Source organism: Streptomyces sp. NPDC058291 (assembly GCF_042880855.1).
Lineage (GTDB): Bacteria > Actinomycetota > Actinomycetes > Streptomycetales > Streptomycetaceae > Streptomyces.
Genome location: NZ_JBHVYK010000002.1, coordinates 56433 through 114103, shown reverse-complemented (window position 1 = coordinate 114103; position 57671 = coordinate 56433). Strand labels below are relative to the sequence as shown.

Sequence of the window (57671 nt, the reverse complement as noted above, 5' to 3'; positions counted from 1 at the left end):
GCAGACCGCTTCACCTACGGGGGAGGCACCGCGTGAGCAGCGACATCGCCCGACTGGCCGCCCGCGTGGCCGTCCTGGAACGGCAGCTGGCCCGCACTACCCGCACCGCCCGCATGGCGTACTCGTCCGTCGAGGACGGCGCGATCGAGGTGTACGACCAGGACGGCACCCTGCGCGGCAGCATGGGCCTCCAGGACGACGGCACCGTTGGCTTCGTCGCCCACAACGGACCGCCGCCACCCACACCCGCGCCGCCCGTGGTCGAGTCCGCGCTGTCCGGGCTGACCGTGACCTGGCCGGGAACGTGGACGGACGCCGAGACCGCTCCGCTCGATTTGGCCGAAGTCCAGGTTCACCTGTCGACGACCGCCGACGCCGAGCCGGACACCACCAGCCCCGTGGCAGCCTTCCACACGGCCGCCGGCGGAAGCATCACCCTCGCCACCGACACCTACACCCCGCTGTGGGTGCGCCTGATCGCGGTGAACACATCCGGCACGGCTGGAGAGCCCTCGACTGCTGTGCAGGGCCAGGCCCGCAAGGCCGTTCCCGACGACATCGTCAACGCGATCATCGACGAAACCAAGCTCGCCCGCGGCGCGGTCACCGCCGCGGCGCTCGCCCTGGGGGCCGTCAACACGACGGCTCTCGCGGACGGCGCGGTTCTCGCTGAGAAGCTCGCGGCCAACTCCGTGACGCTGGGCAAGGTCGCCAGCGGCGCGATCACCCTCAGTTCGCTCGGCGGCGCGCTCGCGGACGCCACCAGCCAGCGCCTGGTCGACACAATGGGCGACGCCGCCGCCTGGCAGACCACCGACCAGGGCAGCGGCGCCACATGGGCGCACCTCACCGGAGTCCCGGACGCTCCCACTGGCCGAAGCATCGGTGAGGCCCGCGGCTTCATCCGGCTTCGCGGCACGACCCTTGTCCCGTATGAGCCCGGTGTCCTGTACCGGATCAGCGCCCGAATCCGGGCTACAGCCCAACTCGCCTCTGGACCGGACGCCTTCTACGTCGGCGTGCTCGGCATAGGTGCAGACCAGACCACCCTGGTCAACCGTGTCGGAGCGAACTCGCCGAACAGCCACTACTACATCGCGGCGTCGAATCGGTCGCTGCCGACCACGGACGGCTGGGTCACGGTCGTCGGCTACCTCAAGGACCGGGCAGCCGCAGGCTCCGCTGGTCCCAACAACGACCCGCGCTCGCCGGGCACCGTCCACGACGCCGTGCGGTACATCACCCCTTATCTGTGGCTCGGCTACGCCTCGATGGGTGTTTCCGGTTCCTCGGCCGTTATGCAGGTCGACGCCGTTGCCATTGAGGCGCTGAAGACCGGGATCGTCGACGCAACGAACCTCGTGAGCGGTTCGGTGACCGCCGCGGCGCTCGCGGCCGACTCAGTGATCGCCGGGAAGGTCGCGGCCGATGCCATCACAGGCCGCGAGATCGCCGCGAATTCGGTCACGGCGGTCGAGATCCTCGCGGGAGCGGTGACCGCCGAGAAGATCGCGGCCTTGGCCATCACGGCCGAGAAGATCGCGGCGCTGTCCATCACGGCCGAGAAGATCGCGGCGCTGTCCATCACGACAGACAAGATCGCGACCAATGCCGTGACGGCAACGAAGATCTCGGCGGGCGCGATCGAAGCGACCCATATCAAGGCCGGGGCAATCACGGCGGACAAGCTCGACGCCGATGCCATCAACGGCAAGACGATCAACGGAGCCGTTCTCACAGGCAGCACTCTTCGAACCGCTGCAAGCGGACAGCGAGTTGTCATCAGCCCCGGAAACAGCAATCCGGAGACCGGGTCGATTGAGTTCTATTCCGGAAGCGCCGATGAGTCAGCACCGGCAGAACTCAATACCGCCATCGGGTACGCCTCAGATTCCTCCGGTACCTACGAAGTTCCGAGCGTTTCGCTCAGCGCCCCGAAGGTGACTGGTTCAAGCCAGGAAACAGGGGTGTTCCTGCAAAGCCACGTGCCGGGCTATTCGGGAGGAGTCTTCAACCTCTACGCAAACGAGCTGAGCGGCAACGGAGTTGCCTACATCAACGGGTACGGCGCCGATACATCGGACGTCGGATCGTCCATCGAGCTGTACGTCCGCGACGCGCCGTCCGGGTCGGCCCAGTCCACTGCCAAGCTCACATCCAGCGGGTTCGCGATCGACCGAGATCTCAGCGTCTACGGCAAATCTCAAGGTCGCGGGTTCGTCGCGCAGAAGACTCTGACCGCGAACGTCACGTTCTCCGGCACGGAGACGGCTGTCATCACGACCGGCAGCATCACGTTCAAGACTGGTCGTGCATACCGTGTGTCTCTCTGGGGACTGCACAGTGCGGCAAGCGCCAGTTTTGCGCTATATCGAATTCGCAAGAACACTGTGTCCGGGACGATTTACAAGGACCAGATACGGGTCAACAATCTACAAGCCTCTTCAGCGAACGCCGCGGTTTCCATCCAGACCATCCTGACCAACACCACCGGCAGCGATGTAACAGCCGCACTGTGCTGGACCGGAACTCAGGGCGGAGTGGCACAGACGTGGACGCTCGCCGCCAGCAGCAGCAACGTCGCCTACCTGCTGGTGGAGGACTGCGGCTCTGCCGACGATTACACCGGTCAAGCCATCACCTGACCGGTCCGAGTACGGCAATTCAGGTTTGTCCCGCGTCTCCTAGACTGATCTTCAGCGGCGCGGGGCAGCCGAAGGGACCAACGTGACCGAGCCGCAGGGCCAGGACCCCACGCCGTGGGAACTGCTGCGGGCCATGCAGCAGATGCGCGACGACCTGCGCGCCGACTTCGCTGCCTTCAGCGCGCGGCTCGCCGAGATGGTGTCGAAGATCCAGTACGACGCCGACAGGCGGACTGACGAGGTACGGATCAAAGCCGTCGAGGACGACATCGCACAGATGCGGCGCGAGCGCGAGACCGAGCGTCAGGAGGCCCGCAACGTACGGCGGTTGGCTCTTACCGCTCTCGTGGCCCCGGTCGTGGTGGGAGTGATCGTCGCGATCGTGACCGGCAAGCTCGGACTGTAGGCTCGCAACAGCAGGCGCGGGGGAGAACAAGGAACGCGCCATGCCTGATCTCTGGCTGCCTGGGGCTGAGCGGCACCCGCTCAGCGACACGGCACCCACCGACACCAAGTACGCCCCGCGCGTGATCTGGCACATCACCTGGGACAAGAACGGCACGGCGGCCAAGCCGGCCGACCTCGTCCCCTTCGACCAGCTCGTCCGGTACTTCACGGGCGGCGGCAGCGGGACCGCTCCGCACCTCCTGTGGGACCCGTTCACCGGACGGACCGCACAGTTCTACCCGGCCAACAGCCGGTCGAAGTCCGTCGTCGACAGCGCAGGCGGCACGCGGACCAACCGTACGGGCCGGGTCTGCCTCCAGGTCGAAACACTGTTCTTCCCCTACTGCCGGGTGAATGGGCGGTCCTACGCGACCGTCCGAGACACTCCGGCCAAGGGCCTGGACAAGATCCTCACCTGGGCGCGGAGTTGGGGAGTGCCCGACGCCTGGCCGATGGGCTCTCCCACCTGGAGCGCGAACCGCAGCGAGCACACCTGGGAGACCCAGGGAGGGCACTACGCCCATAGCCAGGTACCCGAGAACCAGCACACCGACCCGGGACCGATGCCGAAGTGGCCCACCGCGGGCCCGGCACCCAAGCCGGGACCGCCGCCGTTCCCCGGCCGTAGCGCCTTCGGCCCCGGCAAGTCGAACGCCTCGATCCTCCTCCTGGGCCAGCAACTCGTCCGGCGCGGGTTCGGCAAGCACTACCGCGTGGGCCCGACCCGCGACTGGGGCGAGGCCGACCGCCTGAACCTCCAGGATTTCCAGCTCGCGCAGAAATGGACCGGGTCCGACGCCGACGGCTTCCCCGGCCCCCAGACCTGGGCCCGCCTGTTCAGCTGACCCGCGATCCCATCAAGGAGCAGAACCCATGAACCTGTACGCATCCCTTCTGCGCACCGGGGTGCCGGCCGCGGTCGGCTGGCTCGTCGCCGTGGCGCTGCGGCACGGCCTCGACCTGGACACGACGGCCGCATCCGGTGTCCTCACCCCGGTCGTGATCTTCGTCTACTACGGGGGCTTCCGCTTCGCCGAGGAGCACGTGTCGCCCCGCTTCGGCTGGCTGCTGGGCTATGCCCGGCCGCCGAAGTACGAGGACTCGCAGTTCTCGCTGCCTCAGATCTGACCGGATCGAGGTGCCGCCGCGAGGCGCTCGAGTAGGCATGGAAGAAGGCCCCCGTCTCGCGACGGGGGCCTTCGACCTCTTGGAAGCACCCACACTACCGCGTCCCCTGGGGGATCCGGACTCCGCTCGCTCCCTGGTTACAATCTATATGCAGACGTACCGTGAGCGAGAGGCGATGGAGTGACCGAGGATCAGAGGCCAGCGGCGAGGAAGCCGTACTTGGCCGGCGGGGCCGAATTCGCCGAGCTGTACGACGTCAGGCGACTCCAGGTCAGTCAGTGGATCAGCCGTGACCACACACTCGACTACCGGTACGCCAAGATCATCAGCGGATCGCCCTACTGGCTCCTCCAGTTCGCGAAGGGCTTCGGTCAGACCACCCCGCGCCCCAAGCACCTGAACGAATCCGTGCTCGCACGGCTGGTCAAGGAGCAGAGTCCGGGCTACTGGGTCGGCGAGGTCGACCAGCTTCCGCCGCTGGTGGGCCAGGCTGAGCTGGTGGCGCTGTTCGGCCTACCGTCCGGCGCCCTGCTGAGGAAGGCGGTGAGCACGAGCCGCTTCCGTGCCGCCGACTACACCCTCTCCGGATCGCCGATCTGGCTCCTGGAGCCGGTGATGGACGACGTGCCCGCGCTCCAGGCCGGAGCCCGGGGTGTGGACTGGGCGATTGATGAAACGGTCCTCGCTGCGCTGCGCGACGGCACCTACGAGGGCCCCGGCGCGAGGATCGTGCCGCGAGGCAAGGCGGCCAGCAAGCCCGCCAACTAAGCGCATTTTAGGGGGACTTGTTCTTGATCTGACCCGCATTTGCATATAGAATAGAAGCGTACTCGTCGGAGTGCGCTTCTATTCGTTGGGGGTGGAGTGTCGGTACCCAGGGGGCCGCCAAGGTGTGGGGTCGAGGAGGTTGTCGATCGACATTGCCCTTGCCCGAAGATAGATTCCAACACTCCAGGGGGTTCGTACCATCTCTAAGGGGGAGAGCCTTGCTGATCGAACAACCGCCGTTGTTCGGCACCATCCAGCCCGTTCGCCACCCCGACAACGTCGGCGACCTGACCATCCAGCAGCGGTTCGAGGCATTCCACGCGCTCAACCCCTGGGTGCTCCGGTCGCTGACCCGGATGACCGCCGACTGCGCGGAGAAGGGGTTCGGCCGCATCGGCATCGGGATGCTGTTCGAGCTCCTGCGCTACCAGTACGGCGCGGCTACTCGAGGCGACGAGTTCGCGCTGAACAACGACTACCGCTCCCGGTACGTCCGGCTCCTGCTGGCCGAACACCCGGAGTGGTCCCCGCTCTTTGAAGTCCGAGCCCTGCGCACGGACTGACCACGACCTCTTGGAGCCAGATCGTGAACGCACCAGCGGGCGCCGCCAAGCCGCCCGCCATCAAGCTCAAAACCCGCAAGCCGACGGGCATCGTCCCGTGGCCTCTCCTTCTGATCGAGGGGGAGGAGGGGGCCGGCAAGACCTACTCGGCGGCCCAGTTCTCCAGCAGTGAGCGCATCGGCCAGATGTACTGGATCGATCTCGATGAGGGATCCGCCGACGAGTACGCGGCCATCGAGGGCGCGAACTATCTGATCATCGAGCACGACGGGACCTACCGCGACATCCTCGAACAGGTCGAGGCCGTGCACGCAGAGGCGCGGCGCGCGGCGGCGGCCGGAGAACCGCCGGTCGTCCTGACCATCGACTCAGGGTCAGCCCTGTGGAGGATGCTCACCAACTGGACGTACGAGCGGGGCCGCAGGACGCGGAAGAACCGCGCGCTGCTCCAGGAGGACCCGGACGCTGCTTACGACATCGGCCGGAACCTGTGGAACGACGCGCTGGAACGGTGGAACCGGATCGTCTACCTGCTGCGCACCCTGCCCGGCATCTCCATCGTCCTGGCCCGCGGCAAGCAGGTCAGTGCCACGGACGACAACGGCCAGCCGATCCAGAACAAGAGCGAGTGGAAGGTGTCGGCACAGAAGGACCTGGGCTTCGACTCCACCTGCTGGGTGCGGATGAAGCGTAACGCCGACCCGCAGATCATCAAGGTCCGGTCCCTGCGGATGCGCGTCGAGCAGAAGAAGCCGCTGACCCTGCGGGATTTCAGCATCGAGGACCTGGTCTTCAACAGGCTCGGCTGTTCCGTTGAATCCCAGCCGCGCATCATGCCCGCGCTCTCCGGTGACCTGGTCCAGCCGTGGCTGACCCGCATCGCAGAACTCAAGGACAAGGAAGCCCTCGGCGCACTGTGGCGCTCCGTCCCGGACCCAGCAAACCGCCTTAGCCGGGAGGAGATCGCCACCGTTCGGGCTGCCGCCGAGCAAAGGGCGGCCGAGCTGGACAACCCCCGCTCGGAGATGGGCGAGGGCCCACTGACCGACGCCGACAAGCTCCGCGCCGCCGCCAAGCGGAAGGCCGCCGAGCAGGACGCGGACGCCGAGCAGTGACCGGGCCGCACTCACCTCTTGGAGCACTCCCATGTCCGTAGCAACCATCGTCGACGGCGTCGCGCCGTCCATCTGGGACGCGGCCCACGACGTCGACGCCCGCCGGCCCCGATCTCTTCAGACCCAGCTCGGGGCGTCCGACACCGTGTGCGGCCGCCGCGCCGCCTACATCCTGCACGGCGTCACGCCGACCGATCACGCCGACAAGCGCGCGGCGATCCTCGGCACCTTCATCCACTACGGCCTGCTGGAGTCGGCGCGCACCGAGTACCGCTGGCTGGTTGAGCGCAGTGTCCAGGACGACCTGATCAGGGGCCACGTCGACGTCGTCCAGCTCGACGCGGCGACGGCAGCTCGTCTGCCCGCGCGGCACCGACCTGCGATACCCGCAGACGTGCTCACCGTGGAGGACGTGAAGACGAAGTCGACCTACCTGTGGGACCGCGTCCTTCGCTACGGCGCGACGGCCGCCGAGCTGCGCCAGGTGCACCTGTACGCGGGCGCGCTGCACGAGGTCGGCTTCGAGAACGTGCCTGGCCAGCGTTACCTGTCCCGCCTCGGTCCGCTGAACATCGGACGCATCCGCTTTCGGTTCATCAACCGCGACAGCGGCGCAGAGCACATTCAGGAGATCGACTTTGACCCTCAGCGGGCCGCCGAGGCCCAGTGGTGGGTGGAGCGCGTGCGCGAGACCAGCGACCCCGAAGAGATGCCGCGTGACTTCAACGGGCCGGGCCTCGACGCCATCTGCGACTACTGCCCGTTCCGCTCCCTGTGCTGGCCGGGGACAGCCCCGGGCGTACCGGAGCAGACGGCGCTCATCCACAACGACGCCGACCGCGAGCAGGCGCTGATCGACTACGTGAAGGGACACGAACTCGCCAGCGAAGGCAACCGGATCAAGACCTTCGCGCGCAAGAAGCTGGACCAGTCCCCGGCCGGGATCTACGGGCCCAACAAGCTCTCCTGGCGCGGCGGGAACGACGAGGAGAAGGACGACGTGGAGGCGATGGTCGACCTCCACGAGGTCGCCGGCATCCCCGTGCCGATGAAGCCGGACGCGGATCGCATGGTGAAGAACCTCAAGGCGGCCGGGCTGCCTGTCCCTCGACGCAAGACCGGGCAGAAGACGGCCCCGGTCATCAACGTCGGGCCGGCCTGACCTGCAACCCCTGACTCCTCAGCCCCGTCCGTAAACCACGGGCGGGGCGCCCCGTCCTGCCGCCATGCCCGTACCGCCCAAGGGGAACCGTGTCCATCCAACTGATGATCGCCGCGGCGTATCTGCCGCCTGACGTGCTCAGCCAGAGCCAGAAACTCGCCCTCATGAAGATCGCGGACAGCGCCGACGACGAGACGCGTCTCGCGCGACCCGGTCTGACCCGCCTTGCCGCCTGGGTCGGCGTGACAGACAAGCGCGCCATCACCATCGTCACAGAGCTGATAGCCAAGGGCCTCGTCGAACGCGTCGAGACCGGCAAGGCGGGCCGGTCCGCCGTCTACCGAGTCTTCCCGCTCGGGGTACCTCCCACGCCGACCACGCCGGACCTCAAGGCGGCTGCGGAAGCCCGTAAGGCGGCCCCCAAGAACCCCCGTAAGGCCCGCTCCGGGGTGGTGCGTTCGGCTCCGGCCAAGCCTGCCATGACGTATCAGGACGTCGAAGCCCGCGAGGCCGAACGGCAGCAGAGGGCTGAGAAACCGCAGGTGGAGGCAGGGTTACACCAGGGGAACCCAGAGGGAGAGGCAGGGTTCCACGGGGGGAACCCGGAGGCGGAAGAGGGCCGGGTTCCACCGGTGGAACCCGATGAGTTTCACGGGGGGAACCCAATGGGTTCCAGCGGTGGAACCCCTTCCTTTCCTGGTTCTTCCTCTGTCCTTCCTTTCCCCCCTACCCCCACGGCTGACGCCGTAGGGGAGCCCGCGCCCGCTCCGGCAAACACCCCGACGCCCGACCACGAGGTGCCGCAGAAGGGCTGTGCGCGCCACCAGGGCCGTCCTGCTGCTTCATGTCGTGGGTGCGGCACCAACCCGCGCGCAGGGCGTGAGAGAGAGCGGGAAGAGGCCAAGGCGGCTGAGCATCAGGAGCACGGGCGCTTCTGGGACGAGTGGCACGAGGAGGCGGCCAGCCGCCGTCAACGGGTCGAGGAACGGCCGGAGTCGGTGGAGGCAGCACGCAGGGCTGTGCGTGAAGCCCTGCGCGACTCCAAGGCCCGCAGGGAGCAAAAAACTTAGGCCCCCGAACGAATATTTCGCCAGGAATCTGGACATCCCTGGTATTGCATATAGAATAGAACCAGAAAGAGGGGGAGAGCCCCTCCGACCGAAAGGACGACATGAGCTACCTGCCCACCCTTCGCCGCGCCCACAAGGGCGCGATCGTGCTCGACGGCAGCGCCGCCGCTCACGAGCAGATCCGCACCCTGGCCGACCTCTACCGCGAAGACCCTGAGGGTGTCGGCGACATGCTCATCCAGATCGCCGACCTCAAGGACCAGGCCGAGCGGGAGCGTGACCTCGACGGCCTCGGTCACGCCGAGCACGTGCGGGACGACATCGTGACCGAACTCCTCAATGAGATCGGCGGCGCGGAGATCTACCTCGACCCCCGCGACAACCACCATGCCCTCATGCAGGCGCGCAGCCTCGCCCACCAGGCCCGGCGCATCGCCGACGCGGCCCAGCAGCGCGCCGACGAGCTGGCGGTCCTGACCGCCGTCGCCCGCGGTGCACGCGAGCAGCGCAGGAGGCCCCCCGTCTGCTAGTGCAGGCGTTTCGATTCGTTCCAAAATAGATCCCAACTCTGTACTGTTGGGCGGCACAAGACCTCTTGGAGAAAAACCCGTGAGCAACCACCTCGCGCAGATGGCCCCGATGCCCGTGCACGGCAACACCGACGACCCGCTGTGGCGCAAGCTGTGGAACGCCTACGAGCCGGTCATCACCGCGCTGCGGCGCATCCCGCTCGTCGCCGACGTCGAGATCTGCGGCGGCATGTTCGGCATCACCGCGCAGCTCACCGACGGATCGCACCTGTGGATCTCTTCGGTCGAGGAACTGCCCCTCGACCCCACGGAGGTCGAGGGCTGGCACGTCAGGCGCGCCCACGAGGACAACCCGACCGTTGACGAGCTGGTCTACAACTCAACCGTCGACGGCGAGGACTCCCAGCACGGCAACAACGTCGTCCCCCTCATCCAGGCGATCACCACCTTCGTCACCGAGCGCCGTCTCGCCCCCAAGCTGATCGACGTCATATCCGTCCAGCTCGACGGCGTGACGAAGGACCACCGGCGCATCAGCAAGCACGTCCAGGGCCCCTTCGATGAGCGCCACGCGGCGGTCAAGGAGTACGGCTACGCCACCCACGCTCTGATAGAGCACGGCTGGCGGCGCATCCACGAACAGGGCGGATTCGACTGGCCGCTGACCATCTGGGAGCGGAACGGCGCGATCGTCACCGTCTATCTCGCCCACGTCGGCCAGGTGAGCGCCTGATGCCCGGCGCGGAGGCGGTCCAGACGAGCGCGGCCGAGACCAACTGGTGACGCGATGACCCCTCTCCTCGCGCTGCTCGCGCTCGCCGTCGGCGTCGCCGCCGGCCTCGCCGTGCTCGTCGTCGACGAACTGCGCTGGGAGGCCCGCAACCGGCTTCCGAGGTGCACCACCTGCGGCGAGCAGCACCACCGCCACGCCGCCCAACGCTGAACGCTGTCCGGCCCGCTCATCGCGGGCCGGACAACCGCAGACCTCTTGGAGAACACCCCGTGGGATACGACATGTACATCCAGAACCCTGACGGCGAGCTGGCCGCAGGCGACGAGAACTACTTCCACTTCGCGTGGACGGCGCTGCCGCGCACCCTCGACGCGATGGCCAACTTCGGGATGCTGACCGAGCTGCCCGTCCCCTCGATCCCCCCGCTGACCGCCTACGGGCTGACGGTCCAGGACTTCGGGCCCGGCGTCCAGCCGGACCAGGCCACGGCCAACCGCATCGCCGAATACCGCGCCGCGTACCAGGCCGTCATGGACGCTGCGGAGCCCGACCCGACCGGCATCCCGACCTACAAGCTCCAATTCAACGATGGCTTCCTCGTCTCCGTCGCCGAGATCAGCGCCGCGCTGACCACCTACGAGGCCCACCCGAACGTGGCCATCGCCGAAATGCCCGTGGGCGATCCGACGTGGCGGCACTGGATGGCGTTCCTGCGCCGCGCCCAGACGCACGGCGGCTTCCGCACCTACTGATCCCGGCCACCGCCCGGCCCCGCGAGGCGGGGCCGGGCTCCGCAGAACCTCTTGGAGAACAACCACCACCATGGCCAAAGTCATCGACCTGCTGTGCGGCGCAGGAGGCAGCAGCACCGGGCTCGTGGAAGCCGGGTACGAACTGATCCTCGGGATCAACCACTGGCAACTCGCGATCGACACCCACGCCGCCAACCACCGCAACGCCGACCACGCCTGCATCGACATCTCCGGCTTCCCCATGCGCTACCTGCCCAACGCCGACGTCCTGTGGGCGTCGGTCATCTGCACCGAGATCAGCCCCGCGGGCGGGCGGCGGCGCGAGACCAACCAGATGGACCTGCTCGACCTCATCGAGGAGGGCGGTGAGGACTGGGAGACCCTGACCAAGGACGCCTTCGAACGGACCCGGGTCACCGGCTGGTGCGTCGTCCGGGCAGCCGAGGCCAAGCGGTTCAAGGCCATCGTCGTGGAGAACGTCGTCGAATTCGGCCTCGACTGGATCTTGTTCCCGAAGTGGCTCGAAGCGATGGAACTGCTCGGCTACCAGTACCAGGTCGTGTGCGTCAGCAGCGCCCACATCGGCGACGACGTCAACCTGCGCGCCCCGCAGTGGCGCGACCGGATGTACGTGGTCTTCACCCTCAAGACCATGCGCAAGCCGGACCTGGAGCCCAGGCCGCTCGCGCCCTGCGTCGACTGCGGCGAAGACGTGCACGCCGTCCAGTCGTGGAACGTCGAGGGCGTACGGATCGGGAAGTACCGGCGCGACTACATCTACCGCTGCCCCAACAGCCGCTGCCGTCACGCCATGGTCGAGCCGTACGTCCGCCCGGCCAGCGACATCATCAACTGGGACGACCTCGGCACGCGCATCGGCGACCGCAAGAAGCCGCTCGTGGACACCACGATGGACCGCATCCGCGCGGGACTCGCGAAATACCCCTACCGTCCCAGCTCGATCACCCTGACCCACGGCAAGGACGGCGGTGACCGGGCGTACGCCGTCGAAGACCGGCCGCTCCCCACCCGCACGGCCAAGCAGGGGGACGCCCTCCTGGTGCCGACCGGCGGCTCGTGGAACACCGACGCCGTCCCCGTCGACGTGCCACTGCGGACCCGCACCACCCGCGAGAGCGAAGCCCTCCTGACCGTGGACCCGTTCATCGTCGAGTTCCGCAACCACGCCACCGCCAACCCTACGAGCAACCCGCTGAGCGGAGTGACCGCCCAGGGCAACCACCACGGCCTGGTCACCCACGCCGGCCGGGTGCCCGAGCGGGCGCGGAACACGCTCGTCGTGCCGTACCGCAAGAGCGCGGTGAAGACGGCCGCCGAACCCGTCCACACCCTGTCCACCCGCGACTCGGCCGCACTGGTCCGCTCCGCCCCGGACATCAACGACTGCTACTTCCGCATGCTCAAGCCCCGGGAACAGCTCGAAGGGCAGCGGTTCCCCGCGAAGTACGTCGTCTACGGCAACCAGGCTGAACAGACCATGCAGGCAGGCAACGCGGTCTCCGTCAACGTCGCGCGGTGGATAGGCCAGCGATTGGAGCCCGTCCTGTGACCGGATCTCGCAGCGCCCTGCCCGGCATGCACGTCACCGACCACGCCCCCTGCTGGGGCGATCCCGACTTCGCCGTGGCCGACAACCGCTGGAAGACGGGCAAGGACCTGGTGGCCATCTGCGAACCCGTCCTCTACGTCTGCGGCGCCTGCCCCTACAGAGCCGCCTGCATTCGGCAGGTCCTGCCCGCCAAGAACGACTTCGACGGCGTGTGTGGCGGCCGGATCTGGCTCAACGGCGTGATCGTCCACGCCCTCCCGGACGCCGACCCGTCCGAGCTGCCGCCGGCGGTCATCCGGAAGTCGTGCGGCACCGCTGCTGGGTCGCGTGCACACCGCCGCGCCGTCGAGCAGCAGTGCCCCCGGTGCGAGCCCTTCTACCGCCCCGGGCCCAACCCGCTGGACGACGAGGACGGCCCCGACGCTCAGCAGCTCGAACTCCCCGACGTCGCCTGATCCCGAAGGAGTGGGACACATGCCCCAGAACCGATCAATGCGCGAACTGCTCGGCCCGGTCGCGGCCGTGGCGCTCATCGCGCAGCTCAACCCCGACCTGCCCGCGCCGGGCATCGAGTTCGCCGCCATCTACCACGACGGCGTGGAGTACGGCATGGGAGTGCGGCTGCACATGCACCAGCCCCAGGCAGGCGTCTATGAGCGATGGGCGCACCTGATCGGCAGCAGCGACCCGGACTCGCACACCAATCCGGCCACGACGGCCCAGGGCAACCTGTGCCGCCGCACCTACGGCGCCTACGCGGACATCCCCGTCGAGGCCGTCGCCTACGTCCCGCAGGCCGTTCCGCACGCCGCCAACCACTGGTCCCTGGCGCTCGGCGAGCCCGCCGCCTGACCCTCCGGCCGAAACACCTCTCCCAACTCACAGCAAGGAAGCCATGAACAAGAAGCTCCTCATCGAGGACGTCGCCGCCAAGATCGGCTCCCGCACCGTGGCCGCAGAAGCGGTGGAGGCGGTCTTCGACTCCATCGTCCGCGCGGTGACCGAGGGCAAGCGGGTCAGCGTGACCGGCTTCGGCTCGATAGAGCCCGTCGCCCGTCCGGCGCGACTCGCGCGCAACCCGCAGACGGGCATGCGCGTGAAGGTGAAGGCCACCCGTGCGGTGCGTTTCCGCCCCGGCGCGTCCTTCAAGGCCCTGGTCGACGGCACCAAGCCGCTCCCGGAAGAGGGCAGCGCCATCAAGAAGGCACCGAAGACGCCCCGTGCCTGACCTGTCCGCCACTGCCGCCCCGGGAACGACCCGGGGCGGCCCGAAACCGGAGCGCACAGTGACCGCTCACGTCGTGCAGTTCAGCGGCGGCATCGGCCGAGCTCCGGCGCGCACACCAGGCGGCCTCCATGCTCCCCGACGGACGAGAAACGACCGCGGCCAACCGCGACGAGATGACGAACGAAGAGGTGCGCTGGTGCACGACGAGATAGCGGAACAAGCCGACGGGCTACGCCACGATGTTGCCGACCCAGCGACCTGGACCGTCCGGGTGTGCGGCGACCGCTGTACGACGTGCATCTTCCGGCCGGGCAACCTCATGAACCTGGAACCGGGCCGGGTCGCGAGCATGCTCAAGGAGGCCGTGGCGGACGAAGGGCACATCGTCTGCCACAAGACACTGGGCACCAAGGCCCCCGCTATCTGCGCGGGGTTCGCCGCCCACCCGAGAGGGCGGGTGGCCTCCCTCGCGCTCCGCCTCGCCCGAGCCGGCGTGCTGAGCATCGTCCCCGTGCAGCCGTGCGAGGAGAGCGGGTCATGACCGGGCTGCTCTGCGCGCTCGCCCTCGTCGGCTGGCTCGCCGGGATTGTCCTCATGGCCGCCTCCGTCACGGCGCTGCTCGCCGACGAACCCCTGCTGCGACTTGCCGCCGAGCGGATGCCCGTCGCGGTCGCTCTCTTCTTCGCTGTCGTCCTCGTCTTCTGGCCCGCGGCCGTCGTCGCCAGAACGCTCGACACCCTGGTCAAACGGGAACGCCCATGAACCACATACGCAACGGCCGCATCTTCGCGGCCTGCCACCCGCAGGACACTGCCCGCATCCGCATCGTCAAGTACAACAAAGGGGACGCGCGCGCCCTGGTGGCCGACGCGGCCACCGGAGCCCGTCAGCGCCTCATCCTCGTATCCAGCCTGCACCCCACGGCCGTGACCGGGACGGGACACAGGCGCAAGAGTGGATACGCGCCCGAGGACGCACCCCCAGTCACCGGCCCGCCGGCACCGCCCCAGCTTGAGGAACCCGCCGCCGAGGTGACGGACTGGTTCGACGGGATGCCGGGGCGACGCTTCCGTGTGGCCCTGCCCCCGCGGCTGCTGCTGCTCAACTCCAACCAGCGGCTCCACCACCACCGTCGCGCCGACATCACCAAGGTTCTGCGGCGAGCGGCCTGGGCGGCGTCGCGAGGACTTCCGTTCCTGGAGCGGGCCCACATCATCGGCGTACTGCACCCCGAGGACCGGCAGCGCCGCGACCCGGCCAACTGGTACCCCAGCTTCAAGGCGTGCGTGGACGGCCTTGTGGACCAGGGCGTCCTGGAGGACGACGACCACACGCGGGTCGTCGGGCCGGACATGAGGATCGGGCACGTGGTCAGCGGGTCGCGCCTCGTCCTTCACGTACGAGAGCTGGCAACGGGCGAATCGGCCCCTGAGCTGGGGAAATAGCTCAACTCTCAGGAAAGAAAATCCACCCGAAATCTTGCAAACCCCCCTAATGCATATAGAATAGAACCAAGAAGGGGGAAGCCCCCACCCGAACTCCGCCCGGCGGCCGGTGACATCACAACCCGGCCGCCGGGCGGTCCTACTCCAAGGAGGACACGCGTGACACCGGTCGACCCCTGCCCGATCGCGGACCGCCAGGTCTGCCTGGCAACCCGCGACCTCTCGCGGGCGGTACTGAGACGCCTCTGTGTGACCGCAACCGGGATCGAGCCGCGCATCAAGACGATCGTCGCCACACAGGCCGACGGCCCCGGGGGGTACGCCCTGTGGCGACTGCACGGCGACGACGGGCGACTCCTCCTCCAGTTCGACCTGCTCAAGAAGCCGGGCACGGCATGGGGTGCCCTCGCCGGGGACGTGTCCTTCCTTGCTCGGCTGGCCAACCTCCGCACCCATCCGCCCGGCTACTTCTACGTACACCCCCTGCCGGACCCCCGTGACATCGCCATACCGCTGCCCTCCAACCCCCGGGGTCTCGCCCCGCGCACGATCGGAACGCTCCAGTGATCGCGGCGGCGCAGTGAAGGTCACCCCGAGAGGTCACGTCCCCGGCAGCGTTCCGGCCCTGGTCGTGGAATTCCCTCAAAGCTAGCCCGTTCATCCCGTCCTGATCACGGGCACACCCCGCCCCGAATGCCCATAGAAAAGAAGCATTCGAGGGTGGTCGCCCCAAGCCGGAGGTCCCCATGCCCACTCACTCGACGTCGGTCATCAACACCCCGGAACACCACCTCGGCGCCATGTTCCTCGTCATCCTCACCCGCGCACCCGACGACGCCACCCTTCGTGCCGCCACGCGCCTCGTGGACAGCGCCGCAACTGCTGCCTGGGCGCTGCGCCCCGGCGACCTCAGCACACTCGGCCGGCAGCACTACCGGCAGCTCCTCGACTACTCCGCCGCCCCGCAAGTCCTCGACCTGGCCCTGTACCTGGGCGGCGACACGAAGCAGATCCGCACCCTCATGGATCACATCGCCCGGGAGATCGCCGAACTCCTCATCCACTACCCGCCGAAGGCACAGGACTGAACCCCGCCCGACGCCACCGCAACCGAAGGAGAGGTCCGTGACCAGCCCAATTCCCACATGGTGGGTCATCTACCGAGAGCCCAACCCCGCCGAGATGCACGTCGAGGCCGTCGAGCCCGCGCCCACCGACGCCGACGCCCAGGACGCCCGATGCGCCGAGTTCGTCGCGGCCGGGCAGCACGCCTACGTCATCACCGCCCCCGACGCCGACACCGCGAGCGACATCGCCCTGCGCGTCTGGGCCGAAGAACTCGTCGGCAGCCCGGCACGCCTGGCCGCCGCGAACGCCCACAACGCCGCCAACCACCGCCCCAACTAAACCTCTTGGAGATGGACGTGCACACCATCGAATCGCAGATCCTCTGCGCGCGCCTGGTCGACCGACTGGGCGTCCACCCCGCTGCCGCCGAAAGCGCGCTGCTCGCCACACTGGAGCACTTCCACGCTCAGTCCCACAACCCTGGCGTCGTCTGGGCCGGACTCACGCCCGACGAATACATGGAAACGGCCCTGCGCACGCCCCGCTTCACGGCCACCCTCATGGCCAGCGCCCTCCTCGCCGACGGCCGGGAAACCGACGCCTGCCTGAGCTGGGAGGCGTACATGCAGCGGGAGATGTCGGCCGCGAAGCGCGCCCACCAGGCCGTCCCGCCGACCGCCCTCATGGGCAACCCCGGCGCGATACACCGCATCGGCCGCCGACTCGGCCTCGACGACGAGCAGACCGACCAGCTCGTGGCGGACATCGTCCTCACGCTGGCCACCGGATACCCGTTCCGCGCACACCACCAACGGCACCTGAGCCTCGCCGACATCCTCGCGCAGGTCACCACGGAGGACCTGGCCGAGCTGCTGCAACACGCCGCCCTGTCCGCCGCCGGGCGCGACGAGGAAGCCGCCGCGATGCTCCGCCGCATCCAGAGCGCAGACCACTGACCCCGTCCGTGACGGCCCGCCCGCATCGGGCGGGCCGTCACGGAAGACGCGCCCAACCCCAACCGACAGGAGAACGGCATGAGCCAGCTCGATCTGTTCGCCGACGCCGACACCCCCGACGACCCCCCGGCCCCGCTCGCCCCCACGGCGACGCCCCGCCGGTACCTCACCGGCCTCCCGCCGGCGCCCGCCCCCGCCACCATCTCCACCCTGCCCCAGCCCCAGCCGAAGCCGAGGGCAATCAAAGCCGCGCTGGGCCACTACCGCCCCGCGCAGAAGAACCCGCACCAGACCGCCTTCGACATTGCCGAGGCCGTCAACTACGCCTGGCACCACGCCCAAGGCGGACCCGGCATCGAAGTCCCGATGGGCGTGGTGGCCACGCTCGCTCTGTGGCCCCTGCGCGGACCGGACGCCTACCTCGCCGCCGACTGGTGGCTCAGCCTTGACGACAACCAGCTCCTTGCGGCGTTCCGCGAATGCTGGGCGCGCTGGTGGATCATGCGGCCGGACCTGATCGACCGAGCCACCCCACTGCACAAGTGGGTCGACGACGAGAAACCCGACCCGAAGCGCGCAGGTGCCGTCAGGGCGGTGGTCGAGGCCGCCCTGACCAGAGGACTCCTACACCTGACCAGCAGCGACGACGCGTACTACCGCTCAGCCACCGACGTGATGGGTGCACTGCTGGCCATCATGCGCTCGAAGGGCGCGCACGATGCCCTCGCGGAAGTGCACACGCCCCCGGAGGTCGCCGAACTCATGGCCCGGATGATGCTGGACGACGCGCCGCTCAAGCCCGGGATGAAGTTCGATGAGCCCGCCGGCGGAACCGGCGGGATGTACCGAGCGGCTGCACAGGTCATGCGGGAGAGGAACATCGACCCGCACGACTTCGGATGGTCGCTGGCCGACATCGACGAACTCGCCGCTGCCGGGGCGGCCATCAACGCGATCATCTGGGATCTCGGCCCGAGCGTCCTGATCGCCTGTGGCGACACCCTGCACGACGGCAACCTGACCGCGAAGGCCGCCCAGCAGGCGCGCGACTCCTTCGCACGGCGCGACGAGCTGCACTCGCAGGCGGTCTTCCTCGCGGCCCTCCAGAAGGTCGAGGCGTTGGTGCGCGACATAGCCGCCTGACCAGGGAAGACGCCCCTCTAATCGCTCGCAAGGGATCTTGACTCCACCCTGTATGCATATAGAATCGAACTAGCGAAAGGAGGTCCCGATGACCTACAAGCGAGGCGACCGCATCGCACTCGTCCACACCACCGACCCACACACCGACCTCACCGAAGGAGACCTGGGAACCGTCCAGCGGTACAACGCCAACCTCTCCCAGCTCTCCGTCGACTGGGACAACGGCTCCACCCTCTCGATGCTCCTGGACGACGGCGACGAGGTGCGCCCCGCATAACTCCGTCGGGCCCGCCCCACGCCGGGGCGGGCCCAACGTCCCACCAGCAGACCTCTTGGAGAGACACGCCCATGCTCATCACCGACGCCGCAGTCCGAGAAACGGCGGCCACCCTTGCCCAGAGCCTCGGAGGAGACTGGACCCTCGACCCCGAAGCCCCTGCCGACGGCGCAGCCCACCTGATCTACAGCGACGGACGAGCCATCAGCTTCCGCCCCATCTTCGGCGGAGCCACCGTCCAACTCTGGATCACCGGCAACGCTGCGCCCCCACTCCCGCACGACGGCACCCCCGCCGACCAAGCCGCCCACGAGGCGCGCATCGCCGCGCGCCTTCCCCAGGGCCACCGCTACAACAAGGCGACCACCCTCGTGACCGAGGAAGAGGAAGACCCCGCCGTCATCATCCTGCGCACCCTCGAAGACCTCCTTCCGGCCTTCGAGTACAAGCCCCGCTACGTCGGCCACCGGCCGTGGATCGACCTCTTCGACAACGCCCTGGCCGCAGTCACCGCCGAGCGCGGCGCCCCGCCGGCCTCCGCCGAGCCCGCCGATGAAGCTGAGCCCGAACCGGATCCCGAGCCCGACGAGGAAGCCGAGCCCGAACCGGATCCCGAGCCCGACGAGGAAGCCGAGCCCGAGGCCGCCCCGCCGACCGAGGAAGGAGCCCAGCCGGAAGGCATCGCGGGCGAGGACGGCCCGGATGGCGGCGACTCCCGTGCCGAGGAGCCGGAATCCGCAGAGGCCGACCAAGCCTCCGAGGCTGCGCCTGAGGTGACTCCGGAGCCCGCCGCCGTCGAAGAAGCCAGCGGCCAGGCCAGCGAACAGCCCGCGGCCGACATGAGTCGGCGTCCCCGCAGGCGCACGCCCAAGCGCCGCCCCAAGGCCAGTACCGCCTGATCCACCTCGACCATGGGGCGCGGCCGGGATACGCTGGCTGAAGGACGTCTGGCCTGCGAGAACGGCCACAGAGGCTCCGCCCCGGTTCAGGAGCGGAGCCTCTGCGCGCTGGAAAGGAAATCCGCTGCGGCAGGGTTCGAGTCACCTTGCCGAGCTGGCGCTATGTGCCCGTCAGGCCGGTGGCGTCGCCCAATCAGGGCGGTGTCGGGACGCAGTCGGGACACAAGGACAGGAACAGACTGGCAAAGGCGAAGGGGTGTCGACACGGTCCGCTCCTTCTGACCTGCAAAAACGTCATGAATGAGCGTGGACGAGCAAGGGCCGCCAAGATCCTCAAAGGACTCATAATCCGTCGGCCGTGGGTTCGAGTCCCACCCGCCCCACCTGCGCAGGGCTGTGACCTGCGGAAACGTTCATTTTGTCCTGTCGGATCGTCAACTTCGCCTGAACGGACTGAATCCGCTGCTCACGACTTCGGGGCGTGGTGAGGCCCTCGCTCTCTCGCAGAGCAGAATGTCGCCCTGACCTGCGGAAATCCTGACGAGCGGAGCTTGAGCCGACGAGTCGGCAGCATCTCCTCGACCTCATTTTCATGATCGTGGGGACGTGTTGGGGACGCGGGGTTTCGATGGGGTCCGCCGGCCACCGTCCGAAGGCCCGCTGTTTGCCGTCAGGGATGCCTCCGGGCGGGGTTGCTGACCGGGTTCGACCACAACTTCGAGGAGCCGGATCGCGTCGGCACCAGGCCGTGAGGGCTGGCACGCGCGGATGAAAACTGCCCGAACTGAAACGGCCCAGGCGTTTCGGTGAGCCACTCGACCGCGGGGCCGCCGTCACTCCCGCTGTGATGCGGTTCCCGCAGAGGCATGGACTGCGGAGCGCGCGCCGACGCCCGTGGCGAGGGTGCCGAGCAGGAGCCGGGGCGCTGTTTCGGGTAGGAACGGTTGGAGGCGGGTGCCGAGGTATCCGCCTGCCAGGACTCCGGGGCCACGGATCAGGCCCAGGAGTGGGCGACAGGTGATGTCGCCCATGTATTTGCCTCCCGGCTCGGTGGCGGTGAAGTCCCGCTGGAACAGATCCGGGACGGGTGAGGCTGCCGGGTACGCGACGGTGGTGCGCACGCGTCTGCGCAGGCGGATGCCGGTGATGGAGAACGTCCGCATGATGCGGGCGACCCGCTTCTCGTTGATCCGTAGGCCCTTCGCGCGGAGCTCGGCGGTCACCTGTGGGGAGCCGTAGGCGCCGCCGGACTCGCCGTGGACCTCGCGAATCCGCTCAGCCAGGAGCCGGTCCTCGCTCTGCCGGGACGACCTCGCCGTCTGGCCGGAGAGTCACTTGTAGTAGCTGGACCTGCTACAGGGCCACGGCATCGGCCTTGAACTCGTCCGAATAGTCCTTCATCGCCATCGGCGGTCTTCTCGCTTCCTCCGGATCAAGCAGATCCAGTATCAGCGTGTCCACCACTCAGGGGGAGGCCCCCAGCTACGCTCGGGCTTGCTACCGAGTCGCAGGGGCTCAGCAGGGGTGGGGACGGCGGGATGGGTCCCACTGTGTGGATCCCGAGCCGGGCTCTTCTCATTCGCTGATGGTGGGCTGTGGCCTGCAGCGGATCCGGTAGGGCACCGCGTATGCATGATCGGCGGTCTCGGTCACTGCTGGTCGGGCGGCTCGCAGACCAGGCCCGCAGCGTCCGCCGATGCCCGCTTCTTGATCACGGCGCTGGCGAGCGTTTTGGGCTGTCGCGAAACCGCCCGAACAGAAAACGGCCTTTCGACGTACGAGGGGGTCGATGCGGCTTGCGCCTGCTGTAGGGCGCAAGGTCTTCCCGGCCCTTCGGCAGGGCCCCACCGCGCCTGGCGAGTGCGGCGGGACCCTGGGCGGCAACCGAGGTCAGTGCAGTGCGCCGGCCTCGGTTGCCGAGAGTGTCCGTGGGTAGACGTGGACGTCGGCGACGGAGCCGGGGAAGGCTAGGTAGGGGCTGGTGGCGGCTGCGCTGTTGACGCAGCCGCCGATGGTCAGGGGCAGTGAGGAGTCGTACTGGGGGCTGAGGTTGGTGGCGGTCCCCATCAGCGTGCCGTTCTGGTACAGGGCCATTGAACCTGTGCCGGGCTTTCCGGCGACGGGTGCCCGGTAGGCGGCGACCAGGTGGGTCCAGGTACCGATGGGGCCGGTGTTGGGGTCTCCTTCCGCGGTGGGGAAGTCGGAGTTCTCGTCGTTGGTGGTGGTGGTCTGGAACATCCATGCACCACTGGGTTTGTCGTATGAGATGTAGAACGCCTGATGTTGGGTGGTTCCCTGACAGACGGCGGTGGTGCCGAGAGCTGAGTTGATCTTCACCCAGGCGGAGATGGTGTAGTCACCGGCCGTATTCACTGCGCTCTGCTTGCTCTTGACGAAACCGGTAGTGCCGTCGAAGGCAACGCTGCCGGCGCCCCCGCTCGGCGCGTCGGTGCCGAAGGTGGCGCTGCCGTAGGGCGTGAGGGGGTTCAGGGTGGCGGTGTCGCTGCCGTTGGCGGCGAGCTTCCACTCGTCTTCGGGCATGCCGTTGTCCCAGCCTGCTGGAACGATCACGCTGTTCGCGCTGGCTTGGCTCGCCTGCATCGCGTACGGATAGGTGTGGACATCGGCCACGGAGCCGGGGAAGGCGGCATACGGCGCGCTCGCATCGCCGGCGTTCACGCAGCCGCCGATGGTGAGGGGCAGGGAGGAGTCGTACTGGGGAGTGAGGTTGGTGGCGGTCCCCATCAGGCTGCCGTTCTGGTAGATCGACATCATGCCCGTATTGGAGTCACCGTCGACCGGGGCTGTGTAGGTGACGAGGAGATGGGCCCAGGTGCCGATGGCGCCGGTGTTGCTGTCGCCTTCCGCGGTGGGGAAGTCTGCGCTGGCGTCGTTTGTCGTGGTGGTCTGGAACATCCAGCCCTTGTTGCCGCTGTCGTAGCCGATGTACAACGCTTGGTGCTGGCTGGTGCCTTGGCAGATGGCGGTGGCGTCGACGGCTGAGTTGATCTTCACCCAGGCGGAGATGGTGTAGTCACCGGAGGTGTTGACGGCGGTGTGGTCGCTCTCCAGGAATCCGGTTTTGCCGTCGAATGACGCTGTGCCGGTACCGGCGTTGACCGCGTCCGGCCCGTCGGCGCTGAAGGTCGCGTCACCGAGCGCGGTGAGCGGGTTGTCTCCGTTGCTGTCGGAGCCGTTGGTGGCCAGTTCCCAACCGTCCTCGGGGGTGTCACTGCCCGTGGCGAGTGGAACCACCAGGTTCGGTGCGATGCCGATCATGGTGTTCGTGTCCTTGAGGTACTGGTCGGCGAGGTCGGTGTAGTAGGCGTTGGCCGGGTTGCTGCCGGACAAGTCTGCTGCTTTTACGGTTGAGGAGGTGGCTGTGCCGTCCGTGGAGACCGCGGCGGCGAAGTTGATGACCTGGCTGGGGAAGTTGTCGAGGAGGTAGCTGTTGACCTGTTCGCGCGCGGATTCCTGGGTTGCCGTGCCCGGGTGTGCAGCGGTGAAGGGCGGGATGGTGGCGAGGTAGACGGTGATGTTGGAGTTTTGGGTGATTGGCTGACCGGAGGTGTCGTAGGTCTGGCTGTCGTCGGTGCTGTACCAGCTCAGTTGGCTGTTGAGGGAGGCCAGCCCGTTCTCGACGTTGGTGGCGCAGGTGCTGGCGTCGCTGGTGCAGTTGAGCAGGTCGGCGGTGCCGGTGGAGACAAGGACGGTGCGCACGTTCCCCTGGGCCAGCACGTTGCGGTCCACGGGGTTGAGCGCGTTCTTCGGGGTGGTGCTGTTGGTGATCTGGGGGAGCAGGTTGTTGCTCAGGCTGCTGCTGTTGGTGCCAGCGTTGAGGACGCCGTAGTCCACGGAGTTGTCACCGTTGGAGTCGCTGATCAGGGCACTGGTGATGGCGTCGCTGAGGTGGTGCTGGCCGTCGCTGTTTGCGGTGTCCGCGTTGACGCTTTGGTCGCCGTAGAGGACGAGCGAGCCGGTGGGGGTAGCGGTGGGGGTGGTGACGTCGATGCCGGCGAGGTAGGGCAGACCGGTGTAGGTGGTCTGTGTGAAGTGGGTTGCGGCGGTGTCGGCGGTGCGGTTGGCGGCGTCGCTGGTCCAGACGGGGGTCTGGGCCGTGGCGTGGCCGGGCATGGCGGGCGCCGAACCGTGCACCTGCAGGCTGACCAGGACGGTCACCTGCTGCGCGACGGCCAGTGTCACCGGGTCGCTTGTGGCGTCGCCGCCTGCTGGGATGGTGACGGAGGCGGAGCCGCCGAAGGCCAGCGCCGTCGGTGCTGCGGCCGCGGCGGCTCCGCCCGTTGTGGGGTCCTGCAGTGCGACGGATGCGGCGTCGAAGGTCACCGGGGTGGTGCCCATGGCGTTGGACAGGTGGATACGCACTCCGGTGCCGTCATCGGTGCCGACACTTACGTGTGCGGGGATACGGAGCGTCTGTCCGTTGACGATGGCGGAGCTGCCGCTGGACAGTTGCACCTTGGCGGTGTCCTGGACAGAAGCCCAGGTGCCCACCCAGTGCTTGGCGCTCGGTCCGCTGCCGGTGAGGACCATCGGCCGCACACCCAGTCCAAGGACGTGCAGGGCCGGCTGGCCGGCCTGGACGCCGTTGGTGAACAGCGGTAGGGAGATGCTGCTGATGACCGAGCCGGGGCATTGCAGCGGGACGCTGATGGCGTAGATCTTCGGGCCGGAGGCCGGGCTGTTTTGGGTGTTGTTGCTGTGGTTCTCGTGAACGAGAGTGATCGAGGCCCCGGAGGCCGGCCCGGAGAGCCAGTCGGGCACCGTGTCCAGCTGGTAGTCCTGGTCGGCTGGATCGCCGCTCAGGCAGTTGTCCTTGGCGTACGTGAGGGTGCCCTTGGCGCCCTTGGCGGGACCGCCCGTGGAGAAGGCGAGGAAGACCACGGCGTCGCCGGTGTTCACCACCCCGCTTCCCGGCAGCGTGATGGTCTGTCCGGATGCCAGCATGTTGTCGTACGTGCCGGTGCCGAACTTCGGCAACGTGATGGTGGCGCCGTCGACGGTCACCGTCTTGTCGCTCTGCCAGCCTGACATGGTCGTGAGGTCGGCGGAGTTGATGCTGTTGCCGGAGCCGTCGGCGTCGGCCGGACTCGTCGTGGTGGTGAACGTGCTCGTGGCCGTGTTGTTGCGGCAGGCGCTGGTGGCGTTGATCGCGCAGGTCAGCGCCGATCCGAGGCGCAGCACGTCGATGCCGGCCTGGTAGCCGGACGAGCCGGGGTTCTTGCCGCTCAGGGTCAAGGTGAGGGTGTGCACGCCCTGATTGAGGGTGAGCAGTTGGCTGCCGACCTTGGGGATGCCCAGGTTGACGAACTGGGTAGTGGTGTAGGAGTTGTAGGCGTCGAACCCGCTGATCAGCGTGGACTGCGTGCTCTTACCCGCGTCCAGTACCAGGTGGTATATCCCGTAGTCCTTGCCCTTGGTCAGATTGGCTCCGAAGCTCCAAGGGCCGTCCTTGGGGACGTCGAAGCTGAAGGTGGCGCTGTCGCCGCTGACGACCTTCGAGGTGCTGGTCTTGTTGGCGAGCATGGCCTGGTAGCCGTCGGCGAACTCGTAACCACTGCCGGCGGCCTGGCTGACCAGCTGGCCGCCGGCGCTGGTGGTTGTCGCCTTGGGTACGGCGACGGTGGTGCCATCGGTGTTGGTCGCGGTCCAGCCGCTGATCATCTTGTCGCCGTAGGCGTACGCCGGGGTGCTGGTGCCGGCGTAGAAGGTGTAGGCCGTTTGGGAGACGGATGTCGAGCCGGCCTGGTCCACCGCCTTGGCATACAGCGTGTGGGGTCCCACCACGCCCGGGGCGAAGGCGGGGGAGGCGCTGCCGTTGATGACCGAGGCGCCGGTGCCGGGTCCGTTGTCGGAGGTGGCGTAGTAGATCTTGTTCTGTGCGATCTTCGTGCCTGCTACCAGATGGATAACGCCGCTACTGGTGTACACCGTGCTGCCGAGAGTGGCGTCGAGCGAGAACAGGTAGCCGGTGATGTTGTTGGTGTGGTTGTTGCCCAGGACGAAGGTGCCCTGGTCGCCGAAGGCGGCGCCGATCTGTTTGGCGGGGAACTGGCTGGAGGTCACGGTGGGGGAGGGCGGGGCGCTGGTGTCCACGGTGAAGGTCTGGGTCTTGGTCCAGATGCCGGAGCCGGTGCCGGCCCAGTAGCCTGCCGCGTTCTGGGCAGTGGCTTTCCAGGTGTAGGTGCCGTCGGGCAGGCTCGGTGTCGTCCAGTCGCTGCCGTTGGTGTTGTATCGTGCGCGCTTCTTGGAGTCGAGGTTCGGGCCGAAGCCTTGGTGCACCAGAGTGCCCGAAGAGTTGTAGACGTTGTACTCGATGCGCAGGAGCTCGCTGCCGCCGGCGAGGTCGGGGTCGACCGCGCGGGCGGAGAGTGTCGGTGTGTGGGTGGTGGTCATCGTCTTGCCCGAGTTGACGATGGAGGGCTTGATGGCGGGAGTGCCGGTTCCGTTCTTGAGCTTGGGGCGGTAGCTGTAGGTGACCGAGAGGGTGGCGCCGCCGCCGTAGGCGAGCTGCTTCCACTGGGTGGCGTCGTTCATGTTGGGCGACTGGACCATCAGCGTCATGCTGCTCCAGCTGCCTGCCGCGGCGCTCACCGCCCGCGTGGTGACGTTGAATTCGAGTGATGGTGGACTGACCCATGAGTTGGCACCGTTGGTGACCGGGCAGGTTCCGGCCTCATGGCTGACGGGGTTGGTGCCGAGTGCGGCGGTGCGACCGCCGGGTTCATGGCCCCAGTACAGCGAGGAGGAGCTCCATCCTGCGGGGCGGTCGGTGCCGTAGACGGCGGCTGGGGTGTCGGAGCAGGATGCGGCGGAAAGCTGCTTCACGTACAGCGAGGCGTGGCTGACCACGGCGCCTTTGATGCCGCTGGTGTTGATCTGGTAGTAGGTGCGGGCCCGTTCGCCGTTGCCGGGGGTGTTGTTGTCCCACCCTTCCCGGGCGTTGGTGGCTCCCGTGGTGGATGTGGAGTTGTAGACGTTCCACCCGTTGTCGGAGATCCGGGCCCAGTCGAGCTGGGAGGGCCTGCCGCTCCATTCCGGGTCCACGTAGACCGGGTAGGTGGTGGTTTTGGCGGTGAGCAGGGACTTGTCCAGGCCGAGTATCTGCTTGCCGTTTTTGAGGGTCACATGGACCTGGGCGCGGTGTTTGCCGACCTTGGCGGCTGCTGCGTGTTCGGCCCGGGCGGCAGATGTGGTCGCCGTGCGGGCGAGGGCAGTGGCACCGGTTTTCTGCCCGCCGCCGGTGCTGTCCCACATCAAAGCGGTGTCACTGTGGAACACCGTCTTGCCGGTTGTTTTGTCAGTGGCCTGCACGCCGCCGTTCGAGGTGGTGGCCAGCTTGAGGTTGGCCGAGGTGGTCTTCCATGCGAGGCTTTGCAGTCGCGGATCGGCTGCAGCCTTCGGGGTCTTGAGGACCATGATCGAGGAGTAGCCGGAGGCGTCCGCGGTCAGCTGGAGGTCGACTCCGGGAAACACCTCCGGGTAGGTGGCCGTGTCACCGGAGACCACCGGATCGGGCAATGCACCAGGCCAGGAGAAACCCAGCCTGTCCGCCCCGCTACGAAGCGTGACCAGCGCGCCAGAGCCGCCGCCGGAGAAGGCCACGTCCGTAACTGCGGCCTTGGGCGCCCAGGTCCCGTTCGCACGCCGCACCAGGGAGGTGTCGACGGGGACCCACTTTCCTTGCTTCCGCACCCGCTGCGGCATCGAGGAGTCTGTCCGCGTGAAGGTGCCGTCCGGGTTGGCGACCACCTGGGTCCCGGTGTCGGTGAGTTGGTCGATGGTCACCGGCGTGCCGGTCGCCTTCGCCCGCGCGGAGGCCGACTCCGTTGGGTTGAGGCGCTTGACGGCGGCTGACTGGGCGCGGTCGCTCGGCGAAGTGGCCTGGTGTGATGGGATCGGCGCACCGGACGCGGCGTACGCCGGCGCCGTAGCGGCCAGCGATCCGGCAGCCAAGGCTGCGACGACGGCAGCGGCGACCGGCCTCGAGCCGGGGCGTCTGGACGCGCGCCCGGTTTTGTGAGATAGGGACATCGACGTTGGGGTCCTTCGCGGGTTTCATGCGGTTCCCCCCGTGGGCCCCGCGCCGCTGTGCATTCTGTGTGGCCGGTGTGTGCGGGGTCCATCGTCGATGGATTGCCAACTACCTTTCTGCGATGCGCTTTTGACGCATTAGAGTCAACTTGCGTCCTGGTTTGGGCAATTTCTTTGTTCTTCCTGTGGAGGTACTTTGCGTATCGGGCCGATGTCAGGCCGTAGCGTGATCGCCCGGCGGGGGACTTGATCGACGTGTGCCCTCGGTTTGGCGTGCACTCAAATCGCCCAAGTCGCAACCGACTTGGGCGGTCGGGGGCCGGGGGAGGGGACGCACAGCATGGTCTGGATTTTGGGGTGGAGACGCGGTCGAGCGGCCTGGGCCGGCCGGAGGGTTCGCCGTACGGCAGTGGTGACGGCCGGTGCCTTGGTGGTGGGCCTGCTGCCGTTCGGCGTGGCCACGGCAGCCTCTCCGGCGAAGCCGCACGTGACGCTTCCCGCCGCTCCGCACAACAAACGGGTTCCTTTGGCCCCTCCCTGGCCCAAACGGAGTTCATCCCCCAAACACTTCAAGCACTTTGACCCCAGCGGGCACACGCAGCTCCCCGCGCCGGGCACCGCCGTGGTGACCCTGCCCGGCGCGGCTGCCTCCGCGAGCCTGAGCGCCAAAACGACTCAGGTACGGGCCGGAAGCCTGCCCGTCCTGCTCGGCGCTGCAGCAGGTCCGCAGCCCCAGTCAGCCGCCGTCACCGGGGCACAGCGGGTACGCGTGACGATGCTGGCCCAGAAGTCCGCGCGCACGGCCGGTGTCCACGGCGTGCTGTTCACGCTGCAACGCACCAGCCCGGGGAGCGGGAAAGTCGCGCTGCGCGTGGACGACTCGTCGTTCCGCTACGCCTTCGGCGGTGACTTCGCCTCACGCCTGCACCTGGTTCAACTGCCCGCCTGTGCGCTGACCACGCCCGAGCTGGCCAAATGCCAGACTCAGACTCCGGTGCGCACCGCCCCGGGAACACCGCTGTCCGCGCAGGTCACCGTTCCGGGCCAGAGCGTGGCGTCGTCGGGTGCCGTCGGCTCTACCCGGTCGGCGACGGCATCGTCCGCCGCCACGGTTGTTCTGGCCGCGACCGCAGGGACGTCCGGCTCATCCGGTGACTACTCGGCGACCAGCCTGGCACCGGGCGGCTCCTGGTCGACCTCGGGAAACACCGGCTCGTTCACCTACAGCTACCCGATCGCAGTACCTCCGGCCCTTGGCGGCGCGGCCCCGAATGTGGACCTGTCCTACAGCTCCGCCAGCCAGGACGCGCGCACCGAGGGGACCAACAACCAGTCCTCCTGGCTGGGCGACGGCTGGAGCTCGACGGACAACTACGTCGAACGCACCTACAAGTCCTGCCGCGACGACTCCTCGTCCGGCGCGCCGAAGAACGACGGCGACGAGTGCTGGGCCGGCCAGATCCTGACCCTGTCGCTGAACGGCAGCTCCACCGACATCGTCTACGACGACGCGACCAAGACCTTGCGACCCGCCGAAGACAACTCCACCACCAAGATCGAGGACCTGAGCAACGGCACGAACGGCACCAAGAACGGCGAGTACTTCAAGGTCACCGAGGGCGGGGTGCAGTACTTCTTCGGCCTCAACCGCCTGCCGGGCTGGTCCAGCGGCAAGGCCGAGACCAAGTCCGTCTGGACCGTGCCGGTGTACCACGCGCACAGCGGAGTGTCCGACTGCCCGGACAGCACCGACTTCGCCTCCACCGCCTGCACGCTGGGCTACCGCTTCAACCTGGACTACGCCGTGGACCTGCACGGCAATGCAACCGCCTGGTACTACTCGCCGGAGACCGGCTACTACGGCGCGGACATGAAGGACACCGCGGTGGCCTACACCCGCGGTGGCACCCTGTCCCGCATCGACTACGGCATGACCGCCACAACGATCTACTCCGGCACGGCACCGGAGCAGATCATGTTCGATGCCTCCGCCGAACGCTGCATCGCAGGCACGCCCTCCGGCAACACCTGCGCGGACAGCCAGTTCACGACCGCCAACGCCGCGTACTGGCCGGACGTGCCGGTCGACCTGAACTGCACCTCGAGCTCGTCGAGCTGCACCAACCATGGTCCGAGCTTCTGGTCGCGAAAGCGCCTGACGTCGATCACCACCCGCATCCAGACCGGCGGGGTGACCCAGCAGGTCGACAAGTACAGCTTCACCCAGTCCTTCCCCGACGGCGGCGACCACGCCCCCACCCTCTGGCTGGACTCCATCCAGCACACCGGCCTGGACACCCTCGGCGGCGCATCCAGCAGCACCTCCACACCGGCCGTGAACTTCGACCCGCCGCTGCAGCTGCCCAATCGGGTCGGGACCATCCCGCAGATGCCGCTGATGTACCACGACCGCATCCAGACGGTCACCAGCGAGACCGGCGCCCAGACCACCGTCACCTACGACCGGCCCAACTGCTCCAGCGCCCCGGCCAGTGACCCCAACGACCCGTCGGACGCCGCCGCCAAGACGTTCGCGTCGACCAATACGCTGTCCTGCTTCCCCGTGTACTGGACGCCCGACGGGCAGCCGGCGCCGTGGATGGACTGGTTCTACAAGTACAAGGTCACCGCGGTCGTGACCGAAGATACGCACAACTCCTACCAGGACGGCACCGAGCCCAAGCTGGAAACGGACTACGCCTACAAGGGCAACCCCGGCTGGCACTACGACGACAGCGAGGTCGTCAAAGCCAAGAACCGCACCTGGGGACAGTTCCGGGGCTATCCCGAAGTGGACGTCACCACCGGCGACCCGAGCGTTTTTCACAAGACCAACGGCACCAACGTCTACGACCAGAAGACCCTGAGCAAGACCTACTACTTCCTCGGCATGAACGGCGACACCCTGCCCGGCGGCAAGACCCGCTCAGTGCCGACGCTGACCAGCCAGGACAGCACCGTCAGCGTGGCGGACAACAACGCGCTGGCCGGGCGGGTCTTCGAGTCCGACACCTACGACAGTGCCACCGGCAGCCTGAACACAGCCACCGTCACGGTGCCCACGATCCTCGGGCCCACGGCCTCCCGGTCCCGCAGCGGCCTGCCGGACCTCACCGGGCAGATGGTCCGCACCGCAAAAAGCCTCACTCGGCAGGCGGTCTCCTACGGCTGGCGCAAGAGCGAGACCGACACCTTCTACAACACGACCCTGAGCAAGCCGACGACCGGCATGCCCGTACAGGTCGACGACCGCGGCGAAACCGCGGACAGCAACAACGTCACCAATTGCACCTACAACCGCTACGTCACCGGCAGCGTGGACACCCTCGTGCTGCCTGCCGAGACCATCGCCACCGACCAGGACTGTGCCGCAGCCGGAGCGACTCCCGGCGGCGCACTAATCTCCGACGTCCGCACCTCCTACGACAGCAACGCCTTCACCTACGACGGGGACGGCCAGCACAACCCCGCGCTTCCCAAGATCGGTGACGTCACCCTGGTCCAGAAAGCGTCCGCTGCCACCGGCGCCACCGCGACCGCCTTCATCGACGAGTCCTCGGTCGCCTACGACGGCTACGGCCGCGTCACTCTGACCACACGCACGCCCCACTCCACCGCCCCCAACGGCGCCAGCCTGTCCCAAAACACCGCCACCGGGTACACGCCGGCCACGGGAGAGCTCCCGACAGGCATCGTCACCGCCACTCAGGTCACCCCCGGAGTCATCTGCACCACCGCCACGACCAGCTCCAAGGACTGCCAGGTCTCCAGCAGGACCATGGACCCGGCTCGCGCCCAGCCCACCGCCCAGACAAACGTGGCCGGCCGACTCACCTCACTTACCTACGACGCGCTCGGCCGCCTCACTGGGGCATGGCTACCCAACGAGAGCAAGGCCAACGGCGCGCCCGCGAACACGACCTACACCTACAGCCTGTCCCAGACCGGGCCCTCGATCGTTGCCGCCAACTCCCTCCTGGACAACGGCAGCTACGCGACCAGCGAAACTCTGTACGACGCCATGCTGCGCCCCTTGCAGACGCAGGCGACCGCAGAGAACTCGAGCACGACGGTCAGTGATACCCAGTACGACTCGCACGGCTGGACCGTTGTCACCAACAACGCCTACAACGTCGCAGGCAGCCCCCGCAGCGTCCCGGTCCCCGTCTCCCAGGTGACCATCCCCGACACCACCGTCACCGACCACGACGGAATGGGCCGCCCTGACCTGGTCACCGAGGAGCACAACGGCCTCAAGACCTGGACCACGACCACCGCCTACACCGGAGACAGGACCACCGTCCTGCCCCCCAAGGGCGCTGTGGCCACCACCACGGTCGTCAACGCACGCGGCCAGAACACCGAACTCGACCAGTACACCGCCGCCCCCGCCTTCTCCGGCACCGCGGCCAACGGGTTCACCGCCACAGGCGGCACCACCTCACCCACCGCCTACGGCTACGACGCTGCCGGGCAGCAGCACCAGGTCACCGGCCCCGACAAGACGGTCTGGACGTTCAACTACGACCTGCTCGGGCGCAAGACGTCCCAGAAGGACCCGGACGTGGGCAAGAGCAGCTACGGCTACGACGACGCCGGCAACCTCGTGTCCACCACGGACGACGCAAAGCAGACCGAACTCGACTACACCTACGACCTCCTGGGCCGCAAACTCACCGGCAGTGACAAGAAGTCCAACTTCCAGTTCGCCTCCTGGCTGTACGACACGAAGCGCATCGGCCTGCCGACCTCATCGACCCGCTACGTCCAGGGCACCACCGGCGGCTACACGGTCGCCGCCACCGGCTACACCGCCCTCGGCAAGCCAACCGGCACGACGATCACCCTGCCGGCCTCCGAAGCACCGCTGCCGTCGACATACACGACGACCTACACCTACACCATCAACAACCAGCTGCTACAGACCCAGAGCGACCCACGTACCCAGGGACTGACGAGCGAGGGCATCACCTACGACCACGACGCGCTGGGCAACCCGACGCAAACGAGCAGCAGCGCCAACGTCTACGTCGCCGCGACCGTCTACACGGACTTCGGCGCGCTGTCCCAGGTAACTCAGGGCGCCTCGACCAACCCGGCCACGACCACCTACGGCTACGACGACCAGACCCTCCGGCTGAAGGAACGCGTCATCAGCCGGACCCAGGCGCCCGGCCCGACAATCGACGACACCAAGTACGCCTACGACGCCGCCGGCAATCCGACCTCAACCACAGACCAACAGTCGGAAACCGGCAACACCGTCACCGACCAGCAGTGCTACAACTACGACGCCCTCGACCGGCTCACCGACGCCTGGACGGCCAACGACGACTGCTCCGCCAACCCGCCCACGGTCGGCACCCTCACCACAACGCCCGGCTCCTACTGGCAGTCCTTCAGCTACGACGCCATAGGCAACCGCCACCAGAGCGTCGACCACGCCATCGGCGGCTCCGGCACCACCGCTACCACCACCTACACCAACGGGTGCACCGCCAACTGCAACGCCACCGGCGTCCAGCCGCACACCCTCACCGCCACCACCGGCGGCACCAATCCCACGACCTTCGGCTACGACGAAAACGGCAACCTGCACACCCGCACCCCCGCCACCGGACCAGGCCAGACCCTGACCTGGGACGACGAAGGCCACCTGGCCCAAGTGGACACGGGTGGCTCCAGCCCCACGAGCACCAAATACCTCTACGACGCCGACGGCAACCAGCTCATCCGCCGCGACCCCGGACAGACCACCTTCTTCGCTGGCGACACCCAGATAGTCGTCAACACCAGCGTCACCCCCAACGTTCTCTTCGGCGCCGTCCGCACCTACACCCACGGCGGCGCCGGGACGCCCGTGGCCGTCCGCTCCAGCCTCACGGGCGGGGGTCTGAAGTACCTGTTCAACGACCCGCACGGCACCGCGACCCTGTCGATGGACACCACCACCCAGAAAGTCGCCCGCCAGCAGTACACCCCCTACGGCCAGCCACGAGCCAGCGCCAACACCACCACCTGGCCCGACCCCACCCACTCGTTCCTGGGCAAACCCCAGGACACCTCCACCGGCTACACCGACGTCGGAGCCCGCAAGTACGACCCCACCCTGGGCCGCTTCATCAGCGCCGACCCGATCCTCCAGCCCGCCAGTCCGCAGTCACTCGGCGGCTACACCTACGCCGATGACAACCCCGTCACCACTTCAGATCCCACGGGCCTGTGCCCCGACATCGACTGCCCGACCCGCCCCGACCCCAACGCCGAGAACACCACACCCGGGCACACACCGGGCCCCAGGAAGAACTCTGGGAACTACCAAGCAGCCCTGGACCAGGGCAACATTCTCAGCCCCGCTTTCCACAAGAAATACATGGAGATCTACCCGCAGGTCTTCATCCCCCGCAACTGGAAGTACGCCAAACAGTTCGCCAAGATCTTCAATCAAGAGACCGACACCGCGTGCCGGAACTTCGGCTGGGACTGCCTGTCCAACCCGCAGGACGCTACAGAAGCCGAGGCCGACCAGCACATCATTACCCACCTGAAATTTTTGAGCTGCATGGCGCTCGGACACGGAAAGGGCTGCCTGGGCAATACTGGTACCTCTGTCGGGGCGGCTGCCGCGGCGGTATTCGCACTCACAGGAGGTGCCGGCGAGGGCCCTGGCGGCGGTGGCGGTGCTAGGGGCGGGGGCCCCGGCCGCGAAGGTGGCCCGACTGTCGGAGCCGGCGCTGACTTGTCGAATCTCACTGGATCAGAAATAACTCGTATTCAGAACGCCGCCAACCGAATAGGAGTGCCGATATCGGTTGTCGGGAGTCGAACCCTGGGGCCGCGCTCGGCAGACAACCCAGACGGAGTGGGTCATATGTCAGACTGGGACTTCGTGATCACGGGCGTTAATAGCCGTACCAAGCACTCCGTGTCAAGCTCGCTACCGAAGGCTGATATAACGGTAGGCGTCGGTAGGCAGCAAGACATATTCACCGGGCCACTTGATACGACAAAGCCACATATGACGTTCTATCCTCAGGGGAATCGATGACTGAAAGCGAAATTTCGGCCACAGTCTTGGCTATCTCGGGAAATTACGCCGTGATCCATTTGGAGGGTCGCCGGTATCCCGCTCTTGCCGTACAGGGAGACTCGCTAAAGATCCTCCAAGAGGCCATCGAAGAGCTGGCGGGAAATCTGAGGTCGGGCGACCTGAAGGAGGCAGGCTTGCCCCTCGGGGAGATCAAGTCGACAGTATCGGCCATGCTGTCGGCGTATGAAGTGGCGGCAACCGAGACCGGGTTTGATCTCCCTTATGCTCGATAAATCAGATGCGTATAACGCGGTCGCCTCGCCAGATTCTTTTGGCGAGATGGCCGTGCCTCGTGGGCCTGCCTCGATTCTTCGGGGGCTGGCCGGTGGCGTTGTGAGTGGCTGGCTGCCTGATATGTCCCGTGCCGTGTCGGGGCTGGCCTTCGCGTGACGCTGCGGCTGCGCCGGCTTCCACGGGGCCGGAGTCCTGCTGGTCTGCTCCTTCCTGGTCCTTGTCGGGGTGGTGGCTGGCCGTCAGGTGAGGGCGGGGAGTTGGGTGGCCTGTTGCCAGGCGGTGGTGAACGCGAGGACCACGGCCATGTGGGGTCGAGGTGGAGGGTGCGGCGGCGGGCGTGGGAGGTGAGGCGGGCGGGCAGGTGTTAGAGCTTCCTGCGGATCGTCTCCGGTTCGGCGGCCGCGAGTTTCGGGGTGGTCGTGCAGGAGGAGGAGTCGTGTCCAGGCGTCCAGGTCGCAGGCGATGGTGGCGGCCAGGACCCAGGCGGCGTTGGGTTGCCAGGGAGCGGAGGGCAGCAGGCCGAGGCCGACCCGCTTGATTGCTTTCACCCGGTCCTCGACTTCGGCGTGGTCGCGGTAGAGGTCGTCGACGAACCACACCTGCCCGGAGGCCGGAACCCCGGAAAGCCCCTGGTGGGCGGGGATGTTCGTGGCGACGATCTGGTAGCGCCAGCTGGTGCGCTTCTCGAAGGCGGTCAGCTTCTTCGCATCGCGGCGCGAGGGTTTGACCCGGCGCACGACCAGCCTCACACCCGCCGGCCAGCCGGTCAGGTCACGGACCCCGGGCAGCTCGGCGACCTGGTAGGAAACCATGTCGCCGCCTGGCCCCTTGAAAGCTAGTGCGCTGGAGGGTGAGGCGGATACTGACGGTGCCGCCCGCCAGGTTGAGGTCTTCCCAACGCAGGCCGAGGAGTTCGCCTTTGCGGAGCCCGGTAAGAGGGCGAGCTCGAACAGAGCGTGCAGGCGATGACCCGTCGGCAGCGGAGAGGAAGGTGCGGGCTTCGTCTGGAGCCGCTGCGCGAGGGAAGGGTAATTCCGCTGCGGGTGGGTTCAGGACCGTTTTTCGAGCTGGCGGGATCGGCCTCACGCCCCGTGAAGTCGTCCATTCTGGATCCGTTGGGGACGCGTTGGGGACACAAGGATAGGAACAGACCGACAAAGGGAGGGGAGCGTCGACACGGTTCACCCCCTCTGGCCTGCAAGAACGTCATGGATTAGCGTAGAAACGCAAGGGCCGCCAAGATCCTCAAAGGACTCATAATCCGTCGGCCGTGGGTTCGAGTCCCACCCGCCCCACCTGTGCAGGCTCCTGACCTGCGGGAACGTCTCATCTGGGGTGCGGATTCAGGGTGTTGGTCCACGGGGCTGAATCCGCTGCTCGTGAGTTCGACTCCATTGCCATCAGCGTTAGTTGAGGTCCCTCTGACCTGCGCAGACGTATCGGCCCATGGCTGGAGGATGGCGTCGTGGGTGGGCTGTGCGAGCGTCTGGATGTCGGATTCTGGACGCTGGCTGGACACGAGGATCCGGAAGTGCTGCCCAGGGACCTTCGAATGGGCGGGTCTGCCGGGTCGGCGGGGCACGGACGCGGTCCGAATGGCGTGCGGTCCGAGTTGGGACGCGAAAACAGCCCGTACTGGAAACGGCCCAGAGAGGACCGACAGGCGGGGCGGGAGCGGCCGGGCTGGGCGGCTCCCGCGCATACAGCCGCCGGTCTTCCTGCTCATCCCGTTCCTCCCGGGGCAGCGACGGCTATCGCTCAGGCGGGACGTGGTCCGCCGCCCAGGGCCGCCGAGCGCGTGCTGCTGCTGATCGCCGACGACGTGGCGTGGCTCGACGAGGCCGACGCGGCCGTCCTCGGGTTCGTCGCACGGCGCGTCACGGACGCTCCGATGTCGAGCACGACCTTGCCCGACAGCGCGGCGGCGGGAAAGCTCCCGGTAGGGAGCCGGCGGGATACTCACCACGACCCGGTCACCGGCGCGGGCCGCCTCCTCGGGTGTCGCGGCGCGGGCTCGCCGGCCGAGCTCGGCGGCCGGCTCTGCCAGGGTCTGGAGACCGCGGGATTTGGACAGGAGGACGTCGGCCGACCGCGATCGCGAGCCGGGCGAGGCTCGTGACGAACGACGGCTGCTGTGCCCCGATCTCACCGCCGAGGTCTGGTTCTGTTCAGCAGCTCCCTGAGCCAGGCCGCCCTGACGACCGGTGACGGCTATCCGGGCCAGGAGCGCCTCCTCCTCCTGCGCATCCCCCTCGGCCGCCTCAGCAGCCGCAACACCGCACCCCTACGGGTCTCGGTGGCAGGGAGTACAGCTCTCACCGCAGCGGGCGCTGTTCGCGTGAAGACGCCGGATCAAGAAGAAGAGTCCGACCTCTTGCGGGAGGTCAGGCTGGCCCGTTCGCCGACGATCCGGCCGTCGGCCATGCAGGAGAAGCTCATGGCCTGCACCGAGGTCTTGTTGCCGAAGTGTCACCTGATGACCACCGGGTGACCGCCACCCGCCGGGCGTTTTGTCGGATCCCGGGAAACGATGAGAGATGTCACCGCGAGCAACCAGCCGCCGAAGCACCGCGCGAACACCCGAATCGCGCTGGAAGGACGTGCAATGACCGCTACCGCTCCCAAGGCTCCGACTGCACCAGGGGTGCGGTCCTGGTGGGGGATCCCATACGCCACCGCCGAGCGGTATAGCCGCCCCGTGGTCGCGGACTTCGATCCAGACCGACCCTATGACCGCAAGGGCGTCGTCTCTGTCCAGCCCGACAGCGGCGACTGGCTGGAAGCGGACAGAGGGATGGGCGAGGACTGTCTGAACCTGAACGTGTGGGCTCCTGAGCAGCCGGCCGGGACGGCGCTTCCGGTGGCCGTGTACATCCACGGCGGCGGATTCGAGTACGGCGCGAACACGCAGATCACCTCGAACGCCTCCGGCCTCGCCGCGTCGGGGCGCGTGGTGGGTGTGTCGGTCAACTACCGGCTCGGCGCGCTGGGTGCGCTCTCGCTGTCGCAGTACGGCGGGCGGCTCGCCGAGGCCAGTAACCTCTGCCTACAGGATGTCATCGCCGCACTGACCTGGATCAAGCGGAACATCGCCCACTTCGGTGGCGACCCCGACAACGTCACCGTCTACGGGCACAGCGGCGGCGCCTATGCCACCTTCGGGCTGCTCGGCGCCGCCTCCGCAGGCGGCCTGTACCGGCGGCTGGCCGGGTTCTCCGCAGGGCCCTCGCGTCTCCAGCCGGCCTGGTGGGCCGAGGAACTCGCCCACCGGTTCATCACCGAGCTCGGCGTCGCGGACAACCCGGAGAAGCTGCTCGACCTTGATACGGCCTCCCTGGTGGCCGCCCTGCACAAGGTCACCCCGACGGACCTCGGAGTCCGTGGCGGGATGGACAGCAAGAGCCTCGGCGTCGTCCTGGACGCCGGACAGCCCGGCGCGGTGCTGCACGCCCACCCCATGGACGAACTCGCCTCGGGCGCACACCGTGATGTCGACGTGCTGCTGAGCATGGCCAGTGACGACATGGGCTGGTGGGTGGCGAACGACCTCGACCGGTTCGACCCGCACACCGTCGACCGCATCGTCGACGAGGTCGCCGGGTGGCGCATTCCCCGCTCCCGCGCCAAGAAGATCGTCGACGCCTACGACCAGGGCGGCCGCACCCCGGCCGAGGTCCGCGCCGCGCTCCTGTCGGACTACATCTTCGGGCTCCCCGCGGCCCGCGCCGCCCTGGCGCACGCCGCGGCGGGCGGCAACGCCCATCTCCTTCTGATCGGGCCCGCCGAGGGCGCGCCCGCCGTGCACGGCACCGAGATGTACGCGCTGGTCGGCCAGGAGCAGCCGGGCCGCAGCGCGGAACAGGCCGAGCGTGACGAGCGTATCCGCGACATCGTGCTCGACTTCGCCACCGGCGAGCAGCCCCGGCTGTGGCCCGCCGTCACGAACCGGCCCACCTCGGAAAGCGTCGGCAACCCTCCCTTCGAGGCCACCACCCACTATCAGCAGGCCCTCGACCTGTGGGAGGGCATCGACCGCCCCTGACGGGCATCGGGCGATACCCAACCAACGCACCACGGGGGCGAACAGAGTGAGGAATCCGACATGAGCCAACCGACAGCAGTCGGCGAGGCCGCACCAGCCACGATGCGGGCCGTCGTCGTCACCCGGCCCGGCGGCCTCGACGCACTGGAGATCCAGGATGTGCCGGTGCCCGCACGCAAGCCCGGGTGGGTGCGGATCAGGGTGAAGGCGTTCGGCGTCAACGAGTCCGAGGTCACCACCCGCAAGGGCGAGTCGGATGCGGAGGTCAGCTACCCGCGTGTGCCCGGCATCGAGGGCGTCGGCGTGGTCGATGAGGCCGATGAGGACAGCGGGCTGCGGCCGGGACAGCAGGTGGCCACGATGATGGGCGGCATGGGCCGCTCCTACGACGGCACGTACGCCCAGTACGTGAGCGTCCCAGCCGGGCAGGCCATCCCGTTCGAGTCCGGTCTGCCGTGGGAGGTCGTCGGTGCGCTGCCGGAGATGTTCCAGACCGCCTACGGATCGCTGACCACCGGCCTGGACCTCAAGGCCGGGCAGACGCTGCTGATCCGCGGCGGCACCTCCACGGTCGGGCTGAGCGCGGCCACGATCGCGAAGGACCTCGGAGCCACCGTCCTGTCCACCACCCGCAGCCCCGGTCGGGCCGGGGAATTGCGGGCCGCAGGCGTCGACCATCCCCTCGTCGACAGCGGCACGATCGCCGACCAGGTGCGCGAGCTGATGCCGGAGGGTGTCGACGCCGTACTGGAGCTGGTGGGCTGCTCGGTCCTCGCCGACACCCTCCGCACCGTTCGCCGGCACGGCACTGTCTGCTTCACCGGAGCCCTGGCGGGCCAGTGGACGATCCCCGATTTCAGCCCGTTCATGATCCCGGGCGGGGTGCGGCTGACGTCCTATGGCGGTCAGGCAGCCGACCTCCCGGCCGACGTCTTCGCCCACCAGCTCCAGGCCATCGCCGCAGGACGCCTCAACGTCCCGGTCGCGAAGGTCTACCACGGCCTGGAACAGGTCCGTGACGCCCAGGCCGACGTCGAGTCCGGCACCACGCCGGGCAAGCACGTCGTCGTCCTGGACGACTGAGACCCGGGCAACCGAGAAACGACGACCAACCACCCCCGATGCGCGAGGGCCGACAACGTAAGCGCCGGTGAGCACGAGAGCCTGACACCGCGTGAGATGCAAGGGGCGGCCCGTGCCTCCCCCACCAGGCACCTGTTCCCCTGGCCAGGAGCTCTGTTCGTCAGCAGGATGCGCCCATGGGCAGCGGCGACGGCGGCCGGCACCGTTTCGGTCATCGAGCAGGCTGCCGCCGGCCTGGGCGACCTCAGCGTGCTCGAGGGAAAAGCCGCTCGACAGCGGTCACCACCGCGGCGCGGCGGGCGGCGGTGGTGGGGTCCACGGCGTGTGCGGCGGCGGCCTCGCTGAGTTCGGGTTGTGACGCCCAGGTCGTGGCGATCTGGTTGACCAGGGCGAGGACGTCGGCCGGGTCCCAGGCGGGATCGAGCTGTCCGGCCTGCTGCACCTGGCGGAGCAGGTCGATTTTGCGGGTGATCGCTGCCTGGGTGGGATCGTCGGCACCGGTAGCGGTGCCCGGCAGTTCGAGGCGGCCCCAGGTGATCAGGCGGTGGTGGTCCGGACGGTCGACGAAGTAGTCGAACAGGCGGCCCGCGTAGCCAGGGAGGTCGGTCGGGTCTATCTGGGTGGCCTCGGCGATGACGACATACTCCCGTGCAGCGACAGCGGCATAGAGCGCGTCTTTGCTGCGGAAGTAGGCGTAGACGCGTTCTTTGCTGGTCTTGGCGAGCTTGGCGATGCGGTCCACGCGGGCGCCGGCGATGCCGTGGCGGGCGAACTCCTCCATGGCAGCGGCAAGGATGCGCTCGCGCGTGGTGTCGCCGGCGGCGGCGGGAGCTGCGGTCTGGCCGGAGTCGCGGGACTGGGACATGGGCCCAGGATAGAGCACCGAACCGTTTGGTTTGGGATCCGGCTGATCGGCGCGTAGGGTCAAACGGAACAGTTCGGTTTGGCCTCTGCGGGTGAAGCCGGCGAACCACTGAGGGAGTGAACTCATGCAGCACCGCAATCTGGGCTCTCAGGGCCTGCGCGTCTCGGCGCTCGGCCTGGGGACCATGGGCATGTCCATGGCCTACGGCGCCTCGAACGACGACGAGGGCCTCGCGACCATTCGCCGCGCCCACGAACTCGGGATCGACTTCTTCGACACCGCCGAGTTGTACGGCGCCGGCACCGGCAGCAACGAGATCCTCCTGGGCAAGGCGGTCAAAGACTTCCGTGACGAGGTGGTCCTCGCCACCAAGTTCGGCTTCGACATGACCGCCCCGGCGATCAGCCCCGCCTTCGACAGCCGCCCGGAAAACATCCGCAAGGTCGCCGAGAACAGCCTGCGCTACCTGCAGAGCGACCACATCGACCTCTTCTACCAGCACATCTCCGACCCCGACGTTCCGGTCGAGGAGGTCGCCGGCGTGGTCGGCGAACTGATCACCGAAGGCAAGGTGAAGTACTTCGGCCTGAGCAACGTCGGCCCCCAGTACATCCGCCGCGCCCACGCCGTCACCCCGGTCTCCGTGCTCCAGTACGAGTACTCGCTCTTCGAGCGGGAGGTCGAGGAGAAGATCCTTCCCGTTCTGCGGGAACTCGGCGTCGGCCTGGTGCCCTACTCCCCGCTCGGTCGCGGCTTCCTCACCGGCCAGGTCAAGCCCGCCGGCGAATACCCCGCGGACGACATGCGCAGCTGGGACGAGCGTTGGCAGGGCGAGAACTACACGTACAACCTGCACGCCACCGAGCAGCTCAAGGACCTGGCCGACACCGCGGGTATCACCGTCGCCCAGCTCGCGCTGGCCTGGCTGCTCGCCCAGGGCGAGGACGTCGCGCCCATTCCCGGCACCCGCAGCACCAAGCGCCTCGAGGAGAACGCCGGCGCCACCGACGTCCAGCTCTCCGCCGCCGATCTGGCCCGCATCGCCGAGATCCTTCCCCACGGCTCGGCAGGCAGCCGCCTCCCGGCCGCGATGCTGTCCAGCTTCACCACCGACTGAACCGCCCCTCCACGCGGCCCGCACGGGGCCAGTCGACAGCAGCCGGTGACGCCGCACAGGTGACGTGCGGGTCATCATCGCCAACCGGCCCGGCGGCCGAGAGTGGTAAGTCAACCGACTTGCCATCGCGATGGCGTCGAAGTTGCCTTCACGCGGTCCGTGCCGAAGTGAAGCTCGTACCCGATGAACGCGGCGTCCGAGTCGGCCTGACGATTACTGCAACTGCACCCCGAAGAGCGGAACCCCTATGAGAATCCGACTGACCGCCGGAGCGACCGTCCTCAACGCAACCCTCGACGACAACGCGACGGCACGCGACTTCGCCTCGCTGCTTCCGCTGACTCCGCGGATGGATGACCTGTTCAAGCGCGAGAAGTACGGTCACCTGTCCCGGTCTCTCGCCGTGGGAGGCGAGCCGCGGTTCAGCTACGAGATCGGCGACATCGCCTACTGGTCACCTGGTCCCGACATCGCCGTCTTCTATGACCACGACGGCGAGTCCATCCCCGACCCCGGCATCGTGACCCTCGGGAAAATCGACCACTTGGGGGCCGATGCCCTCAAGAAGTACGACGCCGCGGTCGACGTCGCCATCGAGGCCATCGGCTGAGACCCAGCCGGAAACCACCGAGATCTCGTCAACCAAGGGAGCGAGGGGGGAGAATCGGGGATTCGCCGGCCGCGAAGGCGGACGGGGTGAGGCCGGTGCGGTCGCGGAAGAAGCGGCCGAAGTTCGCGGGATCGGTGAAGCCGAGGTGCACGGCCACGGTCCGGGCATCCCATTGGGCGCCTCTCAGCAGGCGCCGGGCTTCGAGGAGGCGCCGCTCGTCGATGAGTTCACGTACTCCCTTGCCGGTGGCGTCTTGGGCGGCGCGGCTCAGGGTGCGGACCGAGCAGCCGAGCAACTCGGCGTAGTCTGCGGCTTGGTGGAGTTCGCGGAAGTGCAGCTCCAAGGCGTCCAGGAAGCGCCGGTACCGGTCGGCGCGGCCCGCGTGGGCCGTGGCCGTGCCGATGGGGGCGATGCCCGGGGAGTCGGCCAGGCGCAGCAGCAGTGATTCGAGCAGGCTGCGCCGCAGGGCGTGGTGGATGTCGAGGGGGCGGCGCCCCAGTGCGCGGTGTTCGTCCAGGAGCTGGAGTGCCGTCTGCTGGAGCCAGGCGGTGTCGTCGGGACGCGGGCTGAGCACGGCAGGGGCCTCGTGCGCAGTGAGCGGGGCCAGAAGACGGGCGAGCTCGGGCCGCAGTACATCCGGTTCGAACAGGATGAACGGGCCGCGGGCCGCGCCGGGCGGATGCCAGCACTGCGCATGCCCCGGACGCACCCACAGCCACTGGCCGGCGGCGACTGTCCGCGTGACGTGATCGACGTCGTGGAGCAGCTCACCCTCGGTGACCGCGATGAGGTAGTGGAAGGTGGCACGGCCTGGACGGGGCGGGTTCCACGGCCAGTCGTCGTGCTGGGCGAAGAAGTCCTCGACGGTGCTCACCTCAAGGCCGTAGGGAGTACCGACCGGGGGCTGGAAACCGTACAGCGGAACCGCAGCTGGTCCGGCCGTGCTTCCGCTCGGGTCGGGGTGTCGCTTGTTGACCATCACGTGTCCGCAGCCTACCGCCCTTCGGGTCGGCTGCGGCGGAAGGATGGGACATGCCGACGTGCCGACGCGCCCGCGCGGCGCGCTCCGCGCCTTCTGCGATGCCGCAGCCAAACGCCTCGACGAAGCCGCGCTGTCCACGCTCCTCCACCGCGCCGAGCAGCTCACCGGCCGCCATCTGCCCCTGGACGACGACGCCCGCCGCGCCCTGATCGTCATGGGGGAGGTGATGGGTGCTGTTTTCCGACTCTGTCGGAAGAGGCCCCTGCCAGACCGGCGGCAGCTGGCCGACGGGTTCTCCGGGCGGGAACCGGACCCCAGGGCACTCCTTGCCCCAGGTGGATGCGGACCGATGTCGGCCGCCTGCTCCGGCGCGACCCGTCCGTAACCGAACCGATCGGCTCCAGGCGTCGATGGTAAGTGGATCGACTTGCCTTATGCGTGACGCGAGGGTTATCTTCACATGGTGAGTCCATCGACTTACCTCTCGACTCGGCAAGGAACAATGAACATGACTCGTCTTGCGGGCAAGCGTGCCCTCGTCACCGGCGGCACGAGCGGGATCGGCCTGGAGACCGCGCAGCGTTTTGTCGCGGAGGGAGCCGACGTGCTGGTCACGGGCGTCACCCCGGCCAGCATCGACAGGGCGCGGCAGATCCTCGGGGAGAAGGTGCCGGTGGTGCAGGCCGACGCGCGCGATCTCGATGCGCAGCGCGGCCTGGCGAAGCGGGTGCGTGAGCACTTCGGGGAACTGGACGTGGCGTTCCTGAACGCCGGCGTCTCGGACTGGCGGCCGTTCGAGGACCACACGGAGGACAGTTTCGACCGGCTCTTCGACATCAACGTCAAGAGCGTCTTCTTCCTCACGCAGGCCCTGGTGCCCGTGCTGGCCAACCCGTCCTCGGTCATCCTCAACGCGTCCAACAGCGCGCACGGCGGCTACGGGCACTCGAACGCCTACGCCGCGACGAAGGCGGCTGTCTCCTCCCTGATGCGGTCGTGGAACGCGGACCTGCTCAAGTCGCACGGCATCCGGTTCAACGCGGTCAGCCCCGGCCCGGTGGACACCCCGCTCTACTCCAAGCTCGGGATCGAGGACCCCGCGCAGCGGGCGGCGGTGCTGGAGGGGATCAGCGCCGGCATCCCGCTCGGTCGCATGGGTCTGCCCGAGGAGGTCGCGGAAGCGGTCGTGTACCTGGCCTCCGACGCCTCCGCCTTCGCTGTGGGCCAGGACCTTATCCTGGACGGCGGCCAGACCGTCCTCTGAGGGCGGGGACGCGGCCGGGAAACGGGCGAGGGGCGTGGGCATGTCGGTGGAGGACCGAGCGGCAACCGGTGGCGACAGGTGCCAGGCCGGGTATCACGCCCAGATCAAAGAGGAGAACCGCGCGCGCATCATCCGCGCGGCCCGCGACCTCTTCCTCGCCCGGGGATACGACAAGACCTCCCTCGCCCAGATCGCCAAGCAGGCCCGCGTCTCCACAGGCACCCTTTTCAAGCGGTACCCCACCAAGGCCGCACTGTTCGCTGCCGTCACCTCCGAGCAATGGCAGCTGGACGTGGAGTACGCCGCACCGCCGCCGCCCGGTGATCCCCGGTATGGCCTGGACCATATCGGCCGTGACTACGCCTGCCTGGTCGCGCGGCCCGGCACGGCCGCGCTGTGCCGCCTGATCATCACCGAACTTCCCCAGATGCCGGAACTCGCCGACATCGTCGGCACCGGCTTCGCCATCGACCGCGGACCGTTCTTCGACCGGCTCCGCGACTACCTGGAAACCGAAGCACAGGCCGGCACACTCGACTTCCGTTCGGCCGACGGGCAGGCGCAGCCGGCATCCGCAGTGGCCGAACAGTTCCTCGGCATGATCTGCGCCCAGTTGCTGTGGCCTCAACTCGTACGGACCGACTTCGTCCCGCCCGACCCCACCGACCCCGCGATCGTGGACGAAGCCGTCGCCCTCATGCTCACCCGCTATCGCACCGGATCCTGAAACCTGGACCACCAGCTCATGTGGCAAGGACCCCGATACGTCGCCCTCCGGGCCAGGTGCACGTATGGGTGACTCGATCGACAACGAATGCCGGCGAGCGCGACCGGTCCTACCAGTAACCAACAGCGGTCGACAGCTGAGCCAGGGCCATGGCCTGCCGGGACTCCTGACGTGCGACCCCGGCGTTGCGCTCGGTGGCGCGACCACCGACAAGTGATCGACGGAGTACGGCGGGTGAGTACGGCAGTTCATCCGCGCGTGCCATGCCCCGGACTGGGTGCAGGCGAGGCGACTCAGTGCGCGGGGCGGGTGCGAGGGCGCGGAAAGAGGGCCGTCCGGCTATGGGGGAATCGCCGTGATACCGCCCCGGGTGGGCGGTCGGCGAGAGGCTTGACGCCCGTCCGTGCAGCCGCGCGGACTCTACTGCCTGAGATCGATCATGCGGACCGGCTGCCCCGTCGTGCGAGCAATGGTTTCGAAGTCGCGGTCGAAGTGGAGCAGGGTGAGGCCTGCTTCTTCCGCGGCGGCGGCCACCAGGAGATCAACGGGGCCCGCACTGCGGTGTTCCCCTTTGGTGGTCAGTTGTTCCTGGACGACGCGGGAGCGGCGGTAGATGCCGTCAGGCATGGGGCACCACGCGTGTGGGCGTCGAGTGCAGCCTTCAGTCGCGCGCGGTCCGCGGTTGAGCGGGCGGAGTGGAGGACCTCGAGTTCCGTGATGTCGCAGATCGCGACGAGGCCGGCGCCGATCCTGTCGTCCCACTCGGTTGTGGTCTGGCGGAGCAGGGAGGGTGGTCTGTTTCCCGGATCTGTGGCCTTGCAGTGAGGCGTCAGAAGAGGGGTGTGCGCCAAGGGCTTCCCGGTGGGCTCCTTTCAGCGTTCGAACTTCCAGGTGAGGCGGGAGGTCGTCACTTTGGGCATGGTGATCCGGATGTCGACGGCGGTGCCGTCAGTGTGCTCGCCGCTACGGGTGGGAACTGTTCCGGCGACCGCCTTTAAGCCCAGGGAATGGGCGTGGCGTCATCACCGGCTCCACCCGGCCGCGCCATCACGGCAGCAGGACTGCCGTACCGATCAGTCCGTCCTGGTCGACGGTGAGGAACCCGGGGAGAGGGCCTGTTCGGCCCAGATCGTCTTGCCCGTGTACGTCTGGCGGGTGCCCCAGCCCTGGGTGAGCTGGGCGACGAGGAGCAGGCCGCGGCCGCCCTCGTCGAAGGTGCGGGCGCGGCGCAGGTGGGGGGCGGTGTTGCTGGCGTCGGAGACCTCGCAGATGAGGTTGCGGTCGAGGATGAGCCGGAGCTGGATGGGGGCGCCGCCGTAGCGGATGGCGTTGGTGACGAGCTCGCTGACAACCAGTTCGGTGACGAAGGCGGCCTCGTCCAGGCCCCAGGCGTCCAGCTGCCGGGTGGTCTTCTTACGGGCCTCGGCGACCGCTGAGGGATCGGGCGGCACGTCCCAGGTGGCGACATGGGCCGCGTCCAAGGCGCGGGTGCGGGCCAGCAGCAGCGCCACGTCATCGGTGGGGTGGTCCGGGAGAAGCGCCTGGAGCACGGTGTCGCAGGTGCTCTCCAAGGACTGAGCCGGCCGGGCCAGCACCTTGCGCAGCACGTCGAGGCCCTCGTCGATGTCGCGGCCACGGGCCTCGACGAGGCCGTCGGTGAACAGCGCGAGGAGGCTGCCTTCGGGCAGCTCGATCTCGGCGACTTCGAAGGGCAGGCCGCCCAGCCCCAGCGGCGGGCCGGCAGGGATGTCGGGGAATTCCACGGCGCCGTCCGGGGTCACCAGCGCGGGCACGGGGTGGCCCGCGCGAGCCAGTGTGCAGCGCCGGGAGACCGGGTCGTAGACGGCGTACAGGCAGGTCGCGCCGATGTCGCCGACGGTGTCGGCCGCGCCTTCGCCCTCGGCGGACATGCGGATGACCATGTCGTCCAGGTGGGTCAGCAGTTCGTCGGGCGGGAGGTCGACGTCGGCAAGGGTGCGCACGGCGGTACGCAGTCGTCCCATGGCGGCCGAGGCCTGGATGCCATGGCCGACGACGTCGCCGACGACGAGCGCGACCCGGGCGCCGGACAACGGGATCACGTCGAAAAAGTCGCCACCGACGCCGGCCTGCGTGCTGGCGGGGAGGTAGCGGGAGGCGACGTCGACGGCGGCCTGCGGGGGCAGCCGCTGCGGCAGGAGACTGCTTTGCAGGGTGAGGGAGGTGAGGCGCTCGCGGCTGTAGCGGCGGGCGTTGTCGATGCAGACGGCGGCCCTGGCGGTGATCTCCTCGCCCAGCAGCAGGTCGTCCCGCTCGAAGGGTTCCGGGCGCCGGTGGCGGGAAAACGTCGCCACTCCGAGGGTGATGCCGCGGGCGCGCATCGGCACGGCCAGCACCGAGTGGAAGCCGAAGCGTCGCATCTGCTCGGCCCGGTCCGGGGCCTGCCTCGCCACCTGGTCGATCACGGGGGCGGTCACGTTCTCGATCAGCGGCCGGCCGCTGGTCAGGCACCTGGCCGCGGTCGACTCGTCCGGGTAGGCGGCCACCGTTCCGCGGCTCACCACGACCTCGGGGCAGCCCTCCAGGACGGACTGGTAGGCGACACGACGCAGCATGACGGGGCTGGGCGGCGAGCCGGCGCCCGGGTCGTCGCCGCCCTCGATGGCGGGAAGCAGGTCGACGGTGACGAAGTCCGCGAGGTGCGGGATGGCCACATCGGCGAGTTCCTGTGCGGTCCGGGCGAGGTCCAGGGTGCTGCCGATGCGGATGCTGGCCTCGTTGAGCAGGGCCAGGCGCCCTCGGGCCAGGTGCTCCTCGGTCACGTCGTGTGCGGAAAGGAGCACTCCCCGTATGGTCCCCTCGGCGTCCCGCACAGGGGTGAGCAAAGTCGTCCAGACGCTCTCGCCCTCCTGGCCCGCAAGGCGCAGGGACTGCTGCAGATGCTGCTGTTCGCCGGTCTCCAGGGCCCGCCGCATGCACTGTTCCGTCCGGTCGCTCTCCGGATCGACCACGATCTCCGATACACGCAGCCCCTGCATCGCCGCTTCGGGCAGGCCGATCACCCGCTCCATGTCGTCGTTCGCCCGCCGCAGCCGCAGGCCGGTGTCGTAGAGCGCCGTGGTGAACGGGGATCGGGCGAACGCCCACATCACCAGCGCGTCGTCCGGGAGCGGCGACGACGGCCGGGCCAGGGGGGAGACCAGGAGCCACTCGCCGCCCCCCTTGTCCTCGCAGTCGGGCGCCCGGCGGTGGGCCAGCAGGTTCACTGCGAGGCGGTGGCCGTCCCGGTGCAGGAGAGTGGCCGTCCCGTTCCACCGCGGCAGCGTCTTCAAAGAGAGCAGCGTCTCGGCGGGCGGCTCCCCGGGGAGCAACGATGCGGCGGGCCGGCCGATGACCTCCGCGGACCGGTATCCGAGCAGCCGCCGTGCTCCCTCGCTCCACCCGGTCACGATGCCGTTCGGAGCCATGCGGGCTCTGGCCGTGGCCGACTCGTCGATGGGGTCGTCGGGCCGCCATGCCGCCCGGTCGTCGCCGGCGGTGCCAGAACCCGTCATCGCGTTCATCCGCCCTCACCTCGGTCTTTCCACTGTGTGTCCCGGCCGGCCACACGAGCAACCGATGGGGAGTGGTTGGACATATATGCTCAATAAGGCCATGAGCACAAAAGACATACCAATGTATCGGGGCTGGAGGGTCGTGCCATGACTTCCACCGGCGAGGCGACGTGGCCGGACGGGGCCGAATGGACCGGGAAGATCTACAGCGGCGGGTGGCGGCAGTCCGAGGGCGGGGTCCGGCCGGTGAACGAACCCGCCACGGGAGAGCGGCTGGCGGAGGTGGGTGTGGCAGTGCCCGCGGATGTCGCCCGGGCTGGGGCTTTGGCCGCCCGAGCTCAGCGGGCCTGGGCCGAGACGGCACCCCAGCAGCGTGCCGAGGTCCTGCTCCGCGCCGCCCGGGCACTGCGCGACAACAGCGGTGCGATACGCGAGTGGATCGTCAGGGAGTCCGCAGGCGTCCCGGCGAAGGGCGACTACGAGATCGCGGCCGGACTCAGTCAGCTGGCGCAGGCCGCCGGACTCGCGTCGCTGCCCCGCGGCGAGATCCTGAGCCCGTCGGCGCCTGGCCAGACCAGTCACGCATGGCGGATACCGCTGGGGGTGGTCGGCGTCATCAACCCCTGGAACGCCCCCCTGCTGTTCGCCATGCGGGCCCTGGCGCCCGCGCTCGTGCTGGGCAACGCCGTCCTGCTCAAGCCCGATCCCCACACACCGGTGTCCGGCGGTGTCGTCGTGGCGCGGCTGTTCGAGGAGGCCGGACTGCCCGAGGGGTTGCTCCATGTCCTGCCCGGAGGCCCCAGCACCGGTGAGGCGGTCGTGGCTGATCCCCACGTCGCCATGGTCGTGTTCACCGGCTCCACCGAGGCGGGACGGGCGGTCGCCCGCGCCGCGGCCGACGGGCTCAAGCGGGTGGCCCTGGAACTGGGCGGCAAGAACTCGATCGTCGTGCTCGACGACGCGGACATCGACTCCGCCGCGGCAGCCGGGGCGATGAGTTCCTTCGCCTATCAGGGGCAGGCCTGCGTCGCCGCCGGACGTCATCTGGTGCACACCGACTTCGTGGAGCCCTACACCGAGGCACTGATCAGGCAGGCCAAGGAACTGCGGGTCGGCGACCCCCGCGAGGAGGGTGTGGCCCTCGGTCCCGTGATCAGCGAGCGCCAGGCCGCGAGGATCGAACGCATCGTGGACGAGAGCGTGGCCGCCGGTGCACGGGTGCTGACGGGCGGACGCCGCGACGGGCTGTTCTATCCGCCCACCGTGCTGGACCACGTCGAGCGGACCATGCCCGCCTTCACCGAGGAGATCTTCGGGCCTGTCGCCCCCGTCGTCGCGTTCCGTACCGACCAGGAGGCCGTCGAGATCGCCAACGACACCGAATACGGCCTGACGGCGGCTGTGCACTCCCGTTCGGCGTCGCGGGCCGCGGTCATCGCCGAGCAGTTGCGCACCGGCATGGTGCATCTCAACGACGTGTCCGCCAAGGACGCCGCGAACGCCCCTTTCGGCGGGATGGGAGCATCGGGCAACGGCTCCCGTATCGGTGGCACTGCCAACCTGGAGCAGTTCACCCAATGGCGCTGGATGACGGTCCGACGTTCCGCGTGATCGCGGTAACGATTGACCACCCGCAGGGCGACTTGCGGCCCGGGCATTTGCCAGGAACTGCGGATCAGTTCGAGGGGCGGCCATCCCGGCGGACCACGAGCGAGGGCCGCGAGCGCCAGCGGCCCGGGTGTTTCTGGCTGTACGGGGCGCTGTCGGGACGCAAGGATGGGAACAGACCGACAAGGACGGACAAGGGCCGACGCTGTTCACCCCTTCTGGGCAGCAGAAACGTCATGGATGAGCATGGATCGGCAAGGGCCGCCAAGATCCTCAAAGGACTCATAATCCGTCGACCGTGGGTTCGAGTCCCACCCGCCCCACCTTCGCAGGCTTGTGACCTGCGGAAACGTTCTTTTTTGGGTGCCGGGGCGTCAACTCTGCCCGAACGGACTGCATCCGCTGCTCGCGAGTGCAGCGACGCCCCCATGTGCAGTGGTCCCAATGATCTGACCTGCGCAAGCGGGTCAGTTTCGAGCCGAGCAACAGCCTGAACCAGAAGCCGAAGGCGAAATTGGGGACGCTGTGAGGACGTAGATCGCCACTGACCGCCTGTACCGCTGTCCTCGCCGGTGACCGCAAGACGTCGCTCAGCGGGATGCTGGTCCTCGCGTGGCACTGCCTCGGCGGAAGCCGTGGCGTGACGCGGGCCCGCCCCGGTCGATGCGGGACGGGCCCTGGGCCGAGCGCCGACCGTGGGATCAGTCGTGGGCGCAGTCGAGGTGCCAGACGACTGCCTTGTCCAGCTTCACGGTGCCGTTCTCGGCGAAGACCTGCACGCCCTGGCTGGCGGGGTCGGGGAAGATCTGGTCGGTGATCACGGCTTCGCCGCTGCCGCCGAAGACCTCGACGGACGACCAGTCGACCAGAATCCGGAGCTTGATCTTGCCGTTCTCGGCCTTCAGCGGCGCTGTCTGGACGCCGGGGAAGGTGCTGTTGAAGTCCACGGCGCCGGAGCGGGTGCGGTCGACGTACAGCTCCTGGGTCGTGGCGTCGTAGCCGATGACGGTCTCCTCGCCGTTCGCGCCCGTGCGGACCTTGAGGCCGAAGCGGTCGGCGTCCTCGAGGGAGAACGTCGCTTGGATGTCGAGGGCTCTGCCCTTGGCCGCAGGGCCGATCAGGGGCTTGGAGGTGTCCTTGACGGTGACGCCGGACACGGACACCGCGTGCGGCTGCCTCAGGGACTCCAGGCCGTCGACCGGCTTGTTGATCAGACGGATCCGGCCGTCGACCGTGCGCAGGGACATCTCCCGGGGGACGCTCTGCGCGCCGCGCCAGGGGGAGGTGGGGACGGTACCGCTGTAGTCCCAGTTGTTCATCCAGCCGACCATGTACCGCTTGCCGTTCGGTGCGTTCTCCCAGGACACGGCCGCGTAGTAGTCCTTGCCGTAGTCGGCCCAGTCGGCTCGCTGCACGACGGACTTGGCGGCGGTGTCGGCTTCGGTGAACCGGTCGGCCAGGATGTGGCCCCAGCCGGCGTTGTTCATGTCGACGATCTGGATCTTCGCCTTCTTGCCTGCGTATGGGCGCAGGTCGAAGGAGACCCAGTCCAGGGTCTCGCTGTTGGCGCCGGTGGCGCTGCGGACGACCTGGCCGTCGACGATGAGGTTGACGGACGTCTCCTGGGAGACGGGCTGGGCCTTGGTGTCGGAGAGCATGATGTGGTCGACGTTGAGGTGGCCCCAGCCGCCGGTGTTGTCGTCGACGATCCTGATCTGCGCCTGCTTGCCGGCGAGATCGCCGACGTCCCAGGAAGCCCAGTCGAGAGCCTCGCCGTCCTTTCCGGTGGCGCTTCGCACCACTTCGCCGTCGACGACGAGTTCCATGGCGGTGGGGTTGGCGTAGCCGGTGGGGTGGTTGCCGCCGCCGATGAGGAAGTTGATGTGCTTCTTGTCGACGGTGAACTCGGGCGAGGTGAGGGTGCCGGTGGTGGTGTCGCCGTTCAGGTAGCTGTTGACCAGGCCGTCGCCCAGGAATCCGGAGACTTCCTGCTGGTTGCCGAGGGTGCCGGTGGCCGGCGCCGAGCCGAAGGCGTCTCCGGTCGTCGTCCAGTCGCCGTAGCCGCCACCCTCGAAGTCGGCGAGGACCGTCCCCGCAGGCGGCGGGCCCTGTTCCATGACGGTTCCGGGCTCGTGCGGGTGGCGTCCGCCGCCGACCTTGAAGTTCAGGTAGGAGCTGTCGACCGTGAATTCGGTTGAGGTGAGGGTGCCGGTGGTGCCGTCGCCCGAGTGGAAGCTGTTGGCGAGACCCTTGCCGTCGAAGCCGTCGACGGTCCCTTGCCCGGCCACCGCCCCGGCCGCCGGTCCGTCGCCGAAGGCGGTGCCGGTCGTCGTCCACGTACCGAAGTCGGCGTTCTCGAAGTCCTGGACCACCGTGCCGGTGGGCGGGGTGTAGGTGCCCTTGTCCTCGGCGGTGAACTTTCTGCCGTCGAAGTCGCCGACGAAGTACTGGGCAGCCGAACCACCCGCGATACCACCGGGGTTGATGTTGACGACCAGGACCCACTTGATGTTGTTCTCGTCCCCGTCGACCGCGAGGGGGAACAGGTCCGGGCACTCCCACACCCCGCCCGTCGCGCCGGCCGGCCCGAACTCGCTCTGCAGCTCCCAGTCCTTGAGGTTCTTCGACGAGTAGAACCGCACCTTGCGCTCAGTGGACAGCGACACCGTCATCAGCCAGCTCTTGGTCGGCGCGTACCACTGGACCTTGGGGTCGCGGAACTCCCTGGAGCCGAGGTCGAGGACGGGGTTGCCCTGGTACTTGGTCCAGGTCCGGCCGCGGTCGGTGCTGTAGGCGAGCGACTGGGCCTGGATGCCCGTGTCCTTGGCGTAGCTCGTGTAGATCGCCACCATGGCCGGGTCCTTCTTCGTGCCGAAGCCGGTGGTGTTGTCCCGGTCGACGACCGCGCTGCCGGAGAACACCATCTCCTCGTCGTCATGCGACAGGGCGAGCGGCAGCTCCTTCCAGTGCACGAGGTCCTTGCTCACCGCGTGCCCCCAGGACATGTCGCCCCAGGAGTTCCCGTTCGGGTTGTACTGGTAGAAGAGGTGGTATTCACCCTTGTCATACACGAGGCCGTTGGGGTCGTTCATCCAGTTCTTCTCCGGGGTGAAGTGGAACTGGGGCCGATAGGTCTCGGAGTGCGGCGGAATGTCGGCGGCTACGGCTTGGGGCGCCAGTGGGGCTGCGGACAGTGCGCAGACGGTTGCCACCGCCGCGATCATGCGTATACGGGCATGCCGGGACACACGTCCAGAGCTCATGGTGTCTCCTGTGTCGCGGCCGTCCACGGCCCGGAGCCTGCGGCTCTGGCGTGGGCCGACCAAAAGTGATGCCCGGGCGGCGCCGTCGTCCACGGCGCCGAGCCGGGATGTCATCGTTGACTTGTGTCATCGATGACATCGAGTGGCCCGATGATGGGCTGAAGCTGCCCAAGGCGTCAACGGTTCGGGCGGAACCGCCCGCCACGTCCTGCCTGCCCGTCAAGCGCCACTGCCGACTGGCGAGCTGTGCCAACTGCTTCCGCCACGGCAGGTGGGGACCGGCGACCGAGCAGGTCAGGGCCGCGACCCGAGCGTCTAACCGAGAGGCTTCCGCGACCAGGTGTTGACGACACGCATCGGAACAGCGACACCGTTTCCCTGCATCCTGCGAGCGTCCCGGATTCGACGTCCAACGGCTCACACCGGGATGTTCAGCACTCGCCTGACTGCGGCGGCATCGCATCTTCGCAGGTCAGACCGGTCCGAAGGATCGGCGACAACCGCACGGTGAACCCACGAGCAGCGGATCCAGTCCGTCCAGGCAAAGTTGACGCCCCGGCACCCAAAAAAGAACGTTTCCGCAGGTCAGAAGCCTGCGCAGGGGGCGGGTGGGACTCGAACCCACGGCCGACGGATCATGAGTCCTTTGAGGATCTTGGCGGCCCTTGCCGATCCATGCTCATCTTTGACGTTTTCCCAGGTCAGGCGTATCAGGGTCAGTCCCGTGTGGTCCTTGTCGACCCGTGCCTGTCCTTGTGGCCCCTCGACGGCCCCTGAGTGCCGTTGAGAGCGCGCCCACAACCGCAGCAGCCCACCTCCGCCCAGCTCGAACAAAGGGGATAGAACCTTCGCGCAGCGGATTCCCCTTCCAATGATGCTCCACCTCGCTTCAAAGATGCTTCGCATACGCCTGCTCCGCCTGGGGCACCGCGCCGCGATGCCAGCCGGACCAGGTGCCCGCCTTGTCACCGCCGACCAGGATCACGGCCTGGCGGTCCGGGCCGAACACGAACGGCACGCACTTCCGTGCCCCTGCCGAGCCTTCCCGGCTTTGTTGGTTGTTCTGCTTCGACGACGCCGAAGTTCTGGAACAGGTCAGCCAGGAAACCCTTTCGGTGCTGTCAGTGGCCTCTGTTAGCTTTTGACGCTCGTGTGATCCACGAGCGTCAAACGCTCACAGGGGAGGGCCACTTGACCAGATTCACAAGGACGGGCAGACGCAGACGGACGGTGGTGGGGAGCTGTGCGGCGGCGCTGCTGGCCACGGCTGCCGGGACGGCCTACGCGGTGGGCAACCTGCCACCGAATCAGCCGCTTGTTCAAGACCTCCGGTCGGGAGGCAAGGCATGCGCGACCAGTGACGACACGCCATACGTTTCGGCGCCGCCCAGGCTCAGTGCAGTGCTGTACGACCCGGAGGAGGACAACCAGCCCTCGGAATCCAGCCCGGTCAGTGGCGAGTTCGAAGCCTGGTGGACGGACGCGGCCGGAGTGGAACAGCGGCGTACCTACACCACCATCATACTTTCCTCGGGGTCGCGCCTTTACTGGACGATGCCGACCGACATCCCGGCGAACACCGTCGTCTCCTGGCATGTCCGCGCGAACGACGGCAAGGCGACCTCCGCGTGGAGCGACGAGGGCGACGGCTCGGTCTGCTCGTTCGTGTACGACGACGTGAGCCCGGAGAAGGCGACGATCACCTCTCCCGAATACCCCAACCCGGAGGACGTGTTCTGGGTGGACGGAGTGGGCGTCTACGGCCACTTCACCATGGACTCGCCCTCCAACGACGTGGTGTCGTACACGTACGGCTTCGTGGGCGGCCCTTACGACACCGTCTCCGCGGAGCGGCCGGGCGCGGCCGTGACCATTCCGTACCTGCCGCTCGCCGCGGGACCCAAGTCGCTGACGGTCCGCGCGATCGACCGGTCGGGCCGAAGCAGCGGCGAGTCGCGTTACGACTTCAACGTGAAGGCCGGCCGTGCTCCCGTCGCCCGCTGGAAGCTGGACGACCCGGCCGACTCCCGCTCGGCCGCCGCCGAGACCGGCACCGCCGCCCGTGCCGGGACCGGCGTGACTTTCGACCGCCCGGCACCCACAGGCACCACGGCCACCGCCACGGTCGGCCTCGACGGCAGCGGCCAAGGCTTTCTCACCCCGGACGCCTCGGCGACGGACATCCGTAAGACCTTCGCGGTGAGCGCGTGGGTACGGCCCGCCGAAACCGACCGGAACATGACCGTCGTCAGCCAGGACGCCGACGGGGCGCCCGGCTTCGACCTCGGGCTGCGCCGCCAGGACTCCGGGGCCGCCTGGTCGTTCGCGATCGGCGGCGCACAGGTGTCCGGCGGCGCCCCCGAGACCGGCGAGTGGGCCCATCTGCTGGGGCTGTACGACGCCGAGACCGGAAAGGCGCGGCTGTATGTCAACGGCCACGAGGCCGGGACCGCGGCCGACGCGACTCCCGCCGAGGCGGTCGGCGCCTTTCAGATCGGGCGCGCCCTCGGGGCGGCCGGCTATGGGGACCAGTGGCACGGGGACATCGGTGACGTACAGGTTCACGACCGGGTCGTGGTGCCGGACGAGGTAGCCGAACTGGCGTACCGCAAACCGAAGTTGCTCGGCCACTGGTCGCTGGAGAACGCAACGGACGGTGCGAGCCCCGAGCAGTCGGACGGCGCGCCGCTGCGGCTCGGCGCGGGGGCTTCGATCTACCGGGGCTCCGACAGTTCCTGTATCCCGGAACTCGACCCGGACTGCACCTACGTGCCGCCGCCACTCGTCGGTGACGGGCATCTGCTGCTGGACGGCGAGAGCGGGTACGCCGCTGCCGACGGGCCCGTCGTGGACACCGGGGATAGTTTCACACTCGGCGTCGTCGTACGCCTCGCGGACTCCGAGCCCGCCCACCCGATGACCGTGCTCTCGCAGGCCGGCGAGCACACCGACGCCTTCAAGGTGCGCTACGAGCCCTCCACGTACACCTGGCAACTGGTGGTGCCGGAGAAGGACGAGGCCGGAGCCCCCGAGAAGGTGGTGTCCCAGATCGCGGGCGCGGACGGAGGCGAGGGCCAAGACCATCGCCTCGCCGTGGTCTACGACGACGCCACCGACACGATCAAGCTCTACCTCGACGGCTATACCAACGCCCAGGCGACCGCGAGCCTCCCCAACGGCTGGCACAGCACCGGTGCCCTCCAGATCGGCCGGGCCAGGTCCGATGACGGCTGGGGCGAGTACCTGCATGGCGACGTGGACGAGGTACAAGCCTACTCCGGCGCGCTGAGGGACAGTGATGTCCGCGGCCTGGGGCGAGGTACGGATCCCTGTCTGTGCTGATCCCTGATCCCTGACGCAACCATCGCTGATACAGCCACTGGTCATAGAGGCTCCGCCCCGACCGCCGACCGTCGGCGTGGAGCCTTCGCGCGTTTGGAAGGGGAATCCGCTGCGCGCGAGTTCGAGACTCCTTCCCGAGCTGGGACGACTGCTTGGCGCAGGCCGGGTTGTTGGTGTCCAACGGCTGATTCGGGGCGCGTTGGGCGACTGCTCGGCAGGGCAGTTCGGGGTAGAAGGCGCTGACGCCTCCGGCCAGTCCGGACTGGACCTGGCGGCTGATGTCGTCCGCGAGGATCTCGTAGGTGCCCTCGGCGATGCCGTCGGCGGCCAGGCGGGCGACATGTGCGGGGGCGGTCTTGG

General features: G+C 68.2%; 47 protein-coding genes and 4 pseudogenes (2 of these 51 cut by a window edge). 40 read left to right on the top strand and 11 right to left on the bottom strand.

Annotated elements, in window-relative coordinates:
• From ACFVYK_RS01690 to ACFVYK_RS01555, 28 genes and pseudogenes are all read left to right on the top strand, one after another.
• Nucleotides 1–36 carry the 3' portion of a hypothetical protein gene (locus ACFVYK_RS01690; RefSeq protein WP_389767350.1) on the top strand. 1068 nt of this gene lie to the left of the window's left edge, so only the last 36 of its 1104 coding nucleotides appear in the window; its start codon lies off the left edge, out of view; it ends in the stop codon at nt 34–36.
• Nucleotides 33–2645, top strand: a complete 2613-nt coding sequence (locus ACFVYK_RS01685; protein ID WP_389767348.1) for a hypothetical protein — start codon at nt 33–35, stop codon at nt 2643–2645. The genes ACFVYK_RS01690 and ACFVYK_RS01685 overlap by 4 nt, the downstream gene beginning before the upstream one ends.
• A gap of 82 nt (nt 2646–2727) precedes the next feature.
• A complete protein-coding gene (locus ACFVYK_RS01680; RefSeq protein ID WP_389767347.1) occupies nt 2728–3051 on the top strand; it encodes a hypothetical protein in 324 nt (107 codons plus the stop codon).
• A gap of 40 nt (nt 3052–3091) precedes the next feature.
• Nucleotides 3092–3937, top strand: a complete 846-nt coding sequence (locus tag ACFVYK_RS01675; protein WP_389767345.1) for a peptidoglycan-binding protein — start codon at nt 3092–3094, stop codon at nt 3935–3937.
• A gap of 28 nt (nt 3938–3965) precedes the next feature.
• Nucleotides 3966–4220 (top strand): hypothetical protein, encoded by a 255-nt coding sequence (locus ACFVYK_RS01670; protein ID WP_389767343.1) that lies wholly within the window; start codon nt 3966–3968, stop codon nt 4218–4220.
• A gap of 219 nt (nt 4221–4439) precedes the next feature.
• Nucleotides 4440–4988 carry a hypothetical protein gene (locus ACFVYK_RS01665; protein WP_356247521.1) on the top strand — a complete coding sequence of 183 codons (549 nt, stop codon included), beginning with the start codon at nt 4440–4442 and terminating at the stop codon, nt 4986–4988.
• 218 nt (nt 4989–5206) lie between these two features.
• Nucleotides 5207–5551, top strand: a complete 345-nt coding sequence (locus ACFVYK_RS01660) for a hypothetical protein (RefSeq protein ID WP_356247523.1) — start codon at nt 5207–5209, stop codon at nt 5549–5551.
• A gap of 23 nt (nt 5552–5574) precedes the next feature.
• Nucleotides 5575–6666: an AAA family ATPase gene (locus ACFVYK_RS01655; protein WP_054238225.1), complete on the top strand. Its 1092-nt coding sequence runs from the start codon at nt 5575–5577 to the stop codon at nt 6664–6666.
• A gap of 31 nt (nt 6667–6697) precedes the next feature.
• Nucleotides 6698–7828 (top strand): PD-(D/E)XK nuclease family protein, encoded by a 1131-nt coding sequence (locus tag ACFVYK_RS01650; protein WP_389767340.1) that lies wholly within the window; start codon nt 6698–6700, stop codon nt 7826–7828.
• 89 nt (nt 7829–7917) lie between these two features.
• Nucleotides 7918–8898, top strand: a complete 981-nt coding sequence (locus ACFVYK_RS01645; RefSeq protein ID WP_389767338.1) for a helix-turn-helix domain-containing protein — start codon at nt 7918–7920, stop codon at nt 8896–8898.
• Between the two features lie 101 nt (nt 8899–8999).
• Entirely contained in the window at nt 9000–9428 is a 429-nt protein-coding gene (locus ACFVYK_RS01640; protein ID WP_389767336.1) for a hypothetical protein, read from the top strand.
• A 79-nt stretch (nt 9429–9507) separates the two neighbouring features.
• Nucleotides 9508–10161 (top strand): hypothetical protein, encoded by a 654-nt coding sequence (locus ACFVYK_RS01635; protein ID WP_389767334.1) that lies wholly within the window; start codon nt 9508–9510, stop codon nt 10159–10161.
• 54 nt (nt 10162–10215) lie between these two features.
• On the top strand, nt 10216–10371 hold the full coding sequence (locus ACFVYK_RS01630; protein WP_389767332.1) for a hypothetical protein: 156 nt from the start codon (nt 10216–10218) through the stop codon (nt 10369–10371).
• 59 nt (nt 10372–10430) lie between these two features.
• Complete coding sequence (locus ACFVYK_RS01625) at nt 10431–10913, top strand: hypothetical protein (protein WP_389767330.1); 483 nt, start codon at nt 10431–10433, stop codon at nt 10911–10913.
• 70 nt (nt 10914–10983) lie between these two features.
• Nucleotides 10984–12483, top strand: coding sequence for a DNA cytosine methyltransferase (locus tag ACFVYK_RS01620; RefSeq protein ID WP_389767328.1), 1500 nt, complete (start codon nt 10984–10986; stop codon nt 12481–12483).
• Nucleotides 12480–12938 (top strand): hypothetical protein, encoded by a 459-nt coding sequence (locus tag ACFVYK_RS01615; protein WP_389767326.1) that lies wholly within the window; start codon nt 12480–12482, stop codon nt 12936–12938. Before ACFVYK_RS01620 ends, ACFVYK_RS01615 begins: the two co-directional genes overlap by 4 nt.
• 19 nt (nt 12939–12957) lie before the next feature.
• Nucleotides 12958–13335 carry a hypothetical protein gene (locus ACFVYK_RS01610; RefSeq protein WP_389767324.1) on the top strand — a complete coding sequence of 126 codons (378 nt, stop codon included), beginning with the start codon at nt 12958–12960 and terminating at the stop codon, nt 13333–13335.
• 43 nt (nt 13336–13378) lie between these two features.
• Nucleotides 13379–13696, top strand: a pseudogene (locus tag ACFVYK_RS01605) (HU family DNA-binding protein); the annotation flags it as partial.
• Nucleotides 13697–13907: 211 nt separating this feature from the next.
• Entirely contained in the window at nt 13908–14252 is a 345-nt protein-coding gene (locus ACFVYK_RS01600) for a hypothetical protein (RefSeq protein WP_389767322.1), read from the top strand.
• Nucleotides 14249–14473 (top strand): hypothetical protein, encoded by a 225-nt coding sequence (locus tag ACFVYK_RS01595; protein WP_389767320.1) that lies wholly within the window; start codon nt 14249–14251, stop codon nt 14471–14473. Before ACFVYK_RS01600 ends, ACFVYK_RS01595 begins: the two co-directional genes overlap by 4 nt.
• Nucleotides 14470–15156: a hypothetical protein gene (locus ACFVYK_RS01590; protein ID WP_389767318.1), complete on the top strand. Its 687-nt coding sequence runs from the start codon at nt 14470–14472 to the stop codon at nt 15154–15156. The genes ACFVYK_RS01595 and ACFVYK_RS01590 overlap by 4 nt, the downstream gene beginning before the upstream one ends.
• A 159-nt stretch (nt 15157–15315) precedes the next feature.
• Nucleotides 15316–15723 (top strand): hypothetical protein, encoded by a 408-nt coding sequence (locus ACFVYK_RS01585; RefSeq protein WP_389767316.1) that lies wholly within the window; start codon nt 15316–15318, stop codon nt 15721–15723.
• Nucleotides 15724–15902: 179 nt separating this feature from the next.
• Nucleotides 15903–16244 carry a hypothetical protein gene (locus ACFVYK_RS01580; protein WP_389767315.1) on the top strand — a complete coding sequence of 114 codons (342 nt, stop codon included), beginning with the start codon at nt 15903–15905 and terminating at the stop codon, nt 16242–16244.
• Nucleotides 16245–16281: 37 nt separating this feature from the next.
• The gene (locus ACFVYK_RS01575) at nt 16282–16563 is read left to right on the top strand and encodes a hypothetical protein (RefSeq protein ID WP_389767313.1); all 282 of its coding nucleotides are present in this window, start codon (nt 16282–16284) and stop codon (nt 16561–16563) included.
• Between the two features lie 17 nt (nt 16564–16580).
• Nucleotides 16581–17180 (top strand): hypothetical protein, encoded by a 600-nt coding sequence (locus ACFVYK_RS01570; protein ID WP_389767311.1) that lies wholly within the window; start codon nt 16581–16583, stop codon nt 17178–17180.
• A gap of 78 nt (nt 17181–17258) precedes the next feature.
• Complete coding sequence (locus ACFVYK_RS01565) at nt 17259–18323, top strand: N-6 DNA methylase (protein ID WP_389767309.1); 1065 nt, start codon at nt 17259–17261, stop codon at nt 18321–18323.
• Between the two features lie 88 nt (nt 18324–18411).
• Entirely contained in the window at nt 18412–18600 is a 189-nt protein-coding gene (locus ACFVYK_RS01560) for a DUF4314 domain-containing protein (protein WP_389767307.1), read from the top strand.
• Between the two features lie 71 nt (nt 18601–18671).
• Complete coding sequence (locus ACFVYK_RS01555; protein WP_389767306.1) at nt 18672–19499, top strand: hypothetical protein; 828 nt, start codon at nt 18672–18674, stop codon at nt 19497–19499.
• A gap of 833 nt (nt 19500–20332) precedes the next feature.
• On the opposite strand, the gene ACFVYK_RS01550 is transcribed toward ACFVYK_RS01555, so the two are convergent.
• Together ACFVYK_RS01550 and ACFVYK_RS01545 are read right to left on the bottom strand one after the other, a co-directional pair.
• Complete coding sequence (locus ACFVYK_RS01550; protein WP_389767510.1) at nt 20333–20782, bottom strand: IS3 family transposase; 450 nt, start codon at nt 20780–20782, stop codon at nt 20333–20335.
• Between the two features lie 607 nt (nt 20783–21389).
• Nucleotides 21390–27305 (bottom strand): LamG-like jellyroll fold domain-containing protein, encoded by a 5916-nt coding sequence (locus tag ACFVYK_RS01545; RefSeq protein ID WP_389767304.1) that lies wholly within the window; start codon nt 27303–27305, stop codon nt 21390–21392.
• Between ACFVYK_RS01545 and ACFVYK_RS01540 the strand changes: the two genes are divergently transcribed.
• The 3 genes from ACFVYK_RS01540 (at nt 27298) to ACFVYK_RS01530 (ending at nt 34874) form a co-directional block, all read left to right on the top strand.
• Nucleotides 27298–27540: a hypothetical protein gene (locus ACFVYK_RS01540; RefSeq protein WP_143688257.1), complete on the top strand. Its 243-nt coding sequence runs from the start codon at nt 27298–27300 to the stop codon at nt 27538–27540. The genes ACFVYK_RS01545 and ACFVYK_RS01540 overlap by 8 nt on opposite strands.
• 786 nt (nt 27541–28326) lie before the next feature.
• The gene (locus tag ACFVYK_RS01535; protein ID WP_389767508.1) at nt 28327–34599 is read left to right on the top strand and encodes an RHS repeat domain-containing protein; all 6273 of its coding nucleotides are present in this window, start codon (nt 28327–28329) and stop codon (nt 34597–34599) included.
• Nucleotides 34596–34874: a DUF6959 family protein gene (locus ACFVYK_RS01530; RefSeq protein WP_389767302.1), complete on the top strand. Its 279-nt coding sequence runs from the start codon at nt 34596–34598 to the stop codon at nt 34872–34874. Before ACFVYK_RS01535 ends, ACFVYK_RS01530 begins: the two co-directional genes overlap by 4 nt.
• Before the next feature lie 240 nt (nt 34875–35114).
• On the opposite strand, the gene ACFVYK_RS01525 is transcribed toward ACFVYK_RS01530, so the two are convergent.
• Nucleotides 35115–35687, bottom strand: coding sequence for a hypothetical protein (locus tag ACFVYK_RS01525; protein WP_389767300.1), 573 nt, complete (start codon nt 35685–35687; stop codon nt 35115–35117).
• A gap of 13 nt (nt 35688–35700) precedes the next feature.
• A pseudogene (locus ACFVYK_RS01520) lies at nt 35701–35904 on the bottom strand (tyrosine-type recombinase/integrase); the annotation flags it as partial.
• 1309 nt (nt 35905–37213) lie between these two features.
• On the opposite strand from ACFVYK_RS01520, the gene ACFVYK_RS01515 reads away from it, so the two are divergent.
• The 3 genes from ACFVYK_RS01515 to ACFVYK_RS01505 all read left to right on the top strand — a co-directional run bounded on the left by ACFVYK_RS01515 (nt 37214) and on the right by ACFVYK_RS01505 (nt 40000).
• The gene (locus tag ACFVYK_RS01515) at nt 37214–37366 is read left to right on the top strand and encodes a hypothetical protein (RefSeq protein ID WP_389767298.1); all 153 of its coding nucleotides are present in this window, start codon (nt 37214–37216) and stop codon (nt 37364–37366) included.
• A gap of 114 nt (nt 37367–37480) precedes the next feature.
• Nucleotides 37481–38917: a carboxylesterase family protein gene (locus ACFVYK_RS01510; RefSeq protein ID WP_389767296.1), complete on the top strand. Its 1437-nt coding sequence runs from the start codon at nt 37481–37483 to the stop codon at nt 38915–38917.
• A gap of 60 nt (nt 38918–38977) precedes the next feature.
• A complete protein-coding gene (locus ACFVYK_RS01505; RefSeq protein ID WP_389767294.1) occupies nt 38978–40000 on the top strand; it encodes an alcohol dehydrogenase catalytic domain-containing protein in 1023 nt (340 codons plus the stop codon).
• Nucleotides 40001–40244: 244 nt separating this feature from the next.
• On the opposite strand, the gene ACFVYK_RS01500 is transcribed toward ACFVYK_RS01505, so the two are convergent.
• The gene (locus tag ACFVYK_RS01500; RefSeq protein WP_389767292.1) at nt 40245–40865 is read right to left on the bottom strand and encodes a TetR family transcriptional regulator; all 621 of its coding nucleotides are present in this window, start codon (nt 40863–40865) and stop codon (nt 40245–40247) included.
• 124 nt (nt 40866–40989) lie between these two features.
• Here ACFVYK_RS01500 and ACFVYK_RS01495 point away from each other — a divergent pair, with 124 nt between their 5' ends.
• Together ACFVYK_RS01495 and ACFVYK_RS01490 are read left to right on the top strand one after the other, a co-directional pair.
• A complete protein-coding gene (locus ACFVYK_RS01495; protein WP_389767290.1) occupies nt 40990–41982 on the top strand; it encodes an aldo/keto reductase in 993 nt (330 codons plus the stop codon).
• 247 nt (nt 41983–42229) lie between these two features.
• Nucleotides 42230–42592, top strand: coding sequence for a cyclophilin-like fold protein (locus ACFVYK_RS01490; RefSeq protein WP_389767288.1), 363 nt, complete (start codon nt 42230–42232; stop codon nt 42590–42592).
• A gap of 28 nt (nt 42593–42620) precedes the next feature.
• On the opposite strand, the gene ACFVYK_RS01485 is transcribed toward ACFVYK_RS01490, so the two are convergent.
• Complete coding sequence (locus ACFVYK_RS01485) at nt 42621–43466, bottom strand: helix-turn-helix domain-containing protein (RefSeq protein WP_389767286.1); 846 nt, start codon at nt 43464–43466, stop codon at nt 42621–42623.
• Nucleotides 43467–44082: 616 nt separating this feature from the next.
• On the opposite strand from ACFVYK_RS01485, the gene ACFVYK_RS01480 reads away from it, so the two are divergent.
• Complete coding sequence (locus tag ACFVYK_RS01480; protein WP_389767284.1) at nt 44083–44838, top strand: SDR family oxidoreductase; 756 nt, start codon at nt 44083–44085, stop codon at nt 44836–44838.
• Nucleotides 44839–44878: 40 nt separating this feature from the next.
• Nucleotides 44879–45565 carry a TetR/AcrR family transcriptional regulator gene (locus tag ACFVYK_RS01475; RefSeq protein WP_389767283.1) on the top strand — a complete coding sequence of 229 codons (687 nt, stop codon included), beginning with the start codon at nt 44879–44881 and terminating at the stop codon, nt 45563–45565.
• A 420-nt stretch (nt 45566–45985) separates the two neighbouring features.
• On the opposite strand, the pseudogene ACFVYK_RS01470 reads toward ACFVYK_RS01475, so the two are convergent.
• Both ACFVYK_RS01470 and ACFVYK_RS01465 read right to left on the bottom strand, forming a co-directional pair.
• A pseudogene (locus tag ACFVYK_RS01470) lies at nt 45986–46350 on the bottom strand (PIN domain nuclease).
• A 288-nt stretch (nt 46351–46638) separates the two neighbouring features.
• Complete coding sequence (locus tag ACFVYK_RS01465; protein ID WP_389767281.1) at nt 46639–49107, bottom strand: SpoIIE family protein phosphatase; 2469 nt, start codon at nt 49105–49107, stop codon at nt 46639–46641.
• 138 nt (nt 49108–49245) lie between these two features.
• Here ACFVYK_RS01465 and ACFVYK_RS01460 point away from each other — a divergent pair, with 138 nt between their 5' ends.
• Complete coding sequence (locus tag ACFVYK_RS01460; protein WP_389767279.1) at nt 49246–50709, top strand: aldehyde dehydrogenase family protein; 1464 nt, start codon at nt 49246–49248, stop codon at nt 50707–50709.
• Between the two features lie 698 nt (nt 50710–51407).
• Here ACFVYK_RS01460 and ACFVYK_RS01455 read toward each other — a convergent pair.
• Both ACFVYK_RS01455 and ACFVYK_RS01450 read right to left on the bottom strand, forming a co-directional pair.
• Nucleotides 51408–53969 (bottom strand): GH32 C-terminal domain-containing protein, encoded by a 2562-nt coding sequence (locus ACFVYK_RS01455; RefSeq protein WP_389767277.1) that lies wholly within the window; start codon nt 53967–53969, stop codon nt 51408–51410.
• Nucleotides 53970–54858: 889 nt separating this feature from the next.
• Entirely contained in the window at nt 54859–54987 is a 129-nt protein-coding gene (locus ACFVYK_RS01450) for a hypothetical protein (protein ID WP_389767275.1), read from the bottom strand.
• A 212-nt stretch (nt 54988–55199) separates the two neighbouring features.
• On the opposite strand from ACFVYK_RS01450, the gene ACFVYK_RS01445 reads away from it, so the two are divergent.
• Entirely contained in the window at nt 55200–57311 is a 2112-nt protein-coding gene (locus tag ACFVYK_RS01445; RefSeq protein ID WP_389767506.1) for a LamG-like jellyroll fold domain-containing protein, read from the top strand.
• 220 nt (nt 57312–57531) lie between these two features.
• Here the strand turns inward: ACFVYK_RS01445 and ACFVYK_RS01440 are convergent.
• Nucleotides 57532–57671 (bottom strand): annotated as a pseudogene (locus ACFVYK_RS01440) (SDR family oxidoreductase) (its annotated part continues 552 nt past the right edge of the window); the annotation flags it as partial.

What these genes read in the sequence shown, in the direction of transcription:
- ACFVYK_RS01675 (WP_389767345.1), top strand. Translation starts at nt 3,092, where the DNA reads ATGCCTGATCTCTGGCTGCCTGGGGCTGAGCGGCACCCGCTCAGCGAC.
- ACFVYK_RS01670 (WP_389767343.1), top strand. Translation starts at nt 3,966, where the DNA reads ATGAACCTGTACGCATCCCTTCTGCGCACCGGGGTGCCGGCCGCGGTC.
- ACFVYK_RS01650 (WP_389767340.1), top strand. Translation starts at nt 6,698, where the DNA reads ATGTCCGTAGCAACCATCGTCGACGGCGTCGCGCCGTCCATCTGGGAC.
- ACFVYK_RS01640 (WP_389767336.1), top strand. Translation starts at nt 9,000, where the DNA reads ATGAGCTACCTGCCCACCCTTCGCCGCGCCCACAAGGGCGCGATCGTG.
- ACFVYK_RS01630 (WP_389767332.1), top strand. Translation starts at nt 10,216, where the DNA reads ATGACCCCTCTCCTCGCGCTGCTCGCGCTCGCCGTCGGCGTCGCCGCC.
- ACFVYK_RS01620 (WP_389767328.1), top strand. Translation starts at nt 10,984, where the DNA reads ATGGCCAAAGTCATCGACCTGCTGTGCGGCGCAGGAGGCAGCAGCACC.
- ACFVYK_RS01610 (WP_389767324.1), top strand. Translation starts at nt 12,958, where the DNA reads ATGCCCCAGAACCGATCAATGCGCGAACTGCTCGGCCCGGTCGCGGCC.
- ACFVYK_RS01595 (WP_389767320.1), top strand. Translation starts at nt 14,249, where the DNA reads ATGACCGGGCTGCTCTGCGCGCTCGCCCTCGTCGGCTGGCTCGCCGGG.
- ACFVYK_RS01590 (WP_389767318.1), top strand. Translation starts at nt 14,470, where the DNA reads ATGAACCACATACGCAACGGCCGCATCTTCGCGGCCTGCCACCCGCAG.
- ACFVYK_RS01580 (WP_389767315.1), top strand. Translation starts at nt 15,903, where the DNA reads ATGCCCACTCACTCGACGTCGGTCATCAACACCCCGGAACACCACCTC.
- ACFVYK_RS01565 (WP_389767309.1), top strand. Translation starts at nt 17,259, where the DNA reads ATGAGCCAGCTCGATCTGTTCGCCGACGCCGACACCCCCGACGACCCC.
- ACFVYK_RS01560 (WP_389767307.1), top strand. Translation starts at nt 18,412, where the DNA reads ATGACCTACAAGCGAGGCGACCGCATCGCACTCGTCCACACCACCGAC.
- ACFVYK_RS01555 (WP_389767306.1), top strand. Translation starts at nt 18,672, where the DNA reads ATGCTCATCACCGACGCCGCAGTCCGAGAAACGGCGGCCACCCTTGCC.
- ACFVYK_RS01540 (WP_143688257.1), top strand. Translation starts at nt 27,298, where the DNA reads ATGGTCACCGGCGTGCCGGTCGCCTTCGCCCGCGCGGAGGCCGACTCC.
- ACFVYK_RS01535 (WP_389767508.1), top strand. Translation starts at nt 28,327, where the DNA reads ATGCTGGCCCAGAAGTCCGCGCGCACGGCCGGTGTCCACGGCGTGCTG.
- ACFVYK_RS01530 (WP_389767302.1), top strand. Translation starts at nt 34,596, where the DNA reads ATGACTGAAAGCGAAATTTCGGCCACAGTCTTGGCTATCTCGGGAAAT.
- ACFVYK_RS01525 (WP_389767300.1), bottom strand. Translation starts at nt 35,687, where the DNA reads ATGGTTTCCTACCAGGTCGCCGAGCTGCCCGGGGTCCGTGACCTGACC.
- ACFVYK_RS01510 (WP_389767296.1), top strand. Translation starts at nt 37,481, where the DNA reads ATGACCGCTACCGCTCCCAAGGCTCCGACTGCACCAGGGGTGCGGTCC.
- ACFVYK_RS01505 (WP_389767294.1), top strand. Translation starts at nt 38,978, where the DNA reads ATGAGCCAACCGACAGCAGTCGGCGAGGCCGCACCAGCCACGATGCGG.
- ACFVYK_RS01500 (WP_389767292.1), bottom strand. Translation starts at nt 40,865, where the DNA reads ATGTCCCAGTCCCGCGACTCCGGCCAGACCGCAGCTCCCGCCGCCGCC.
- ACFVYK_RS01495 (WP_389767290.1), top strand. Translation starts at nt 40,990, where the DNA reads ATGCAGCACCGCAATCTGGGCTCTCAGGGCCTGCGCGTCTCGGCGCTC.
- ACFVYK_RS01490 (WP_389767288.1), top strand. Translation starts at nt 42,230, where the DNA reads ATGAGAATCCGACTGACCGCCGGAGCGACCGTCCTCAACGCAACCCTC.
- ACFVYK_RS01480 (WP_389767284.1), top strand. Translation starts at nt 44,083, where the DNA reads ATGACTCGTCTTGCGGGCAAGCGTGCCCTCGTCACCGGCGGCACGAGC.
- ACFVYK_RS01475 (WP_389767283.1), top strand. Translation starts at nt 44,879, where the DNA reads ATGTCGGTGGAGGACCGAGCGGCAACCGGTGGCGACAGGTGCCAGGCC.
- ACFVYK_RS01465 (WP_389767281.1), bottom strand. Translation starts at nt 49,107, where the DNA reads ATGAACGCGATGACGGGTTCTGGCACCGCCGGCGACGACCGGGCGGCA.
- ACFVYK_RS01460 (WP_389767279.1), top strand. Translation starts at nt 49,246, where the DNA reads ATGACTTCCACCGGCGAGGCGACGTGGCCGGACGGGGCCGAATGGACC.
- ACFVYK_RS01455 (WP_389767277.1), bottom strand. Translation starts at nt 53,969, where the DNA reads ATGAGCTCTGGACGTGTGTCCCGGCATGCCCGTATACGCATGATCGCG.